This window comes from Paenalcaligenes suwonensis, assembly GCF_011290505.1.
Taxonomy (GTDB): domain Bacteria; phylum Pseudomonadota; class Gammaproteobacteria; order Burkholderiales; family Burkholderiaceae_B; genus Paenalcaligenes; species Paenalcaligenes suwonensis.
The window spans coordinates 115,343-161,884 of record NZ_JAANPV010000010.1 but is presented as its reverse complement, the minus strand read 5'-3'; the positions used below and the strand labels follow the sequence as shown (position 1 = coordinate 161,884).

Below are 46,542 nucleotides of genomic sequence, written 5' to 3'. Positions count from 1 at the left end.
GGATTACGGGAGGGGGAGAAAGCCCGCTTCTTCACGACTGTCTGCCGTAGCCTAAGGCTGCGAAAGTATTTTTTTATTTGAGACACCAAATAAAAAAACACTTCCATCCGCCTTTTGCTCGTCGCTTGCAGAGGTTTTTAGATAGGTCGCTGTTCACGGTGTGTGTATTTCTGTAGCAAGAAACACAGTCACTACAGAAAGGGCTGTAAGCCTCTCAATTGCGATACTTCAGAGGCGGCAGAGGAAAACTTTTTTGATTTGGTATCTCAAATCACAAAAAATTCTTCTGCAGCTCCCCGGCATGTGCGATGAATGTGGCCGTGAGAGAGACCAACGACTTTAGTCCTGCAAAGCCCGAATGCATTCGTGAATCAACGCAGGACCACGGTAGATCAAGCCTGTATAAAGCTGAATTGCATTAGCACCTGCATCCAATTTATCTTGGGCATCATGAGCAGATTGAATACCACCTACCCCAATAATGGGGAAGTCAGCACCCAGCTCACGACGCAAACCACGGATGACCGACAGCGACAATGCATGTACTGGTGGGCCAGATAAACCACCTTGCTCGTCAGAGTGCGGTAAGCCTTCTACGGTTTCGCGGCTAAGCGTGGTGTTGGTGGCAATCACGCCATCAATACCGTTTTCTTGCAGGCTCTGTGCAATGGCGGCAATTTGCTCTTGGTTAAGATCGGGGGCAATCTTAACGGCAATAGGCACATAGCGTTGGTGCTGATCGCTAAGCTCTTTGCGTTTTTCAGATAAGGCACGTAGCAGACTGCTTAATTCATCAGCCGCCTGCAAGGCACGTAGGTTTTGTGTGTTGGGCGACGAAATATTGACAGTAATGTAGTCGGCTTCGGGATAGACGCCAACTAAGCCTTTTAAATAATCGTCCACAGCGGCTTCAATGGGAGTGCTCGCATTTTTGCCAATATTGAGGCCCAAAATGCCGCCTTGTTTGCGCCAGTTGCTGCGTTTGACGTTGCTTAAAAACGTGTCTAAACCATCGTTGTTAAAGCCAAAACGGTTGATCAGTGCTTGGCGCTCGGGTAAGCGGAACAGGCGAGGCTGTGGGTTTCCGAGTTGTGCCAAAGGGGTCACTGTACCCACTTCCACAAAGCCGAAACCTAGACTGGCTAGTGCATCAATATGAGCCCCGTTTTTGTCTAAGCCTGCGGCAAGACCCACAGGGTTTCTACAGGTGAGACCCATCAGTTGAATGGGTTTGCCTTTAGGAGGAGTAGGCAGCAAACGTTGAGTAACCGGGTTCTGGTGCAGAGTACTCAAGCGTTGCAACGTAAAGTTGTGGGCCTGCTCTGCATCCATAGAAAACAGAAGTGGGCGAACAGCGGCATAGCTTTTGAATAGTAGAGACATAGGCACAAAGAACTAAGGTTAAGGGGCCGACCAACTCCCGTTTTGTAAAAGTTGGTAGGGAGTAAATCGGGTCTTGTAGGCCATTTTCCGGCTTTGCTCAATCCAGTAACCTAGATACAGCCACGGAAGCCCCAAAGATTCGCATAAATGTATTTGCCAAAGTATGGCATAAGTTCCCAGACTCTCTGTAGAGTCTGGCGAAAAAAAAGTATAGACCGCAGAGAGCCCTTGGTCGAGCATATCGCACAGTGCCACAATTTTCAGCGCATTAGTTTGTGGGTCACGGAACTCGATTAAGCGAGAGTCTACTTGGCTAGATAGCAAAAACTGGGCGTATTGCGCACGTACAGCGTGGTCATCTTGTTGTAGGTCATGGCGTTGGGTCTGGTAGTCCTTGTAGAGCAGGTAATGCTCTTCATTCCATGTGAGTGGCAGTACGGTCGTGTTTAAGTGCTGTAAACGTTTCCAAACACGGCGCTGGGTGCGGTCGGGTGCGAAATTCTGTACATCAATGCGCAGCGACGTGCAGGCATTACAGTGCTGGCAGTCGGGCTTGTACACAAAGGTGCCGCTGCGCCTAAAACCGTGATCCACCAGTTGTGAGTACGCTTTAGGTGTAATCGCGTTGGCTGGGATAGCGACCTTAGACCTGGCTTGTAGATCGGCCAAGTAGCTGCAAGGGTAGGGGGCAGTGGTATAAAACTGCACTGGCTGAATAGTGGGGTCTGGCGCGTGCATCATAGGGCGCTCTCGGGTGCAAAACTCGTACGTTCTGAACATAGCACACCACCGTCCAACAGTTGGCCACTGTGCCATGTGGGGGCGGGATAACGTTGCCCCTGTTGCAGTAATTGTACAAAGTCTGCCCTAGGCATGGCGGCTGCACCTAGGCTTGCTAAGTGGGCAGTTTCTTGTTGGCAGTCTATATAGGGTACGTGATTAGCACGTAAAAACTGCACTAAATAATACAACGCGATTTTGCTGGCATCGGTTTGCAGTGCAAACATAGACTCGCCAAAGAAAAAGCGCCCCATACAAATTCCGTATAGTCCGCCTACTAACTGACCCTCTACCCACGTTTCTACGCTGTGTGCATAACCGGCTTCGTGCATGCGCACGTAAGCGTCAATAATGTCTTGGGTGATCCACGTGCCTTGTTCGGCACGGGTGTGCGAGCAGTGGCGAATCACATCGCCAAAGCAGGTGTCAGTACGTATTTGGATGCGAGCGTCGGGGGCCTGCTCTTGTTTGGCAATTTGTCGGCACTTTTTAGCAAGTGAGCGTGACAGCTTAAACTGTGCAGTAGCCAGCACCATGCGCGGGTCGGGGCTCCACCATAAAATGGGATCGCCCTCGCTGAACCACGGAAAAATACCACGTTGGTAGGCTGCGATTAAACGCTCTAGGCTTAAGTCAGCACCCACTGCCAACAAACCGCCTGGTAAGGCGGCTTCTACAGAAGGAAAAGGGCTATGGGGTGACAGTAGCGCCAGTGTGCTCATAACTAGCGTATATGGAAGGGGGTTTCCAGTGCGTAGAAGTGTGACTCGAAGCGGCCGCGTTTCACGTCGTTGCAGTAGTGTTCTAAGGTGGTGCGTACAGTGCGGAAAGCCAGTTCGTCCCATGGGATTTCGTCTGGCGTGACAAACATAGTTTCCAGTGTTTCTGGACCGGGGTTTAGCTCAGGGCTACGTAAGTTGCCCAAGTAGTAAAAGTGCACTTGTTCCGCATGAGGGACATCAATCACTGTATACAGCTTACTTAGTTCTACCGAGGCACCGGCCTCTTCGTCCGTTTCCCGCAGCGCCCCTTCTGCTGTGGTTTCATTAAGTTCCATAAACCCCGCCGGTAAGGTCCATAGACCATAGCGTGGCTCAATAGCACGTTTGCACAATAAGATTTTGCCATCCCAAATAGGTAGTACACCCACGACATTACGGGGGTTTTGATAATGTACTGCACCGCAATTCTCACATACGTCACGCAGACGGTTATCCCCTGGAGGCACCATTTGTGTCAGGGCGTGCGCGCATTGGCTGCAATAGCGTTGACTACGTGGGACGGGGAAATAAAACTCGGGTGAGGGGCTGCTCATAATGATGATTGGTCTGTGATAGGGGTGGGGGCGGGTAGCCTAACAAAGCCAGATAGCCTGGGTAGACCCTGATCCTGAGTGTAGTACACCATGGCGCTTTGCGGTATTTCTTGCTTCGCATTGTGGTACAGCAGAGTGACACCGTGTAGTTCATGCGGGTCATGATGTTCTAGGTAGTCCAACAGCGATGCCCCCTCGGCTAGATGCAAACGTTCTGCCAGAGCGGGTACATCGCGGCCTATCACTAAACCGCAACCAGCTGGGCTGTGTGCATACAGTTCGCCTGTATCCGTGATGTACCAGGCTGAGATTGCGTCAATAGCGTGCTGTGTGTGGCTGCGTAACTGTAGTGCTTCATCTAGATGCAGTATGAGGGGGGCTTTTTCTAGCATCACGTAAGCGCGCTGCGGGCCGTTTTGGAAGTACCAGCAACCGCTAGCATCTACCGCATAGTTGCGGGCAATAAACTGCTGCAAAGCAGGGGATGTCACCCGGCTTTGCGCAGAGAAATCAGGCGTAGTATGTGGGGCGGCATATATATGCCAGTGGCCTTGCGCAGACAGCGCTAGGTACCCATACGCATGCGGAACATTAGGCCATTTCTGTTGGCCTTGCAGCACAAGTTCATCCATGAGCAGGAGCGCTAAATAGCGTGATCAAACCGTCACTCAGGCATTATAGGCGTGGCAGCCGTTGTGGGGGAGGTAAACTCTCGTACCCAGTCTGCTTGGGTGTAATCGCTGTCGCCATAGAGGCTTTGTAAGCTTTGTTCACCTTGCAGCAACTGTTTGGCGACGGCTGTTAGTGCTTGCAGATCTGCCTCGGTGCGTACTTCCATGGGGCAGCACAACTCCAGTACGCGGCCTTGTGCTGTCCAGTAGCTGTGTAGCGCAGGGCGTATGTGGAAGTCAGTGTGTTGGCCTACCTCTTGGATTTTTTGGCTAAGCTCTTGGTAGAAGGCGTGTCGGGCCTCGTGCGAGGCGGGCGACCAGCTCAATAGCTGATGCGACGACAGACTTAAGTTGCGGTAGTTAGCGCTGTTATCAGCAATCCACAGTTCTTGTTCTAGTGAGGGCTGGTGTTGCAACTGTTGCCATGCTAATTCCTCTACCTGACGCATGTAGCGTAGGCGGGGGTGTTCCCAATGCAAGTACACACGGTGGTCGTTTTGCACAAAGATGGCATTGGCTTCATAAGTGAATGCATCGTGTGAACGGCCCAGACGTTGTACGTTATACAGGCCCTGCGTTAAGGGCAGTGGCTGGTGCTGGTGAAATTGTTTGGCACGCTGTTTAAGCTGTTCAATGTAGGGACGTTTCATGCAAGAAGCAGTGTAAAAAGGGTAAGCCCCTATTATGAGGCACTTTGCAGGCAGGCGACTAGTTCTCTAGACGTTCAGATAAAAACTCTAAAAATACGCGCAACTTGGCCGGTAAGTGTCGGGTGGGTGGGTACAACGCCCAGGCGGTACCACTGTAGTTGGTTTTAAAGTTCCAGTCGGGCAGAACCGGCACAATACGTCCGCTAGCTAAGGCAGGTTTAGCGGTGAAGTACGGCAGGCTACCAATGCCTAGGTTTTGCAGTACAGCATCTAGACGCACGCCAGTATGGTTGGCGGCATAGCGCCCCTGCACCGGTACCGTAAGCTGCTTGTTGCCTTGGGTGAATTTCCAGCGGGCATCGCTGGGCTCTTCGCCTAAACAAATGCAGCTATGTAGCTTAAGGTCATGCGGATGCTGGGGAGTGCCGTGTTGGGCGAGGTAGCTAGGCGTAGCGCACAGCAAATGCTCAATAGACAGCAGAGGGCGGCCCATTAAGCCCGGAGGTGGCTGGTTGGTGATACGAATGGCTAGGTCTACCTCATCGTCTATAAGGTCTACATAGCGGTCATCTAAGCGCATAGAAATATCTACCTTGGGGTAGCGCGCCAGAAAGTCGGGGATATGGGGATGAATCAGAAAATGCCCTACGGCTTTGGGCACGCTTAAACGTAGTTGCCCATAAGGTTCTTCATGCAAATGGCCAGACACTTCAATTGCGGCTTGGGCAGCATGTAGCATGTCTTGGCAGTGTGCGTACACGGCTTTGCCCGTATCGCTTAGCCGTAACTTCCGTGTGGTGCGTTGTAGCAGGCGATTGCCCAGTTCTTTTTCTAGTCGGGCGATAGCACGGCTCACGGCCGAGGGGGTAGAACCCAATTGGCGGGCCGCTTCCGAGAAGCTGCCTACTTCTACAACCCTGACAAAGACCGCCATTTCAGCCAATAAGGGCAAGAGTTGATTTGTGCTCATGGGGAAATAATTATTTGGGTTTTTGGGTGATTATCGCAGTGACAAGCTATGGCTACAATAACCTACTTTTGTTTCCCTACACGTAAAGAGCGAGCATGTTGGCAACATATTGGCACGAGTTTTTAGGATTGGCGCTGATTCATTTTTTAGCGGTACTGGCTCCTGGGCCGGATTTCGCTATCACCATTAGGCAGAGCGTACGCTTTGGCCGACGTGCCGGTATTTTTACTGCCTTGGGTATAGGGGCGGGGATTTCAGTGCATGTGCTGTACACCTTAATAGGGGTAAGCGCATTGATGCATACTACGCCGTGGTTGATGACAGCCGCTAAGTTTATTGGGGGCGCATATTTGCTGTACTTAGGGATTAATTTCTTGCGCAGCAAACCAGCAGCACCCGATGCGTTGGACCCTGATGTAGAGCCAACACAAGCCCAGCAACGCGTATCCAGATCGTTTTGGATTGGGTTTATGACCAATGCCACGAATCCCAAAGCGACGTTGTTTTTCTTGGCGGTCTTTACGTCGGTGGTACAAGCCAGTACACCGCTCTCTATTCAGGCCTTATATGGTTTGTGGATGTGTGTGGTGAATGCCGCGTGGTTTGTGCTGGTGTGTTTGCTGTTTTCGAATCAGCAAGTACGACAACGCTTTACCCGCAGTGGCTACTGGGTAGACCGCGGGATGGGCGTTGTATTGGTAGGTTTTGCGCTGCGTTTGCTGTTAGGCAGTGTGTAGAGCCTTAGCGCATATCAAACAGCTCGTGGTGAAAGCCCTTGCAGCGCAGTTGTAGCGAGTTAATGCCAGTTTTTAGCGCATGGCGTAAGCCTTTAGGGCCACAGAACCAGACTTGAAAGGCGTGCTCTGTGGGTAAATCATTGGCGCTAAAACGCTGTTTACAGGCCGTATCGTATACGGTAAGTTGCACGTGGCCGTCTTCTTTACACAGCGTTAGCAGTGTAGATAGCATGGCATCGTTAGCGGCATCGCGAGTGCAGTAATGCATGTGCACAGACGTACGCTGCTCGGTTGACTGCTGTTGGCGTTGTTGCAGCAAGGCTAAGAATGGGGTTAGGCCTACGCCACCTGCTACCCATACTTGTGTATAACGTTTGTCAGCCTGTTGAGCGTTAAAACACCCATAAGGACCTTCAATCTTCACGGCATGACCGGGCTGTAGAGCATGCGCCAAACTCGTGGTGTAATCACCCAGCGCTTTGATGTGAAAGCTAAGTAAGCCGCTACCAGGAATACAGGCACTGGAAATGGTAAAGGGGTGAGCGCCTTCTTTAGCATCAAAGGTTACTAACGCGAATTGACCCGCTTGGTGCTGCCAGTTGCTATCCACTTTACAGTGAACTTCTAGCAAATCATCGTGTTGAGTGATGGATTGCACCACACCTTGGTGTTGTTTTTTACTGCCTATGCTATTGCTTAGCGCACGTACGGCGGCCCAACTGCCCAATGCCATCATGATAACTAGCATGATGCCCAAGGGTTGTACCCAGTAACGCATAGGGCTTAACGCGATGGTGTGGAATACCAGTATTAGATACAGAACAGGCATACTACGGTGCAGCAGGCGCCATGGGCGGTAGGGGAATAGTTTCCACAAGCTAAGTGCCAACATACCAAACAGCAAATACAGGGTCCACTCACCTGAGTCTTTAGCAATACCACGTAGGCTTTCCATGCCGTACAGCACAATGTCGCGAGCGGGGCGGTTATCGGTACCAATCAGGTCGCGGATGGGGCCGCTAGCGAGTTTACTTAGCCAGTGTGCTGCTGCCATCACAATGGCCCAGATGCTACTTTGTTTATGCAAGGCGTACATACGGTCTAAGCCACCTAAGGGTTTTTCTAACCAAGCAGGCCGTGCGGCGAGAAACATGGACAGAGACATGAAGGCGATGGATAAAATCCCCGTGATATAGAGCGACTGCTGTCGCAAAATCCACAGGCTGTCTCCGGTTAGCGGGCTAGCCAGAAACAGTTCCAACAACCAGGCGAGGCCAAATGCGCCACTAAATGCTACCAAGGCCTTGCGTGTCCCAATCATGTGTATTCTCCAATAGTTATATAGGGTGGGTGCTCAGCTCCAGATGGAGCTGAGCAAGCGGGGCTTAGTCATCAAAACGGCTGCGCAATACTTCTCCTGTAAACATGTCTACGCGTATCTTGACGCGTTGGCCTTGTGCATCGTCGGCCTTCACATCAAAGTGGCGGTGTTCACGTTCAATTTCGCGGATGTTTTTGTAGCCCTGTTGTTCCATGCGGTCATAAACGTCGCGAATGGTCAGAGCGGTTTGTTGCTGGCTTGTGGCTTGAGGGGCCGCAGCAGGTGTAGCGTGGGTTTGTGCTTGCGCAACACCGCCCATTAACAGAGCGGAACACAAGATACTAGTGATAACAGCGTGGCGGGTTTTCATAAGGTAGACTCCTAAACGTCAACATGAAGAAAAGATTCGCAAAAGTGGAATCCATGTTGAGCAGTTTGCACCTTCCCGCATGAACCTATTCTGAAGCGCTTGTTCATGTTCTGTTCATGTTCTGTTCATGTTACAAACGGTATAAAAGAGGCTCTAGTCACCCCTTGCGTTGGCAGAGGTCATTATGTGGAATCTCACAGTTAATAAGAAAATAGCGGCTCTTTTTGTAGCTGGTGGTTTAGGGTTGGCAATGGCAGCAGGGCCAGCTGATGCCAGTCGATCCGATCATGAACAAGCACGTCGCGCCGTAGAGGCTGGTGAGATTATGCCGCTACGTAGCCTGCTTGATGCGGTTGAAACTGACTACCCCGGGCAGGTGGTAGAAGTTGAGCTTGAGCATGAAGATGGTTTGTTGGTGTATGAAATCAAAGTGCTGCAAGCATCAGGGAAACGGCTCAAATTAATCTTGGACGCCCGTACGGGTGAAGTGCTTAGGGTGAGAAGCAAGTAATTCATACCAGCAGAGGGGCAAATGCGTATTCTGGTCGTAGAAGATGAACCCACCTTGCAGGCGCAGCTAGTCACAGCCTTGCAAGCCGCTGGCCATGTGGTAGACAGTGCCGCAGATGGCGAGCAAGGCCATTACCTAGGTAGCGTAGAGCATTTTGATGCTGTGGTACTGGACTTAGGTTTGCCAGTCATGGATGGCATTAGTGTGTTGAAACGCTGGCGTGCCGAAGGGCTGACTATGCCTGTATTGATACTGACTGCTAGAGATCACTGGTATGAAAAAGTGGCTGGTATTGATGCGGGTGCCGATGATTACTTAACCAAACCGTTTCACATGGAAGAGCTATTGGCGCGGTTGCGTGCATTAAACCGACGCGCTGGTACGCAGGCGAGTGCTCAATGGCAGTGTGGGCCTGTGGTGATGGATACCGTCAGTGGTCGCGTGTTGGTGCACGAGCAGCCTTTAAGCTTAACCAGTCACGAATATAAAGTGTTAGAAGTGCTGATGCGCCAACCCGGTGAAGTGGTGTCGCGCACCGCCTTGATTGATGCTATTTATGCACAAGATGGTGACAGAGACTCCAACACTATTGATGTGTTTATTGCCCGTTTGCGCCGCAAGTTGCCTGAAGGTTTTATAGAAACAGTACGCGGTATGGGCTACCGATTGGCCACTAATAATGACAACTAACACATCCCAATCCCTTAAGCCCAAGCGTGTGCAATCGCTGCGATTCCGCATGTTGGTGGGGAGCTTGATCTGGATTGTGGTGTCCGTGGTTGTGGCCGGTTGGGCATTACAACAATTGTTTGCACAACATGCTTCGCAGCAGTTTCGTAATGAATTGAATTTGCACTTAAACCAGTTAACGGGAGCCTTCTCATTAGAAGATGAAGCCCCAGCGCTGGTAGTGCCGTTAAGTGATCCGCGTTTAGCGCAACCCTTATCTGGCCTGTATTGGCAGGTAGACAGCCTAGATGCTACTGGCGCGATTCAACAAGCAGGGGTGTTACGCTCACGTTCGTTATGGGATCAGGTGTTGCCCGCAGGCCCCGAGCCTGAAGACGGTAAACGGGATATGCAATACACCTACGATTCCCCCACCTTAGAAACCTTAGAGGTGTTGTCGCGCCGTATTACGTTAAGCGACGAAGACGAGGCACATCAGTATTGGCGGTTAATGGTGGCGGCGGATCAAGCTAATCTGAACGAGCCTTTGGCACACTTCACTACCATGTTAAGTGTGGCATTGGGGGCGTTAGCTTTAGGTATGGGGGCGGCATCGGTAGCGTTAATAGCCGGAGGTCTACGTCCATTGGCACGGCTGCGTCAGAAATTAGCCTTGGTGCGTAAAGGCACGGCCTCGCAATTAGAAGGTGAGTTCCCCAGCGAAGTGCAGCCGTTGGTGGACGAGTTTAATGCCGTGCTCACGACGAATACTGACATCGTGCAGCGTGCTCGTACACAAGCCGGTAATTTGGCGCACGCCATTAAAACTCCATTGAGTATTTTAGAAAACGCAGCCTATAACGATTCAGGTTCTTTAGGTTCCTTGGTGAGTGAGCAGGTGTCTATAGCACGTAGGCAAATCGACTACCATTTGGCGCGCGCTAGAGCGGCTGCCGCCATGCAAGCCAGTGGTTTACATACGCCAGTAGAGCCAGCAGTATCCGCATTAGTGCGCACCATGCAGCGCTTGTATATGGAACGTCAGTTAACCATTCAGGCGCAGGTTAACCCAACGGATTTATCCTTTAAAGGCGAAGAGCAAGACCTGCATGAAATGCTGGGTAACTTGTTGGATAACGCCTGCAAATGGGCACGCTCTCAGATGCAAGTAAGTGCACACGCTGATGGGCAGTGGGTGGTTTTCTGGGTAGAGGATGATGGCCCTGGCTTGTCAGCAGAAGAAAGCGTGGCGGCCTTTAAACGTGGTGTACGCTTAGACAATCACACGCCCGGATCCGGCTTAGGCTTGCATATTGTGGCGGAAATGGCTGAGTTGTACCAAGGCAGCATACAAGCCGAGCGCTCTAGCTTGGGGGGCTTGAAGATGGCATTACGCTTGCCGGGTGTGGTGTAATAGCGGGATGAGTGGGCGTGTGTGCATAGTGCCGTATGGCCCATACCATGTAAATTGCTAAGGCAAAGGTATAAAGATGGCAAAACAACGCAGCAGACGCTTGAGAAAAAAACTGTACACCGGTGAGTTCGTCGTACTGGGATTTGAATTCTCTTGCACGCTGGCAATGGAAAACGAAGCTGAAATCGATGCACTGGTGGAATCTTTCACTGCTTTCATCGAAGACCGTAACTTGTTGTTGGGTGGCGGTGTAAACAGCACATCCTTCGGTGGCTTTGTAGTGGCTGCTGGCCGTTACGACTCCCCAAGCGAAGATGATCGTGCAGCCGTTCAGAAATGGCTGGGCGAGCAAGCTAAATGCTCCGACGTAGTGGTAAGCGAATTGGCTGACATCAACCAAAGCGAGTAAGGGCTTAGGTGGTGTTGCTATAGCAACGTCAAACAAAAAAGGTCAGGATTTTCCTGACCTTTTTTATTGGGTGGGCGTGCCACCTACCTATGTAGGTGGCGTCGTATTATGCCGAACCTAATTTGCCTTGCACCGCGCCTTTGTTGACTAGCGCTTTGGCTACGTACTCTTGCAGCGATTCTTCAGTAGAATCGCCGTAGCGGTTCAGCAAGTCATCGTAGCTGCGAATAGAGGCTTTGAAATCACCCATTTCATCCAGTGTGATACCGGTATTCATAAGGGATCGTGCCACAAACTCTTGCAGTTCTGGTGCAGAGCTAGAACCAAAACGCTTCAAGATATCGGCATAAATGAGCAATTCGTTTTTGTGGTCGCCTTGTTGGTCCAGCACCATCGCTTTATTAATCAGCGCTTTGCCTACGCGCTCTTGGCAGAACACGGAGTCAGATGAACTGAAGCGACGTACGATTTCATCGTAGGTGGCCACTTCGTTTTTGTGGTCATCCAGTTTGTCGTAGGCCATCGCTTTGTTCAGCAAGGCACTTGCCAGACGCTCTTGCAGGCTTTCTTCAGTGGCGTTGCTAAAGCGTTTCAGGAACTCATCGTAGGTAGCAATAGCAGCGTGGAAGTCATCCATTTGGCTTTGCGTAATACCTTTGTTTACCAGTGCTTTAGCCACACGTTCTTGCATGGTTTGGTCGTTGGAGTCACTGAAGCGGCGAACCACTTCGTCGTACACTTCCATTTCTTTGTCGTGCTCACCTAAATGATCCAAAGCAACAGCTTTGTTCATCAGTGTTTTACCGACTTGGTCTTGCAAGACTTCGGCGGTAGATGAGCCGTAACGGCGCAAGATATCGTCAAAGCACACTAGGGCTTGTCGATGATCGTCCAGTTGACCAAAGGTAATGCCTTTGTTGACCAAACCCTTAGCAACTTGCTCTTGCAGGATTTCGTCATCAGAGTGACCGTACAGGTTGGCTAATTCGTCATAAATGGCCATTTCAGCTTGAGGGTCATCCAATTGACCCAGTGTAATGCCCTTATTCATCAGCGCTCTGGCTACCCAGTGTTGCAGCGTAACTTCGCTGGTGTCACGGTAGCGTCGTAGCAATTCGTCGTAGGTAGCCATTTCAGACGCGGAGTCTTCCAGCTGACCTTGGGTAATGGCTTTATTCAACAGGGATCGAGCTACTAAGCCTTGCAGCACTACGTCGGTAGCGTCGCCAAAGCGGCTAACCATTTCGTCGTAGCTGGCCATTTCAGCCTGTGGGTCGCCCATTTCGTCTTGCACTGTTGCGCGGCTCAGAATGGTTCTAGCAACCATTTCTTGCAGTACAGGAATCTCGGAAGAGCCGAAGCGCTGAACAGAGTCCGCGAAACACTTTAGCGCGCCAGCGGTGTCGCCGCGCTCGCTTAGTGCTATACCCTTGTTTCGCAGTGCTTTAGCAACCTGTTCTTGAAAGGCGACTTCATTGGAATCACCGTAGCGATCAATAACGGCATCGTAGCTAGCCATTTCGCCTTCAGCGTACTCAGTACGATCGTGTTGCCCGTTCTGTACGGATTCTTGATTTTGAGATGACCCCGTTAAACGCTGTATTAGCTTAGAAAAAAAACTCATTAACCTCTCCTGTTATTCGCGCTAATTTTAGACCAGTTGTTTGGCGTAGCTTAAACTGCGAAAACATAAACTTGCCCATGTTTAGGTGGAGGGAGGTTAACAATGCCTAGCTTCTAAGAGGGTTAAAGAGTGTAAGGATGTCACCCTGTAACAACAAAGTAAATGCTAGGCAAAATTGTTGCCACAGTTGACGCTAAGTGTGCTGTCTAGCGACGCAGCATTGGTTGCCCGTTATTCCTCGTCCATTTCCTCATAGCGTTTAGCAAGGTAATCTAACAGCGCACGAACGGAAGGCAGTAGACCGCGTCGTGACGGAAACAGCGCATGAATAATTTCCGGTTTGGGCTCCCACTCGGGTACCACACGTATCAATGAACCATCCGTTAAATGCTCACGCACCATCAGTAGCGGTAATTGCACTACTCCCACGCCTGCTAGTGCCGAGTTGCGTAAGGCAATCATGTCAGTGGTGACAAAGCGCGGGGTGTGGTGCACGGTAGCGTGTGCGTGGTCAGGGCCGTATAGCGTCCAGCTATGTTCATTTTGTGGGCTGCCAAGGCTGAGGCTGGGCACGCCGTTTAGCTGGGCGGGAACAGCAGGGAACTCGTACTCGGTTAACAGTAGGGGACTAGCGACCAAACACTGCCGCCTATTAGACAGCACGCGCATCACCAAATCGCTGTCTTGCAGTGGTGGTGGTCGTACGCGAATAGCGATATCAATGGCCTCGCTGACTACATCTACGCGTCGGTTTGTCGCGTCTAAGTAAATGCTAATGTGCGGACACTCTTTCATGAAATCCGCCAGCATTTCGCCCACGTGTGCATGTAGAAGGGCGATAGGGCAGCTCATCCGTATGACGCCGCGTGGCTCAGCGCGCGATGCTTCGATGACTTCTTGCGCCGCCTCGGCTTCTACCAACATGGCTTTGCAATGCTCGTAATAGGTACGACCAATCTCGGTCACTGCAAAGCGGCGGGTAGAGCGCTGTAGCAAGCGTACCCCTAGTCTATCTTCTAGTACGGCAACTCGACGGCTGAGCTTTGACTTGGGAATACCTAAGGCACGGCCCGCTGGCGCAAAGCCACCGTTATCCACTACCTGCACAAAGTAATACAGATCATTTAAATCTTGCATGAGCGTTTATCGTTCTATAGATAGGACACTGAGCCTTATTTTAGGGGGCTACTCGACTAAATGGCACAAGAATAAGATAACTCTAACGATACCTCAACAGGAGAGTCACATGAAAAAAATTCTTGGCGTCTACAGCGCACCACGTCCTCACTGGGTGGGTGATGGCTTTCCAGTACGCTCAATGTTCTCGTACCAAACACACGCCAAACAGCTAAGCCCATTTTTACTGTTGGACTACGCGGGTCCCGCTGATTTCACACCAACTCAGCAGCCGCGTGGCGTAGGTCAACACCCCCATCGTGGTTTTGAAACTGTGACCATCGTCTACAAAGGCGAAGTGGCGCACATGGATTCTACTGGTCAAGGTGGTGTGATTGGCCCAGGCGATGTGCAGTGGATGACAGCGGGCACCGGTATTTTGCACGAAGAATTCCATTCCGATGCATTCACTAAAAGTGGTGGTGCACTAGAAATGGTTCAGCTTTGGGTGAACCTGCCTGCTAAAGACAAAATGACACCGCCTAACTATCAGGCCATTGTGGATAACACAATTCCACAGGTGCAGTTGCCCGATGGCGCTGGCGTAGCACGCATTATCGCGGGTGAGCTAGATGGCAAATTAGGCCCTGCTAAAACCTTTACGCCCATGAATGTTTGGGACATGAGGCTAAAACAAGGCAGTTACAGCAACGTGGAGTTGTCTGATGGCTGGACTACTGCATTAGTAGTACTGCACGGCACCATTCAGGTTAATGGTCAAACCATTGCCCGTGAATCACAAATGGTGGTGTTGGATAGAGCAGGACAAACCCTGTCTATTGAGGCCAATAACGATGCCATTGTGTTGCTGCTGAGCGGTGAACCTATTGATGAGCCAGTAGTAGGTTACGGCCCCTTTGTAATGAACAGCTCGCAAGAAATAGAGCAAGCATTGCAAGACTTCAATAGCGGTAATTTTGGACAAATCCCTCATTAACGATGCAACACCCACAGCACCCTTGATCAGAGTGCTGTGTCTCCCTCTCTGAACTGCAAAAAACCTGGAACCGTGACGACGCGCAGCAATGGGCGCACGTCTACACACAGATTTTCCCTGCTTACCAATTGCTTATTGAAAGCTATGTGAAGGCGCAAGAGGTAGTCACGAACCAAGAGGTGCTGGATTCAGCACGCTAAACGGTGGTCAACGTAGTGTAGAAGTAGTTGTTTTTTCATGTTCACCTGATTGGGTTCGCTTAATCAGGTGTTTTTTTGAGTGCTTAGTTAAGCGGTGACTTTTCTTTATTGGCAATACCAAAAGGCACATGTACTGCAGGCAGAATATCTGAGGCAGGCACAAGGTGGGTTTTTTGATCGTCAAAGAAAATATGCGGGTCTATCACCTTTAATGCTCGTTTCTTTTCCACACCACCTAAGAAAAAAGCTTCATTCACAGTAATACCCCAACTGCGCATGGTGTTAATCACCCGTTCTTCGGCAGGCGCATTTCTAGCAGTGACAATAATCAACCTCAGTTTTGGGGTGTACGACGGGTCTACCTCAGAGCGCTGTCGTTCTAACTGTTGAATCTCAGAGAGTTTTTGCAGAAAGGGCAGTAAAGGACCGGGATTTAACGGCACATTAATTTTGCTTTGCTCGTGTACATGAAACTCGTTCAAGTCTTTGTTGGCTTGGAACACTGTTTCGGCCTCGTCGTCGGCTAGCACCCCATCAAAGTCAAAGGCTACTCTAAGCTCATCATCACCCTGGGTGTCTAAATGCGTAGAAGGTAGCACTTGCCCCGCAGGGTAGCCGGCGAGTGTCGCTTGCTGCACATCGGTTTCATTGGCCGATAAAAACAAACAAATAGAAAACGCTGGGATATAGCGATGTGGGTTACCACCCTCTAAAAATACCGCGCGGGTAATGTCGAGGTTGTGATGACGAATAGAATGCATCACCCGCATGCCTGTATCGGGGTCATTTCTCGACAACAGCACCACCTCTACAGGCGGGTCTTCAGGACGCACCTCGTTTAACGACAGCAAGCGCTTAATAAATGGAAACGCCACCCCAGGTGCGAGTGGAATGCTTTGATTCTCGCGTTGATGCTTACGGTAAGGTTCTTCACCTTCCGTGCGGAAAATGCTGTCGGGTTCCGACAGATCAAATAACGCGCTGGAGGCCAGACCTATAACAAGGCGGTGTTCGAGTTCGTATGCCAAACCGGTTTCCTGTGAGTGACAGAGTGGTAGAGGCAGTGTATCTGAAAAAAAAGGCTTAGGTGGTGAGCCTAAGCCTTTTCGATTTAGGCGGAAGGTACGGCCTGTTAATCGTTCTCTGAATATCGTGTGTAGGAATAATTCAGTTTTTTGAGCTTCTTTTCTGCATGTGCGAGTAATTCTTCGTCGAAGTAGCGAATCCATTCGCTTTCTAAGATCAGCGCCTCTAGGGATAGATCCAGTCTGTTGCCCATGTACAGTTCAGATGTGCCGTAGGACAGATCCTCCTTGCGCACCAGCTTCTGTGCAGTAGCCAAACCACCCTCGCTACCCAGCAGGGCAATAAATTGCCTAGGGGTGTACTTCAGCTCTTTCTTCATCTCGTTTGCCTTACCGTGCAGAAACGCGGTAAAGCGGTCTTCTGTGTTTCTATCCATCGTACTTCCAGTCAATAAGTCGCGGGTATTGTACTTGAGCGAAGAAGGGTGGTGGCTAGTGCTAGTCTTTTGGAGCCCTGTCTGCTCCAGACGAATATAGTTTTCTTAAGTTGTCTTGGGCTTTGGTGTTTCCTTGTTCAGCCGCTTTCTCAAACCATTCACGTGCTTTGGCGTAGTCTCTGGGAACGCCATCTCCAGACGCGTATAACGTGCCTAAGTTGTTTTGGGCTACAGCATGTCCCTGTGCAGCCGCTTTCTCAAACCATTCGCGTGCTTTCGCGTAGTCTCTGGTGCCGTCTTCTCCAGATGCATATAACGTGCCTAAGTCGTTTTGGGCTGGAGCATATCCTTGTGCAGCAGCTTTTTCATACCATTCGCGTGCTTTTACGTGGTCTTTGGTAACGCCCGCTCCAACCGCATATAGCTTTCCCATGTTGCTTTGGGCTACAGCATGTCCTTGTACAGCAGCTTTTTCATACCATTCGCGCGCTTTTGCATAGTCTTCTGGAACACCATGCCCAGACGCATAAAAAGCCCCGAGGTTGTTTTGGGCTGTGGCATATCCTTGTGCAGCGGATTTTTCATACCATTCTCGCGCTTTTACAAGGTCTCTGGTAACGCCATCGCCAAACGCATATAAATCTCCTAAGTTGCTTTGCGCTTTAGCAAATCCTTGGGCAGCAGCTTTTTCATACCATTCATGTGCTTTTACGTAATCTTTGGGAATGCCATGTCCAGACGCATATAAATCTCCTAAGTTGCTTTGAGCTGTGGCATGGCCTTGTGCAGCGGCTTTTTCATACCATTCGCGTGCTTTTACATAGTCTTGTGGAACGCCATATCCAGACGCATAAAAAGCTCCTAAGTTGTTTTGGGCTGTGGCATATCCCTGAGCAGCAGCTTTTTCATACCATTCGCGTGCTTTGACGTAGTCTCTGGGAACGCCATCTCCGGACGCATACAAAACTCCTAAGTTGTTTTGGGCGGCAGCATTTCCTTGAGCAGCGGCTTTTTCATACCATTCGCGTGCTTCGATGTAGTCTCTGGTAACGCCTTCTCCAGATGCATATAACGTGCCTAAGTCGTTTTGGGCTGAGGCATATCCTTGTGCAGCGGATTTTTCATACCATTCACGTGCCTTTACGTAGTCTTGCTCGGTGCCACTTCCTGTTGCATAGAGGGTGCCGAGGTTTCCTTGAGCAGCTACATCACCAGATTCTGCTTTGAGCTTGGTGGCGATGAAAACCTCGTCTTGTGTAGTAGGGGTGTTTGCTACAGCAAGCGAATGGATGCCAAGGGCTAGCACCAGAAAAGAAAGACGCTTTAGAAAAATATTTCTCATGGTTTTCTGCTTATTAGGAATACAAGGTTTGATCATCATAATGAATAACTGCAAAGGTGCAGAAAAAAAGCCCCTAGGGGCTTCTGTAAATTCTTGGAGGCGCAAGCCGGAATCGAACTGACCTACACGGATTTGCAGTCTGCTCTAGTGATCGCCATAGTTAATAAAATCTTAGTCTTTTGAAATGCTATGTTCAGAAGCATCTAACTTTTCTAAGATATATTGAGCTCTAACATGTCCTTGCGCAGCTGCTTTTTCGAACCACTCGCGTGCTTTTTCTGGGTCTTTGGGAAATCCATATCCTCCAGATGCATATAAAGATCCTAAGTCGTTTTGGGCGTTAGCATCTCCTTGTGCCGCTGCTTTTTCGAACCATTCGCGTGCTTTTATATAATCCCTGGGAACTCCATCACCATGTGCATATAAAGCACCTAAGTAGCTTTGGGCTTTAGCATCTCCTTGTGCAGCCGCTTTTTCGAACCACTCGTGTGCTTTTATATAATCTTTGGTAACTCTATTTCCAGATGCATATAAAGCACCTAAGTAGCTTTGAGCTATAGCATCTCCTTGTATAGCTGCTTTATTGAACCATGCATGTGCTTGTATGTAGTCTTGCTTAGTACCTATGCCTCTTTCGTATAAAACAGCTAGTTCTCTTTGAGCTATTGAGTCACCAGACTCTGCTTCTCGCTTGATGGCTATGAAAGTCTCTTCTGGGGTTGGCGGGGTGTTGTCTATAAAAAACCAAAACCCCAAGGCCAGCACAATAAAAAAAGTGACAAAGGTTAGTACGGTTTTTTTGTTTTTAATGGCATTCATACTTCAAAAATGTTCTTGAAAATTCTGTTTTAACAAAGTGTTTACGATAGTGTGGGGTGGTTTGGTATGGCTTTGTATACTAATTATCAAGGCAGTATTCTAAGTTAAGAGCAAAAAATATAGGGTTGCAGGATGTGTCAGCAACGTAGGCTGCGTTTCCTTTTTTGCGGAAAAGTACATAAAAAAAACCCCTAGGTCGTTAAACCTAGGGGTTTTCTTAAATTCTTGGAGGCGCAAGCCGGAATCGAACCGACCTACACGGATTTGCAATCCGGTGCATAACCTATCTGCCATTGCGCCATAGCATTTCCTTGCGGAAATTATTTTTGGAGTAATTCGCGATGGTTTCATGCACACATACTAGGTACGATGCAGACCTGAGCGCGTTGCTCCAAAAGAAAAGAACTATAGCGTGTATAGGACAGTTTGGCAAGGTCTGCGACGCGATTGTTGGCCTTTTGTATGCGCGACAATGTGTGGATGACGGCTATTGTTAGGTTCAGTCAAAGTTACGAACAGGGTTTTAGACTGGCTGTAATTCTTGCTATGCTACTGTTTGCGCAGTGTGAAGACTGTTTTTACTTTGGTGTGAGCCTGATACCGTGTCTCTGTTATCGCTTTATTCCCGTTTGATGTCTGGTCGTACTTCTGTTTTACGCTGGGTGCTGTGTGGCACCGTGGCGTTGACGTTGACGGCGTGCGGAAGTACTAGCGGCACGAAGGATGGCTACTATGTGGTGCAGCGTGGCGATACCTTAAGTAAGGTGGCGCGCCAGCATAATCAAAGTTTGTCGTCATTGATGCGCATGAACAATATTTCTAACCCTAACCGTATTACGGTAGGGCAGCGGTTGCGTGTGCAGGGCGGTTCGGCTGCGCCAGCTACGGCGGCATCTGGTGGTGCAACCGGTAGTGCAGGCAGTAGCACGGCGCTGCCGCCTCGTAATGCGTCCAGCGCGTCGGTGGCAGCTCCGCGTAATATCAGCTTGATTTGGCCTGCGGCAGGTACCTCTAAGCGTGGTGTGTCGGCGGCGCATTCGCAGGGTGTTTATATCTCTAATAGTGCGGGTACGCCTGTGAAGGCGGCTGCGGCGGGTAAGGGATTTACTCTGGTGATGGCTTACGCGGATACGGCAATTTGCTGATTATTAACCATGCCAACAATTTCTTAACGGTATATGCCCATAATCGCCGCTTGCTGGTGTCTGAAGGCCAAACGGTGTCTCAAGGTCAAACCATTGCCGAGATGGGGAATACCGGTACGTCGCAGGTGCAACTGTATTTTGAGTTGCGCTATAACGGCAAACCTGTAGATGCTCAGCGTTATCTTCCTAAAAAGTAATGATGTAAAAAAGCCCGGTTTAGCCGGGCTTTTTTGTAAGTGTACGAAACGGTTGTTCTTGTGATCTAGGGTAATTACCTATACGTTTTGGGAAGGGTTGCACCTAGAATCCGCATATCTATCATTAAGGTTGCACCTTTTATAATTCAAAGGTTGCAACTTCTCTGTCTGTAAGTGAGAGGGTTATGAGTGCAACAACACTAGGGGTGAAAGTAGACGCCGAGCTACGTGGGCGTATACGCGAGGCGGCTGAACGCATTGGTAGAACGCAGCATTGGTTCATCAAGCAAGCCATCTTTTCGTTTCTGGAAGAAATAGAGGCAGGCCGTTTGCCGCCGTCTTTGGCCTATCTTACCCAGACAGAGGGTGAAAAAGGTGTAGACCTAGAACAAGCAGGATTAAGTGTAGGCGATAACGAGCCTACACAGCCATTTTTAGAGTTTGCGCAGTCTATTGCGCCGCAATCGGTATTGCGTGCGGCGATTACTAGCGCTTACCGTCGTGCTGAAGAAGACTGTTTGCCCGGCTTAATCAGCCAAGCACGCAGTAAAGATCAAGCCAAGGTACGTGAGTTGGCCCGTAAGTTGGTGAGTGCGCTGCGCGCTAAAGGCCAAGGTAGCGGTGTAGACAGCTTGATTCATGAGTTCTCGTTGTCCAGCCAAGAGGGTGTGGCCTTGATGTGTTTGGCGGAAGCGCTGCTGCGTATTCCAGACCGTGCGACACGTGATGCTCTGATTCGCGACAAAGTCAGTAAAGGCGAATGGCAGTCTCACTTAAGCTCGGGTTCTATGTTTGTGAATGCCGCGACCTGGGGCTTGATGCTTACCGGTAAGCTGGTCAGCACCAGCAGCGAAAAAGGCTTGAGTTCAGCCATTGGTCGCTTGATTAGCAAAGGTGGTGAGCCATTGATCCGCAAAGGTGTGGACATGGCTATGCGTTTGATGGGCGAGCACTTTGTGTGCGGCGAAACCATCTCTGACGCGCTTGCTAACGGCAAAAAATGGGAAAACAAAGGCTTTAGCTATTCCTACGATATGTTGGGTGAAGCAGCGATGACGGAAGAAGATGCAGCACGCTACTACGCATCTTACGAGCAAGCTATTCATGCCATTGGTAAAGCGTCTAACGGTAAAGGCATTTACCAAGGTCCCGGTATTTCTATTAAGTTGTCGGCCTTGCACTCCCGTTACTCACGCGCTCAATACGACCGTGTGATGCAAGAGTTGTTGCCACGCGTTAAAGCGCTGACGCTTTTGGCTCGCCAGTACGATATTGGCCTGAACATTGACGCTGAAGAGGCTGACCGCCTAGAAATTTCGTTGGATCTGTTGGAAGCACTGTGCCAAGACCCCGATTTGGCGGGCTGGAACGGTATTGGCTTTGTGATTCAGGGCTATCAAAAACGCGCGCCTTACGTCATTGATTTCGTCATTGATTTGGGTAGACGTACTAACCACCGTTTGATGGTGCGTCTGGTTAAAGGTGCGTACTGGGATACCGAAGTAAAACGTGCGCAGGTAGATGGCTTGGAAGGCTACCCTGTTTACACACGTAAAATTTACACAGACATCGCCTACTTGGCATGTGCTAAAAAACTGTTGAGTGCACCTGATGCGATCTTCCCGCAGTTTGCTACGCACAACGCCCTGACATTGGCAGCCATTTATGAAATGGCGGGTTCTAGCTACTACTTGGGTCAGTACGAATTCCAGTGCTTGCACGGTATGGGCGAGCCACTGTACGAAGAAGTGGTAGGTCCTATTAGCCAAGGTAAGTTGGCGCGTCCTTGCCGTATTTACGCCCCCGTAGGTACGCACGAAACACTGTTGGCTTACTTGGTACGTCGCTTGTTGGAGAACGGTGCGAACTCATCCTTTGTGAACCGAATTGCTGACGAGAACGTGTCTATTGATGAGTTGATCCGTGATCCTATTGATGAGGCTGAAGCGATTAGCCCTGTAGGTGCGCCTCACCCCATGATTCCGTTGCCTGCAGAGCTGTTCAAAGCGCAGGGCGAGAACCGTCAAAACTCCCAAGGTTTGGACTTGTCTAACGAACACCGTTTGGCCTCCTTGTCTGCAGCTTTGTTAGCCAGCACTACACACAACTGGCATGCGGCTCCTGCCACCTTGGCTGCTGTGGATGAGTCTCGCGAACAAGCGGTGCTGAACCCAGCGGATCACCGTGATGTAGTGGGTAAAGTAATTTTCAGTTCGTCGGCAGAAGTGGATTCCGCTTTGGCACGTTCCGTAGGTGCTGCACCTATTTGGCAGTCCACAACGGAACAAGAGCGTGCTCGCTGCTTGCTGCGCGCGGCCGATTTGTTGGAAGCCCAGCAAACCACCATGATTGGTTTGATTGTGCGTGAAGCCGGTAAAACCTTTGCGAACGCTGTAGCTGAAATTCGTGAAGCGGTGGACTTCTTGCGTTACTACGCGAACCGTATTGAACAGCACTTCTCTAACGACAGCCACCGCCCATTGGGTCCTGTGGTGTGTATTAGCCCATGGAACTTCCCACTGGCGATCTTCTTGGGTCAGGTGTCGGCAGCATTGGCTGCGGGTAACACTGTATTGGCGAAACCGGCAGAGCAAACGGGTTTGATCGCGGCACAAGGTATTAAATTGCTGCACGAAGCGGGCATACCGCACGACGTAGTGCAGTTATTGCCAGGTGAAGGTGATGTGGGTGCCATGTTGGTGGGTGATGATCGCGTACAAGGCGTGATGTTCACCGGTTCTACCGAAGTGGCTAAACGTATTGCCGCAACCTTGGCGCAACGCGTCAATATGAATGGTCAGCCTATTCCGTTGATCGCTGAAACCGGTGGTCAGAATGCGTTGATCGTGGATTCTTCTGCTTTGCCAGAACAGGTGATTGCCGATGTATTGAACTCGGCCTTTGACTCGGCTGGTCAGCGTTGTTCAGCATTGCGTATCTTGTGTGTACAAGAAGATGTGGCCGATACCGTGGTGACCATGTTGCGTGGTGCGATGCGTGAGTTGCGTGTGGGTAACCCAGACGTACTGTATGCCGACGTAGGCCCTGTGATTGATGCAGAGGCTCAAGGCAATATCCGTAGTCACATCGACACAATGCGTAGCCGTGGTTTTGATGTAGAGCAGTTGCCACTTGGCGATGCGTGCCAGCACGGTACCTTCGTACCACCTACGATTATCCGCATTAACAGCATTGCTGATGTAGAGCGTGAAGTGTTTGGTCCAGTGCTGCATGTGCTGACGTACAAACGCGCTGAACAAGATGCCTTGCTGAAAGCCATTAATGATACCGGTTACGGCCTGACCTTTGGTGTGCACTCTCGTATTGATGAAACCATCAATCGTTTGATAGACCAAGTACACGCCGGCAACGTCTACGTGAACCGCAATATTGTGGGCGCAGTAGTGGGTGTGCAGCCATTTGGTGGTGAAGGCTTGTCGGGTACAGGCCCTAAAGCAGGTGGTCCTATTTACATGAACCGCTTGCTAAGCCAACGCCCAGATCATCTGGTATTGGGTGGTAAAGCACAGAAAGCAGCAGCGAACGAAGCCTTGGATAGCTTGCAGCAGTGGGCTGACTCGCACGGCGACAAAGATTTGAGCCAAAGTTTGAAAAAACTGGCCGATGTGTCGTTGTTCAACACACGCGTAGAGTTGCCTGGCCCTACAGGCGAAGCCAACACCTACAGCCTAAAAGGCCGTGGGGCAGTGGTGTGCGTGCCTGCAACCAAACATGGTTTAGTGCTGCAAGTAGCGACTAGCTTGGCAAGTGGCAACGAAGCCGTGATTGTGCGTGAGGGTGTGGCAGCCGAGGTGGTAGAACCTGTGCTTACACAGTTGCCTGAAGCCGCACGTAAACGCGTGGTGGTGGTTGATTCCCTAAAAGAAGCAATGTCGCGTCGTATTGGTGGCGTGATATTTGAAGGGGATTGTGATGCGTTGAAATCGCTATCGCAGTTCTTGGCAGAACAGGACGGTCCGGTGCTACAAGCGCAGGGTCGTACCAGTACCGAGTTGGCTAATGGTCAGCTCTATAGGATGGAACTGCTGGTAGCAGAGCGTTCCCTCAGCGTAAATACAGCAGCTGCAGGGGGTAATGCCACACTGATGGCAGTAGTTTAATTTTTACTACAACAAGCGATATGCACGGGTAGCAATGTGCAGAGACAAGGGGTGTTTCACCCCTTGTTTGCCTCAAAAGGGAGAATGCTATGCAAATAGCCAATATGCAGATTACGACGATGTTCGTAATCTATATCGTAGGGATGCTGTTGATCGGATGGCTGGGCTACAGGGCTACAAACGATCTGTCCGACTACATTCTGGGCGGACGCCGACTGGGGCCTTTCGTGGTGGCACTTGCCGCTGGGGCGTCAGACATGAGCGGCTGGTTGCTGATGGGCTTACCAGGCGCTGTTTATGACAACGGGATCTCTGCATCCTGGATTGCCATAGGCTTAACCTTAGGTGCCTATTTAAACTGGCGCTTTGTGGCCGCACGTTTACGTGTGTACACCGAAAAATCCGGTAATGCGCTGACATTGCCCGACTTTTTCTCTAACCGTTTTGAAGACAGTTCCAACGTGCTGCGCATTGTGTCAGCCGTAGTGATTCTGGTGTTCTTCACGCTGTACTGCGCGTCAGGCGTAGTTGCTGGTGCTAGATTGTTTGAAAGCATGTTCGGCATGTCTTACACCACTGCTATGTTCGTAGGCGCATTCTGCACCATTGCCTATGTGTTTATTGGTGGTTTCTTGGCAGTAAGCTGGACAGACACTATTCAGGCTTCATTGATGTTTACGGCGCTAGTGTTGACCCCATTGGTGGTGATTATGGGCGCTGGCGGCTTTGCGGACGCGAATGCAGCTGTAATTGCTATTAATCCTATGCATGCTGACTTGTGGCAGGGTGCGTCTTTTGTGGGCGTGATCTCCTTGTTGGCATGGGGCTTAGGCTATTTTGGCCAGCCACATATTCTGGTGCGCTTCATGGCAGCAGAATCGGTAAAAACTATTCCTAATGCGCGTCGTATTGGTATGACATGGATGATTCTGTGTTTGGCTGGTGCGGTAGCGGTAGGTTACTTCGGTATTGCGTACTTCTCGGCCAATCCTGGTCAAGCTGCTGGTGTGAACGAGAACTCCGAACGTGTGTTTATCGAGTTGTCCATGCTGCTGTTTAACCCATGGATAGCCGGTATCTTGCTTGCTGCTATTTTGGCGGCGGTGATGAGTACCTTGTCTGCACAGTTGCTGGTGTGCTCAAGCTCGTTGACACAGGATATCTACAAAACCTTTATCAAGCGCGATGCCACCGATGCACAGTTGGTGTGGTTTGGCCGTGCCATGGTGCTGTTGGTAGCGATTGTGGCCATTATCTTGGCATGGAATCCAAATAGCCGTGTGCTGTCTATGGTGAGCTACGCTTGGGCAGGTTTTGGTGCCGCGTTTGGTCCAGTGATCTTGTTGTCCCTGTTGTGGCGCAGAATGACGCGCAATGGTGCGCTGGCCGGTATGGTTGTGGGTGCTGTGGTGGTGCTGATCTGGAATCAGTACGCCTGGCTGGGTCTGTACGAAATCATTCCAGGCTTCATTCTGGGCACCTTGGCCATTATTGTGGTGAGCTTGATGGGCAAAGAGCCGCCTAAAAACGTTACCGAGGTATTCGATACTGTTAAAGGTGACTTGAGCCAAGTTAGCCACTAATGGGTTAATGCGCTCTTAAAGAAAACGGGGTTTAAGCCCCGTTTTCTTGTTTTAGATCAGAGTTTTTTGCGTAAATAAATCCTATTTTTAGCGCGTATGGCGTTATAGTTTGTCATCAAAAATAATTATTACTCATTCATTAATCTGCATAGGAGGGCAAATACATTTCATGACTAACAGGTCAAACACTTAATGGGCTATTAAGAGTTAATCCGTTTTATAGGGCGGTACAAATGAGTTGCGCAGAAGAAAATAAGTTAAAGGGCGGGCTAAAGTCTCGTCACTTGACCATGCTATCTATAGCAGGAGTCATTGGTGGAGCATTATTTGTAGGTTCTGGGAAGGTGATTGCGAACGCCGGTCCAGCAGCTATATTGGCGTATATGGGCGGTGGAGCGCTCGTTATATTGGTAATGCGTATGTTGGGCGAGATGGCCGTTGCCCAACCTGATACAGGTTCATTTTCTACTTATGCCGACCGAGCAATTGGTCATTGGGCTGGGTTTACGATTGGCTGGCTGTATTGGAGTTTCTGGTCACTGTTGATGGGGTGGGAGGCTTATGTGGCCGGTGCAATTTTGCACGGTTGGTTCCCGATGATACCTATCTGGGGTTACATGCTGATTGTTACTGCCGCATTGATGGTGGTGAACTTCATGAACGTGAAAAATTATGGCGAGTTTGAGTTTTGGTTCGCCTTAATTAAAGTGGTTGCCATTGTGCTGTTTATTATCATTGGCTCACTGGCAATCGTGCATTTATGGCCTTCGGGCACGACCAGCGGCTGGTCTAACCTGACCTCGCAAGGCTTTATGCCTAATGGTTTTGGTGCCGTGGTGGTGGCGTTGTTGGGGGCGATGTTTGCGTTCATTGGTGCGGAAATCGTCACTATTGCGGCTGCAGAGTCCGAGAACCCCAGCAAAGCCATTGTACAAACTACACGTTCAGTAGCTTGGCGTATTTCGCTGTTCTACGTGGGTTCTATCTTTATCGTGGTGTGCTTGATCCCGTACAACAGCCCAGGGTTAAGTTTGTCCACAGAAGGTACTTACGCGGTGACGTTAAATGCATTGGGTATTCCCCACGCCAGCGAGATCGTGAACTTTGTGGTGCTGACATCGGTGTGCAGTTGCTTTAACTCGGCGTTGTATACCTCGTCACGTATGCTGTATTCCTTATCACGACGTGGTGATGCACCTAAGTCCTTCCAGAAAGTGGGTCGCGGCACTGGTACGCCTTATGTGGGTGTGGTGGCGTCTAGTTTGTTTGCGCTGGTGGCCGTGTATTTAACCGCGACTGAAACGATGGATATTTACGATGTGCTGATGCAAGCCACTGGTACGATTGCGCTGTATGTGTACCTGTGTATTGCGTTCTCGCAGTTGCGTATGCGTCGTAAGTTGATCAAGGAAAAACGTGAACTGACCTTTAAAATGTGGTTGTTCCCGTGGTTAACGTATGCGGTGATTTTCACAATTATCAGTGCGTTGGTGGTGATGGTGATCGAGGGTACATACCGTACCGAGGTGCTGTATACCACTGGGTTAGCGTTGGTGATTGTGGTGCTGGGCGTTATTGTGGATCGCCGTCAGGCGGCTACTATGCCTGTGGTCGCAGCAGAGTAACGTTGGTCTGTTTATTCGCAAAGAGAACCGCTCGTTTTTACGGGCGGTTTTTTTGTTTGTGGCGTGTGTATGTGTGCTGATGAGATGCCGGATTCATCGCACATGCTGGGGGACTGCGGAACAACTTTTTTTGATTTGAGACACCAAATCAAAAAAGTTTTCCTCCGCCTCCCCTGAGGTATTGCCATTGTTGGGTTTACAGCCCTTTCTTGAGTGGCTGTGTGCTTCGCTACAGAAGTACGCACACCTACAGAAATCATCTGTCTAAAAACCTCTGCAAGCGACGAGCAAAAGGCGGATGGAAGTGTTTTTTTATTTGGTGTCTCAAATAAAAAAATACTTTCGCAGCCTTAGGCTAATGCAGTCCAGTCGTGAGTAAGTGGGCTTGGAATCCGGCAGTCAACTGTTAGCCTGGTTCTAGATTCATTACGCCTCGTTATCACATAAAAAATAAGCCACTTCTCAGGGCATAGAGAAGCGGCTTACGTTTTCGTTAGCAGTTAGCTGCGAATCCTTTTACTTACGACAAGTCCCGCAGGTATTAACCCCCAAGATTGAGTACAACGGGCACACGCGAAATAAGCCGCTTAGCAACGGGATAATCCCCAGCCATCCCCACCAGCCTACTGTGCCGCTGCTAGCCAAAATCACCAGTACTAGCCCTACGATTACACGCAAAATTCTATCTATACCGCCTACATTGGTTTTCATATGGTTTCTCCGCTAAAGCGAGTGAACTGCATGGGTTGGTCCGTGGGTGTTACGGACAGAAAATGGTTTTTAAGGTGCTGATTAACTGTTCTATTTTCGGGTCAGCTATACGGTAATACAGGGTTTGAGCTTCGCGCCTGTAGGTGATGAGGTTCTCGTCGCGCATTTTTGCTAGGTGCTGCGATAGGGCAGACTGGCTAAGGCTGACATAGTGGTTTAGCGCGCCTACTGTCATCTCTTTGTGTTCTATTAGCAGGCACAGAATGAGCAAGCGATGTTCGTTGCCTAAGGTGCGCAGCATGGCAGCGGCTTGGTTCGCGCCATTTTGTAAGAAGCTAATGTAATCGTGTGGGGCTGTCATCTTCTGGGTCTTGTATTTTAGATATTTCTAATTTAGCATATTCTAAATTAATGAATCTAGCAAAGGAAAAATGCCATGCGTAGCGATGCGGTTCATATTCAGGCTTTTTTTGACGAACCTACCTACACCGTGAGTTATCTGGTGTCTGACCCTGTTAGTCGCCAAGCAGCGATTATTGATCCGGTCTTGGATTACGACCACCGCAGTGGCGAGGTGGCAACGCGTTCTGCCGCGCATCTTTTGCAGTCTGCAACGGAGCAAGGGCTAGAGGTGGTCTGGATTCTGGAAACACATGCTCACGCCGATCACTTGAGTGCAGCGCCTTTTTTGAAGCAGGCTACAGGCGCTCAGATTGCTATTGGGGAAAACATTTGCACGGTGCAAACGATTTTCAGCGCTGTGTTTAATGTGCATGATGTGTCTGGTAAAGGGGTGGAGTTTGATCGTTTGCTGCAAGATGGTGATGTGCTTAGGCTAGGTGAGGCGACTATAGAGGTGATGCATACGCCAGGTCATACGCCTGCATGTGTGGCCTACAAGATTGCCGATGCGGTGTTTGTGGGCGATACCTTGTTTATGCCTGATTACGGTACCGCACGTGCCGATTTTCCCGGTGGTAGTGCGGCACAGTTATACCGCTCTATACGCAAGATTTTGTCACTGCCACCACAGACGCGTTTGTTCATGTGCCACGATTACAAGGCACCAGGGCGTGATGTGTTTGCATGGGAAACTACAGTGGCAGAGCAGCGCGCAAATAACATACACATACACGATGGGGTAGATGAAGCAGCCTATGTAAGCTTGCGCGAATCGCGTGATGCTACGTTGTCGGCACCTGTGTTGCTGCTGCCGTCTGTGCAAGTGAATATACGAGCAGGGCAGTTACCCACACCCGAAGATAACGGTGTGTCGTATTTGAAAATTCCGGTGAAATGGAGCGCGTCCTAACCGTGTTCTGGTGGTGAGTAGTCGGTTTTTTTAATCTAACAATATATAATTACATATATTGTTAGCATGTAAATTGAATTATGACTACTGCCACTATCACTTTGTCACCTGAAAAAATGCGAGAGCACGCAGGTAAGGCGTGTGCGTTGTTAAAAGCCTTAGGCAATGAAGACCGCTTGATGTTGCTGTGTCAAATGGCTTTTGAACCCTTAAATGTAGGGCAGCTGGAAACGCGTACGGGCATACATCAACCTACGTTATCGCAGCAATTGGCGGTGTTGCGCCAAGAGGGAATAGTAGCGACTGAGAAAATAGGTAAGTACGTGTATTACCGATTGGTGGATCCCAGCACTATGAGGCTAATGCAAACCTTGTGGGACATTTATTGCGCTCCAAGCGAGGCCAAAGAGCAGGTTAATTAAACGGCGTGTCAGTCAGAATGACCGCCATATTCGTAATAGGAAAGTAGAAACATGACGGTAGAGTTCAAAAAACTGACGCAAGATATTTCAAGTAATCTCAGCGAGTTGGGCAAGAATATCCCGCAGGTGATGAAAGAGTTTAATGCCTTAAATCGGGCCGGTAGTGCCGAAGGCGTGTTGGATGCCAAAACCAAAGAGCTGATTGCGTTGGCGATTGGTGTGGCAGTGCGTTGCGACGGCTGTATAGGGTTTCACAGCAAAGCGTTGGTGAAACTAGGAGCATCCGAGGCCGAAGTGCACGAGGCTTTGGGCGTAGCGGTGTATATGGGCGGTGGGCCGTCGATGATGTATGCCGCCAATGCGGTGGCAGCATACAAAGAATTTAGTGCGACGGAAACAGCTACAGCCTAAGCAATAGTCGCTTAGAAGCCTGTGATTTTTTTGACGGCGTCTTCGTGTAAGGACTCATTTAACTGGTCCACGATAATTGCCCAAGCGCCGTCACTTTTCAGTTGTTCTGCCAGAAATTGGCGTTGGCCTTCGTCCCAATAAGGGGCATCAGCAATGTAGGTATCGGCGGGTAATTGGTGGCTGATAATGAAGTCGGCAATGCCTTGTTCGCTGGCATCTAGCCCTAATTGCAGAAACAAATTGGTCATGCGGGGCGTAGTGGAAGTCATGGTCAGCTCCAAAGGAATACGTGAAATAAATAGTCTACCGTTGATCACTGATTAGTAGCTATTTCTTCGCGATTTCCTGATATAAAACAGAAAAATAGTGGTAAACCCTAATTCTTGAAATGAGAAGACGCGTTAAAATTTTAAGCTGGGTGTCAGCTGCAATCCGGCAGTGAGACAGGTTCACAAGCGTTGGTCGGGCCGCCACGCAAAGTATCAAAGACAATGAACCAAACACCCGTCCTGCCTAAAGCTCAGGTACTGACCGAGCGCGCGTTTTCTACAGTAAGCCGTTTCCTCCACATTGAAGCCGTTAGTGGCATGGTGCTGTTACTAGCAGCCGCCGTGGCATTGATTTGGGCAAATTCGCCTTGGGCGGATAGCTATCATGCCTTGTGGCACACCTCATTTTCCATTGGCTTAGGCGATCAGGTTTTTGATAGGCCTCTGCACTTCTGGATTAACGATGCCTTAATGACCTTGTTCTTCTTGGTTGTGGGTATGGAAATACGCCGTGAAATGCACGAAGGTGCGTTAAGCGATATACGCCAAGCGATGATGCCTATTGCGGCAGCTTTTGGTGGTGTGGCTGCTCCGGCATTAATCTACGTGGCGTTTAATAGCCAGTCTCCGCAAAGCCATGGTTGGGCTGTGCCTACCGCCACCGATATCGCGTTTGCTGTAGGTGTGCTGGCGCTATTGGGCCGTTCTATACCGTCTAATATTCGTGTGTTTTTGCTGGCTTTAGCCATCATTGACGACATTGTTGCTGTGTTGATCATCGCCTTCTTCTATTCGGGTGGTTTGGATTACAGTGGCTTTGTCGTGGTCGCTCTGGGCATTGTGCTGGTCTTGGGTTTACAGCACATAGGCATAGGGTCGGCCTACGCGTATGTGATTCCTGGCTTAATTATTTGGGGTGGGGTGTTGATGACAGGTGCGCACCCAACGCTAGCGGGTGTGGTGCTAGGGTTGATGACGCCTGTGCTGCCTAGCCGCCGACTTGAACGCCCCATGAAAACGCTAGAGCGTGTGGTGCAAGATTTGCGTCAACGTAATGACCGTAATGAAACGGTAGAGCCCGAAGATTTGGCCCATGCCTTAAGCGATGTGCGCCGTGCCCAACGCGATATGTTGGCTCCCGTAACCCGTGTACAAATGGCGCTGCATACGTGGGTAGCCTTTGGGGTGATGCCGTTGTTTGCGTTGGCTAACGCCGGTGTGAGCTTTGACGGTATAGAGTTAAGCCAAGACGGTGCAAGCTGGGTCATGATAGGTGTGATGGCGGCACTGGTACTGGGTAAACCTATTGGGATTATCGGTGTGAGTTGGCTGATGGTGCAGTTGAAACTGTGCAAACTTCCCGAAGGTGTGACATGGTCTGGCATTGCGCTAATAGGGTTGCTAGCCGGTATTGGCTTCACTATGTCTATCTTTATTGCCATGCTGGCCTTTGTGGACGAAAGCTTGTTAGGCGCTGCCAAGTTAGGGGTGCTAATGGGTTCGCTAGTTGCTGCACTATTGGGCTTAAGTGTGGGGGCAATGTTGGTGCGTAGTTATAAACGCAAAGCGGCGCTTGCATGAACACAGAATCCTACGGTCAGGGTTTACATGCCCTGACCTTAGATAATTTTTCACACACCATCGTTGCTGTAGAGCAAGCGGTGGTGTATTTTTTTGCACCGTGGTGTCAGCCCTGCCATCAGGTAAAGCCTGTGATTCAGCAGTTTGCTGCCCGTCATCCCGAGCTTGCTTATTACGCTGAGGTGGATGTGTCGGCGGCATCGTCTATTAGCCAGCGCTATGGCATACGCTCTGTGCCAGTGATTGCCCTCTTTAGATGGGGTGAGCTAATAGCGCAATTACCCGGCCATGCAGCCATAGCCCCTGAGTTAGAACAACTGTTGATGTCATCACACGACTAGCTGTGGTTTTTAGTCGTTAGTGGACGCAACATTGCACTGTGCAGGCGATATGCATAGTGAAATATGCTACCGTAGATTACTAGTTTTTCTTTCTAAGGTTGAAGCATGAATCTTCCCGTCAATACGTTTAAGCAGCGTCTTCATACTAAACAGCAAGTGGGCGTATGGGTAGGTTTGCCCAGTGCTACCGCCGCCGAGATTGCGGCAACGGCAGGCTTTGATTGGTTGGTGTTAGATGGTGAGCACGCGCCTAACGATGTGCCTTCGTTGCTGTCGTTATTGCAGGCGGTTGCCCCCTACAATTCCCACCCCGTGATTCGTCCACCAGTGGGCGATGTGGCCGTAATTAAGCAAATGCTGGATATAGGCGTGCAAACCTTATTAGTGCCTATGGTAGATACCCCAGAGCAAGCAACGTTGATGGCGCAAGCTATGCGTTACCCACCACAAGGTATACGTGGGGTAGGGGCGGCGCTGGCGCGTGCATCACGTTGGAATGCCATTGAAAACTATGCCGAAGTGGCAAACGATCAAATGTGTTTGCTGGTACAGGTAGAAAGTGTAGAAGGCTTAAATAACATCGAGGCGATTGCAGCGGTAGAAGGTGTAGACGGGATTTTTATTGGCCCAGCAGATTTGTCGGCATCCATGGGGCATTTAGGAAACCCAGGGCATCCTGATGTGCAAGCAGCCATTGATACGGCGATTGCGCGTATTCAGCGTGCAGGGAAAGCGGCAGGCATTTTGTCGGTAAGCGAAGAGTATGCCCAATACTATTTAGATTTAGGCTGTGAATTTGTTGCCGTAGGTCTAGATACGTCGGTATTAGCGTCTGGCTTACGCAGTATGGCCGCTCGCTATATGGGTGGTGCGCCAGAAACTAAAGCGGCATCTGGCCCAGGGTATTAATATACCTAGAGCACAGACACAAAAAAGCGCCGCAATTGCGGCGCTTTTGGCATGCAAGAAACTAGGGATTATTCGCCCAGTTTCAGTGTGCCTTTCATCATAGCCCAGTGGCCAGGGAAAGAGCAGAAGAATGTGTAGTCTTCGCCAGCAGCCAGTTTAGCTACGTCAAAGGTTACGGATGTAGTCTCACCGCCACCCACTACGTCTGTGTGAGCGATAACGCGTTCGTCACCCGCTTTAACGTAGTTGTTGTCGATACCTGCTGACATGCCTTCAGTGGCTGTCGCTTGGAAATCGGCTGTTTTTGTCAGTACCCAGTTGTGGCCCATTGCCGCTTTAGGCATAGAACCAACGTGCTTCAGGTTTACAGTGAACTCGGTGCAGGCTTTATCTACAACGATTTCCTGCATGTTGAACTGCATGGCATCATTGCCTTCAATAGTGATGTCACATTGAGCAGCGTAAACAGGCAAACTAGCAGCAGTCAACAACGCTGCAGCAATATATTTGATAGACATAAGTCACAATCTCCATGCTTAAAACAAGAAAAAGGCAGACGCAAAATGGCGTGTACCATGTCATGAAATCAGATAGAGCTATTGAAACACGCTCTTACCCCAAGTGTAATTGACAGGGGTCAATGATCAATACAGAAGCCAACTATATTTAGGGGGCTTTTAATAGATTTTACCGATCGAGGTTCAAACTTAGGCTTTCTTTTACTTCTTCCATGACCACGTGGCTTTGCGATTCTGCCGCGACAGGCAAGCGTTTTAGTATATCACCTAGCAGGCGGCGGTACTCTCGCATACCGCTCAGTCTGGCTTTAATCAGGTAGTCGAAACTGCCCGAAACTAAATGGCATTCTTGTACGTCTGGAATTAATAAAAGCTCTTGTTTTACTTTATCAAAAATCTCTTCTGATTTAGAGGCTAATTTAATTTCCACAAATACCAACATGGGTTTGTCTAGGGCGGCGGCAGAGAGTTTAGCGTGGTAACCGGTAATGATCTTATCGCGCTCCATACGTTTTACACGCTCGGTGCAGGGCGATGCAGAAAGGCCTACGCGTTCTGCTAGCTCTGTCATCGGGATACGGCCTTCGCGTTGCAGAATATGCAGTATTTTTTTATCGATTCTATCTAGTTGGTGCATTTCGCTTTTAAAGAAGAGTAGTGTGATTTTTTATAGTGAGAATCACTGCTTTAAGGTTAAATTTTAGCGGTATTAACTATAAGTCATTACTTAAAATAGTAAAAATACTCATAGATTGGGATGCTAGAGGTGAATGTCATTGGTAGGAGCTAGACCTACCTGAGTATCTCGTCAAGCGCTATGGTTGAAGTGTGCCATTCGTGAGCTTTGCTGTGGGGCTGTAGTCCACAGTCTGAGGTGAACGTTATAAAATTGCATCAACGTGCGTTGAGCAGCCCAACCCATTACTCTGCGCCGGAAATCCCTATGGGTGCTTTGGCGATTAACCGCTATCACACTTCTGTCTGATTCATTATGACTCGTCCTTCTCAAGCAATTATTGATTTGGGCGCTTTGCGCCATAATTACCTGCTCGCGCGTCGCTTGCAGGATGGTCCTACTTTGGCTGTATTGAAAGCCAATGCCTATGGGCATGGTTCAGTACAGTGTGCCCATGCCTTAGCGGATGTGGCGGATGGGTTTGCGGTTGCTTTTCTAGGTGAGGCGCTGACATTACGAGAGGCCGGTATACGCCAGCCTATAGTGTTGTTGGAAGGCGTGTTTCATGCCGATGAACTCGCGTTGGTACAGCAACATCAACTGTGGACAGTGGTGCATCACGAAGCGCAAGTGCGCATGATTGAACAACTGAACGATGTACACGGTTTACGTGTGTGGTTGAAGGTAGATAGCGGTATGCACCGCGTGGGCTTCAGACCAGAGCAAGTGGCCGATGCCTACAAGCGCTTATTGTGTACCGGTAAGGTGATAGACATTACCTTTATGACTCACTTTGCGCGTGCTGATGAGCCAAATAGTGATGCGACTGAAAAACAGTTGGCGGTATTTGAGTCTGCCATAGAAGGTTTAGCAGGCGGGCGCAGTATTTGTAATTCGGCAGGTATCTTGGAATGGCCAGAAGCCCGCCAAGGCTGGGGCCGAGCAGGGATTGTGCTGTATGGTGCCGACCCCACGCCTTATGAGCATGCACTGCAACCAGTAATGAGCCTACAGAGTGAAATTTTCGCTGTGCGCACCTTATTGCCAGGCGAAGCTCTGGGCTATGGCGGTACGTTTGTGGCCGAAGAGCCGGTACGTGTAGGTTTGGTAGCTGTAGGTTATGCCGATGGCTATCCGCGTCGTGCGCCTAATGGAACTCCGGTGAGCATTGATGGTCAGAAATCCCAATTAATAGGGCGCGTGTCTATGGACATGTTAACGGTGGACCTTACTCATTTGCCCGATGCAGGCATAGGCAGTAAGGTGGAGCTGTGGGGCAAACAGGTAGATGTGAACGCTGTGGCAAATGCGGCGGGTACTATCTCTTACGAACTGATGTGCAATGTAAAACGCGTGCCGTTGGTGTATCAATCCGAATAGGAAGTTTTGTACTGTGATTTTGAATGCTGCAGGGCTGATTGGGCTGTACCTACTTTGGCGCTACATTTGGAAGCTTAATCTAGCATGGCCATGGCGGGTGCTGTTAAGTGTGGTGCCTATACTGATCGTTTTGCAGCACAGAGTTGTGAAGTATCTGTTTGGTGGCAGCATTGCATCTCCCGAAATTTCGCCTGTAGCGCTGTGGGTGCTGGGGGCGAGTTTAGGCGCGGTGATCTTATTTGCCAGCTTCTTGCTGATACGCGATGTGATTGGCTTGGCCGTGTTTGCCGTATCGCGTGCTAAAGGGCGGGCAATATGGCGCAACATGCCGGTGGCTCACGGATTGTGTGCGGTGTCGGTAGTGCTGGCCAGTATAGGTGTATGGCAAGCCGTTACGGTGCCAGAAGTAAAACGTTTTGAGGTGGTCATTCCAGGCTTAGCCAAAGAGTTTGATGGCTACAAGGTCGTGCACCTCACCGACTTACACCTGAGCAAATTGCTGCAAGGGCCGTGGGCAGAGCAGGTGGTGACTCGTGCGAATGCGTTGTCTCCTGACTTGATTGTGATTTCGGGCGATCTTATTGATGGTACGCCAGATGCCCGCAAAAACGATTACCCCCCATTAGGTGATTTACAGGCCAAAGATGGCGTGTACGCCGTAGCGGGCAACCACGAGTACTACGCCTACTTCAAACGCTGGATGCGTGTGTTTGATGAGCTGGGCATACACATGCTGGAAAACGAACACGTAGTGCTACACAAAGATGGTGCACAGTTAGTGTTGGCGGGTGTACCCGACAAAATCGGTGCGAACTTTGGTCAGGTAGCTCCGGATATTGATGCGGCATTGGCGAATGCTCCTGCAGGGGTTCCCATTATTTTGTTAGACCATCGCCCCGGCAATATTTTGCGTAATGAGCCCAAAGGGGTAAGTCTGCAATTATCTGGCCATACACATGGTGGGCATATCTTGGGTATAGATCAGATCGTGCGTATGGCAAACGAAGGCTTTGTGTCTGGTCTCTATGAGGTAGGTACTAAGGGAGGACAGTTGTATGTGGGCAATGGGGCGGGGCTATGGTCTGGCTTCCCATTGCGCTTAGGCCGTCCGTCTGAAATTGCTGAAATAACCTTGCGCAGTGATGCCTCGTAAACGCCTACGCTTTGGATGCTTGCCATGGATAGCGCTGCTGCTCGCGGTAGCGGCAGGGTGGTGGTTTAGCCAAACGCCATCGCACAATAGAGTGTGGGCCGATGATGTGGCCCAGCTATTAGAAGCGCGTGTAGACGGTAATACCGTGCATTTGAATAATGTACGTAACTTTACGTGGCGCTCAGAAGATGACTACACCGTTAGTTGGGAGTCGCGTGATTATCCGTTAGACCAATTGCAAAGTGCCGACTTAATCTTATCGTACTGGATGGGGCCGCACATTGCGCACACCTTGGTGTCGTTTGGTTTTACCGATGGGCGCTACCTGACTTTTTCACTAGAAATACGTAAAGAAAGCCACGAGCAGTTTTCGGCTTGGAAAGGCTTTTTTAGGCAGTATGAACAGGTGCTGGTGGCCGCAGAGGAAAGCGATATTATTCGCACACGCAGCAATGCTCGTGGCGAAGATGTGTATATATACCGTGTGCAGTTAGACCAGCCAGCTTTACAGCGCTTGTTTTTGGCCTATGTAGAGAAGGCTCAAGAACTGCAGCAAACCCCCGAGTTCTATAACACCTTAACCAGTAATTGCACGACGGTGATTTACGAGCTGGCGAAGGTAATTGTTCCCTTGCCTATGGATTACCGTTTGTTGGCATCGGGCCATGTGGCGAAGTACGTGCAAGAACAAAACGGGCTAACCCCTAATGTGCCGTATGAAACCTTGCAGCAGGCAGGGTATATCAATGAACGAGCCTTGCAGGCGGATATAACCGGCGAAGACTTTTCTAGCGCTATACGTAAAGGTGTTCCGGGTATTCAGCAGTGATTTAATCGTGCCTACGGTAAAAGCCTAGGGCAACGCCTAAGCCAGCTAATAGCCCTGCACACCCTCTGTTTAGCCAGCGCAACGCATTGCCTGATAAGGCGCGCATCGCTTGTTTACCGCTAAAGGCGTATAGCGTCATCAGCGCAATATCAATCAGTGCGGTGACTATGGCCAGAGTGGCGTACTGTTGAAATACGCCGCCTGTGGGTTGAATAAACTGCGGCAAGAAGGCCGAGAAAAATAGCAGCCCTTTTGGGTTTGATAAGGCCACCAGCAGTGAACGTATAAAGGCGGTACGACCGCTGGGTGGAAGCTGTAGTTCTGCTGTAGAGGCATTGACCAGTTGTACGGGGGCGCGCCAAAACATCCATGCCAAATACAGCAAGTAGGCTGCACCCACATATTTCACAATACTAAAGAGCAGCTCAGAAGCTTGCAGCACAGCACCAAGGCCAAAGCCTACGGCAGAAATGAGTATCAGATCAGACAAGGCTGCACCAGCAATGCCGCAAGCGGCTGTGCGCATGCCGCCGCGTGCACCATTATTTAATGCCAGCAACATGGTGGGGCCGGGCGTTACCGTAACAACCGCAACGGTTACGCTATACAGCATGAGAGTCATCCAATCCATAATCCAACTGCCTAAAGGTGTGCGGTGCAAAGTGCCTATAGTGTAAAACTAAAAAAGCCCCAAGGCGTGAACCTTGAGGCTTTTTTGGGGTAGGGTGATTTGCGCTTTTTTTGCTTAGCCAGCTTGGCGCTGACGTAGCAAAGACAAGGCGGTGTCTTCGATCATGTCTTCTTGTCCACCAACCATGCCGCGACGGCCCATTTCGACCAGAATTTCGCGAGCAGGAATACCGAATTTTTGTTCGGCACGTTTAGCAAACAACAAGAATGAACCGTAAACACCGGCATAACCTAGTGTCAGGGCATCACGGTCAAGGCGGATTGGGAAGTCCATGATAGGAACAACCAAATCTTCCGCAACGTCCTGAATACGGAATACATCCACACCAGTGGGAATACCCATCAGATCCAATACGGCAACCAGCACTTCCATCGGTGTGTTACCAGCACCAGCACCCAAACCAGCGGCGGCGGCATCGATACGGTTTGCACCGGCTTCGATAGCGGCTACGCTGTTTGCGACGCCCATGGCCAAGTTGTGGTGGCCGTGGAAACCCAATTCGGTTTCTGGTTTCAGTGCATCACGTACGGCAAGCAGGCGCTCTTTAACGGTGTTGGGCAGCAAGTGACCAGCAGAGTCAGTGATGTAAATACAGTTAGCACCGTAGCTTTCCATCAGTTTGGCTTGTTGTACCAAACCTTCGGGGCTGTTCATGTGGCTCATCATCAAGAAGCCCACGGTATCCATGCCCAATTCGCGGCCTAAGGAGATGTGCTGCTCAGAGGTATCAGCCTCTGTACAGTGTGTGGCGACACGGATGGTGCTCACGCCCAAGCCATGGGCCATACGCAGGTGGTCTACCGTCCCAATACCAGGAATCAACAGCGCAGAAACCTTAGCTTGTTTTAGCTCAGGAATGACTGTGCTCAGGTATTCTTCGTCACTGTGTGCGGGGAAACCGTAGTTTACCGATGCGCCACCCAAGCCATCGCCGTGGGTAACTTCAATCAGGGGGATACCAGCGTCATCCAGACCGCGAGCAATAGTACGCATTTGCTCTAACGTGATCTGGTGGCGTTTGGGGTGCATACCGTCGCGCAGCGACATGTCATGCAAAATAATGTTGTTGCTCATTACACAATCCTTGCAAAAGCAGGTGTTAGGCTTTAGCCAGCAGGCGCTCAGCAAACATTTCTGCTGTACGTGCCGCTGCGGCTGTCATGATGTCCAAGTTGCCCGAGTACTTAGGCAAGTAATCACCCAAGCCTTCTACTTCCAAGTAGATGGAGACGCGGTTGCCGTCGAACACTGGGCCGTTTACCAAGCGGTAGCCGGGTACGTATTTTTGTACTTCAGCGATCATGGCATGCACGGATTCGGTGATGCGTTCTTGGTCTGGCGTGTCGTCAGTCAAGCAGTGAACGGTGTCACGCATGATCAGTGGTGGCTCGGCAGGGTTCAAGATGATGATGGCTTTACCACGGCGCGCACCACCTACACGTTCAACCGCACCAGCGGTAGTACGTGTGAACTCGTCGATATTTTTACGCGTACCAGGGCCAGCAGAGCGTGACGATACAGTGGCTACAATTTCTGCGTACTCTACCGATTGCACGCGTGATACGGCGTTCACCATGGGGATAGTGGCTTGGCCGCCGCAGGTCACCATGTTGACGTTTTGTGCGCCTTCACCCAGCAGTTCTTGCAGGTTGACGGGGGGTACACAAAATGGGCCAATCGCCGCAGGCGTTAAGTCAATCATCATGACGCCACGGGAAGTCAGCTTGTCAGAGTTGTCTTTGTGTACGTAGGCGCTGGTCGCATCAAAAGCGATTTGAATGTTGTCAGCTTCCACGTGTGGCAGCAAACCATCCACACCTTCAGAGGTGGTTTTTAAACCCAACTCAGCAGCGCGTTTCAGGCCGTCGGATTGTGGGTCTACGCCCACCATCCAGACGGGTTCGAGTACAGGGCTGCGCATCAGCTTGGCCAGCAAGTCAGTGCCGATGTTGCCGGGCCCAATAATGGCAGTACGAATTTTCTCAGCCATGTATGTCTCCAGGGTAAAACAAAAGGTAAATGCGTATAAGGAGTTGGGGCTGCCGTTAGCCTACGAGGCTTAAGGGAAACAGCGACAACCACGGAACATAAGTAATCAGTAGCAACACCAGCAGCATAGCGATGATGAAGGGGATAGCACCGACAATGGATTTTTCTAAACTGGTTTCACCCACTCGTGAGCCTACAAACAGGTTCACGCCCACAGGTGGTGTCACCATGCCAATCGCCAAGTTGACGATGATCACGATACCGAAGTGCACCGGATCAATGCCTACGGCAGTGACTACAGGTAGCAAGATAGGTACCAAGATAATGATGGCCGCCAAGGTTTCCATGAACATGCCCACAAACAGCAGCAGTACGTTGATCAGCAACAAGATCAAGATAGGGCTGTCGGTAAGCTGCACGATGTAGTCAGCGATCATGAACGGGATACGCTCAATGGCCAGCATGCGACCGAAAATAGTGGCAGTACCTACAATCACAATCACCGTGGCAGAAGTCAGGGCAGAGCCTGCAATCAGACGGTACAGGTCAGACCATTTCAGTTCTTTGTGTACGAAGACGCCCACAACGAAACCGTAGATCACACCTACAGCAGCGGCTTCGGTAGGGGTAAACACACCACCGTAAATACCACCCAAAATGATCACGGGTACTAACAAGGCCCATTTAGCATCCCAAATGGTTTGCCAGATTTCTGTAGCGGAGTAACGCTTTTCAGAGCCTTTGTAGCCTTCCTTACGGGCTTTCATGTAGGCGGTAATGATTAAGCCCACACCAATCAGCAAGCCAGGGATAATGCCCGCCAAGAACATTTGGGTAATGGACACGTTGGCCGATACCGCATAAATGATCATGGGAATGCTGGGGGGAATAATGATCCCAATACTGCCGGCAGAGGCAATCAAACCCACGGAATAGCCTTTGTCGTAACCGGCTTTAGTCATAGCAGGCAACAGCAGGCCACCAATGGCCGCAACGGTTGCCGGGCCAGAGCCAGAAATCGCCGCAAAGAACATGCAGGTGACAACCGCAATAATGGCTAAGCCACCGGTGTAACGGCCAAAAAATACGTTGGCAACATTCAGCAGACGGCGAGATAAACCACCTTGTCCCATCAAATCGCCAGCCAGAATAAAAAACGGCACGGCCATCAAGGGGAAGGAGTCAATAGAGGTCACCAGACCTTGTGCAATATAGGTGCTGCTGACTTTACCGCTGTAAATCAGTGCTAAGGCCGACGACAAACCCAGCGAAATAGCGACGGGTACGCGAATAATCAATAGCAGGGCAAAGCAGCCAAATAACAATAATGAAATCATGACTGCCTCTCAATACGAATGATGCGAACTTCTTGCACGATTTTTTGCAGTAGGCGCAGGATAACCAGCCCAAACCCTACGGTTGGAGCCAAGTAGATGTAGCCCATGGGAATGCTAAGTGAGGATGAGGTTTGGCCAAATTTGAATACTTTCATACTCAGGGCATAGCCTTCTTTCATCACTAATACGGCAAACACGATGAACAGTATGTGCGCCAAAATGGTGGCGTAACGCTGATATAGCTGTGGCAAACGGTTAGTGACCGCTTCTACACAGATATGCGCGTTTTCACGCACACCGTAGGACACACCAATATAAGTGGCCCAAATAAAGCAGTAACGGGCAAGCTCTTCTGACCACGTTAGGGAGTCGTTCAGCACATAACGCATGAACACTTGCACGCCAATTAACAGCGACATCAGCGCGAGCAGTAGCACCAAGATACTTTCTTCAAAGTGCTTGTCTAAAAATTTAAGCATGGGGATCTCCTATGCCGGCAAGGTCGTCGGCAAGTGGGCAAGCTGTTGCTTGCCCACTCGAGAAAAGGTGTGGGCCGAGGATGTGGCCCGTCAGGGTTACTTAACGGTTGGCTTCAGCCACGATGCGGTCAACAATGTCAGCACCGATTTTTTTCTTAACCAGTTCGTGCACAGGGCCCATGCGGTCAGCAAAAGCAGCGTGTTGTTCTGGTGTCAGCTCAGTGATGGTGACGTTAGGCATGTTAGCAACCGCTTTCTCGTCAGCCTCTTGTGCTTGAGCGCGTTGGTAGTCGGTAGTCTTTTTAACGGCTTCGTCAAAAATGGCACGGTCTTCGTCGCTGAAGCTGTTGTAGACGTCAGGGTTGATCATCAAAGGCCACGGTGAGTACACGTGGTTAGTTTTGGTGATGTGGTTCTGAACTTCGTAGAACTTCATGTCGTAGAACAGGTTGATAGGGCCTTCCTGTGCATCGAAAGTACCTTGCTGCAGCGCGGTGAACAGCTCACCAAAAGCTAAAGGAGCAGGGTTAGCGCCTTCTTCTTTCCACGCAGCAATGTGCACTTCGTTTTCCATGGTGCGCATTTTCATGCCTTTCAAATCGTCAGGCGATGTGATGGCTTTTTTATTGTTGGTTAATTGGCGAAAGCCGTTTTCCCAGTAAGCAACCGCTTTAATCCCTACAGGTTCTAGGCTTTGTAGCAGTTGCTGACCGATCTCACCATCCAAAACACGGTATACACTTTCACGGTCTTTGAACAAGAACGGAATATCCAGTGCAAAGAATTCTTTGTTGAAGTTACCCAGCACGGCCGATGAGGCAAAAGCCATGTCTACGTTACCTAACTGGATACTTTCGATTAGTTCACGCTCACTACCCAATTGAGAGTTAGGGAAAATCTCTACCGTAATGCGGCCATTGGATTTTTCGGCAAGTTCTTTGCCTAGAAACTCAAATGCTGCTTGCCCAGTACTGGTGTTAGAGGAAGCGTGACCCGCTTTTAGTACAACGTTAGCGTGAGCCAAGCCAGCGAAAAGGGATACACAGAGGCCTAAGCCCAAGGTCAGGGTGCGATTGCGCAAAGTATTCATCAGCATGAGGAGTCTCCGAGTGTGACAAAGGTGGTGGGACAAGATGTGACAGCGAGTATATAGACCTGTCATCGTTATTAATGAGGAAATTCTAGTATCAGTGGTAAAATTTTTCAACTATTGATATGTGTTCTCAATAAATGAGAATTTATGTGTGAAGCAGGGAGACGTAAAGATGAGCAGTAATGTAGAGGCCATCAATGCGCTACGCAGCGTATTAGCCGCAGACGAGTTATTAGTGGGCGATGCCATCAGTGACAAATACCGCCAAGACTGGAGCGGTGAGAAGAGTGGCGACCTGAGTGCCGTGGTGCTGCCGCGTAGTACCGAGGCGGTATCGCAAATTTTGCGCATTTGTAATGAGCACGGTTGCCCCGTTGTGCCACAAGGTGGCCTGACTGGGTTGGCCGGGGGCGCTACGCCTATTGATGGTTGTGTGGCCATTTCCATGGAACGCATGAATGGCATTCTGGAACTGGATGGTATTTCTGGCACCATGACGGTCTGGGCCGGCACGCCCTTACAAGTGATGCAAGAAGCCGCCGAGAAAGCCGGTTTCTTCTTTGCGCTGGATCTAGGTGCACGTGGTTCGTGTCAGATTGGTGGCAACATTTCTACCAACGCGGGCGGTAACCGTGTGATCCGTTACGGCATGGCGCGTGATTTGGTGTTGGGTTTGGAAGTTGTCTTGGCAGACGGTACGGTGTTGTCCATGCTCAATAAAATGGTCAAAAACAACTCTGGCCCCGATATCAAGCAAGCCTTTATTGGTGCAGAAGGCACGCTGGGTGTGATCACCAAAGCAGTAGTGAAATTGCACCCACAAGTCAACGGTGCGAATACCGCCCTGATGGCGTTGGAAAGCTTTGAAGGTGTAGAGAAACTGCTGGTGTATGCACAGCAGCAGTTGTCGGGCCAGGTGAGTGCGTTTGAAGTGATGTGGAACGACTACTACAAAGAAGCCACTACAGACGGTGGTATTCGTGCTCCGCTGCCAGCCGATTACCCTATTTATGTGTTGATGGATCAGCAAAGCGCCAACCCCCAGCAGCAAGCCGCACAATTTGAAGCGGTGTTAGAGCATGCTTTGGAAGAGGGTTGGGTAGTGGACGCCGCGGTTGCGCAGTCGCATGCGGATGCCGAAGCCTTCTGGGAATTGCGTGATGCGATTGCTGAGTTGTTGCAAGCTTATGCGCCTACTATTAACTTCGATATCTCGTTCCCTATTTCTAGCATTGGTCGCTGTGTAGAAACCTTAAAAGAGGTGATGTCATCCCAGTTTGATGGGATTCGCGCGATGTTCTTTGGGCATGTGGGCGATGGCAATATACACGTAGTGGTAGGTCCTTTCCCAGATGAAGCCACTGGTTTGGCGATTGAAACGGCTTTCTACGAAGTGGTGCGCAACAATGAAGGTTCAGTATCGGCGGAGCACGGTATTGGTTTGCACAAAAAACCATGGCTGCCTTACAGCCGTAGTGCCGCAGAACTGCACACCTTGAAACTGATGAAGCAAGCTTTAGACCCACGTAACATTCTGAACCCAGGAAAAATTCAGGATTAAGCGCTGCAGCATCGTGTTTTACACTACACCCTACGGGTTGGATGACTCCAGCCTGTGGGGTGTTTTTTTATGTGAGACGTCTATGCGAGAGAAAGGGCAGAAAACCAAATCCACGTATTTTTGGTTGGCCGACGACGATGTAGCAGAGTTTAGTCGTGCACTACACGAGGCATTGCCCACGTTGTCATGGCGATGCTCACACCCCAGCCCTGATCATTTGGTGGTGCATCAGTTTGATACGTTAAGCGACGCGCTGCGCTGTGGCGCCTCGCCGTATGTGAGCCAAGCTTTTGCTGATTTTGATCATTCGGCGCTGCAGTTTTTGCTTTATCAGCCTAAGACTGTGAGTGCAGTGATAGATAACTATGCGCCGGCTTATAGGTATCCACACCGCTTCATCATGGCAGAGTGTGGTCGCATGGCCATACGATGGAATACCTTAGATGGCGACGACGCTTCGCAGGCCACTTTGGCGGCGCAACTCAAACTGATTTGGAAGGTATTTCAGCGGTGTACTGTGCCGGCTAAGGTGCAGAGCACGGCCGGCTATGCCGTGTCGGGTTTTAGGATAGGGAAAGCGATGCTGGAAAAGGTAAAAGCCGAGTCCTTATATTTAAAAGCCAACGGACCATTTTGTGTGTTGAGTGAGCCAGACGGCCAGTAAATTGAAGCACGAATTCATATATTCATCTTTTGATGGTATAGTTTTAATCAATTGATGGTTTTTGTGGTGGTCACTGAGGAGCGCATAATGCTAACCAATCCTGTACGTAGCAGCCGCAGTACGCGAAGTGCGGCGGTATCGGCAGATGCGACAAAGCGTCGCACGCGACGTCGCGCGGCGGATACTGGTTTTTGGGCGATGGCGCACTCTGTAGGTAAGATGAGCGAGTCTGATCGTATTAGTACGATCAAGGCAGGCCACTCCGTAGCGATGGCAGATGCGGTGCGCGAGACCTTCAATATGGATATGCGCTCGCTGGTAGAACTGCTGAATGTGTCCACAGCTACATACGAACGTCGTCGTACTGCCGATAAACCGCTGGATATTACGGCCTCGGAACGCTTAGACCGTGTCGCGACGGTGGCATTGCAGGCAGAAAGTGTATTTGAGGATAGCGCTGCCGCTGCCAAGTGGATGTCTACGCCGCATCAAGCCTTAAATGGTAATAGCCCGGTGATGAATTGCGAAACCGCCATTGGCGCTAAACAGGTTATGCGCATCTTGCATGCCTTGGAGTGGGGCGGTGTAGCCTAATGATTGCGTGGAGAATCGCTAAAGCTAAACGCGCCAACGATTTATCTGGGGTAGGGGCGGCGCTAGAGGGTGGACGGTGGAACGATGCCGATGTGCGTGCGGTGTACATGGGGTTATCGCCCGCTATTTGTAGCCTAGAAACCTTTGTGCACACCAATAGTTATCCACTGTTGCCGTTGAAAATTACCCAG

General features: G+C 50.1%; 48 protein-coding genes, 1 tRNA gene and 2 pseudogenes (1 of these 51 running past the window's edge). 24 read left to right on the top strand and 27 right to left on the bottom strand.

Annotation, left to right across the window (positions count from 1 at the left end; all coding sequences use genetic code 11):
- Window positions 1–339: 339 nt before the first annotated feature.
- From GY634_RS15080 to GY634_RS15050, 7 genes are read right to left on the bottom strand one after another with little or no spacing between them, the layout of a single operon-like run.
- The gene (locus GY634_RS15080; protein WP_166409545.1) at window positions 340–1,383 is read right to left on the bottom strand and encodes a quinone-dependent dihydroorotate dehydrogenase; all 1,044 of its coding nucleotides are present in this window, start codon (window positions 1,381–1,383) and stop codon (window positions 340–342) included.
- Between the two features lie 18 nt (window positions 1,384–1,401).
- On the bottom strand, window positions 1,402–2,124 hold the full coding sequence (locus GY634_RS15075; RefSeq protein ID WP_166409544.1) for an arginyltransferase: 723 nt from the start codon (window positions 2,122–2,124) through the stop codon (window positions 1,402–1,404).
- A complete protein-coding gene (gene aat, locus GY634_RS15070; protein ID WP_166409543.1) occupies window positions 2,121–2,885 on the bottom strand; it encodes a leucyl/phenylalanyl-tRNA--protein transferase in 765 nt (254 codons plus the stop codon). The genes GY634_RS15075 and aat overlap by 4 nt, the downstream gene beginning before the upstream one ends.
- 2 nt (window positions 2,886–2,887) lie before the next feature.
- Complete coding sequence (locus tag GY634_RS15065; protein WP_166409542.1) at window positions 2,888–3,478, bottom strand: NUDIX hydrolase; 591 nt, start codon at window positions 3,476–3,478, stop codon at window positions 2,888–2,890.
- Entirely contained in the window at window positions 3,475–4,110 is a 636-nt protein-coding gene (locus GY634_RS15060) for a DUF2946 family protein (RefSeq protein ID WP_166409541.1), read from the bottom strand. Before GY634_RS15060 ends, GY634_RS15065 begins: the two co-directional genes overlap by 4 nt.
- Before the next feature lie 32 nt (window positions 4,111–4,142).
- The gene (locus GY634_RS15055; protein WP_166409540.1) at window positions 4,143–4,799 is read right to left on the bottom strand and encodes a hypothetical protein; all 657 of its coding nucleotides are present in this window, start codon (window positions 4,797–4,799) and stop codon (window positions 4,143–4,145) included.
- A 58-nt stretch (window positions 4,800–4,857) separates the two neighbouring features.
- Window positions 4,858–5,769: a LysR family transcriptional regulator gene (locus GY634_RS15050; protein ID WP_166409539.1), complete on the bottom strand. Its 912-nt coding sequence runs from the start codon at window positions 5,767–5,769 to the stop codon at window positions 4,858–4,860.
- A 95-nt stretch (window positions 5,770–5,864) separates the two neighbouring features.
- On the opposite strand from GY634_RS15050, the gene GY634_RS15045 reads away from it, so the two are divergent.
- Window positions 5,865–6,506 (top strand): LysE family translocator, encoded by a 642-nt coding sequence (locus tag GY634_RS15045; protein WP_166409538.1) that lies wholly within the window; start codon window positions 5,865–5,867, stop codon window positions 6,504–6,506.
- Between the two features lie 4 nt (window positions 6,507–6,510).
- Here the strand turns inward: GY634_RS15045 and GY634_RS15040 are convergent, their stop codons facing one another.
- The gene (locus GY634_RS15040) at window positions 6,511–7,827 is read right to left on the bottom strand and encodes a ferredoxin reductase family protein (RefSeq protein WP_166409537.1); all 1,317 of its coding nucleotides are present in this window, start codon (window positions 7,825–7,827) and stop codon (window positions 6,511–6,513) included.
- 64 nt (window positions 7,828–7,891) lie between these two features.
- Entirely contained in the window at window positions 7,892–8,197 is a 306-nt protein-coding gene (locus GY634_RS15035) for a PepSY domain-containing protein (protein WP_166409536.1), read from the bottom strand.
- Between the two features lie 184 nt (window positions 8,198–8,381).
- Between GY634_RS15035 and GY634_RS15030 the strand changes: the two genes are divergently transcribed.
- The 4 genes from GY634_RS15030 to GY634_RS15015 all read left to right on the top strand — a co-directional run bounded on the left by GY634_RS15030 (window position 8,382) and on the right by GY634_RS15015 (window position 11,200).
- Window positions 8,382–8,708 carry a PepSY domain-containing protein gene (locus GY634_RS15030; protein WP_166409535.1) on the top strand — a complete coding sequence of 109 codons (327 nt, stop codon included), beginning with the start codon at window positions 8,382–8,384 and terminating at the stop codon, window positions 8,706–8,708.
- Between the two features lie 21 nt (window positions 8,709–8,729).
- On the top strand, window positions 8,730–9,398 hold the full coding sequence (locus tag GY634_RS15025; RefSeq protein WP_166409534.1) for a response regulator transcription factor: 669 nt from the start codon (window positions 8,730–8,732) through the stop codon (window positions 9,396–9,398).
- A complete protein-coding gene (locus GY634_RS15020) occupies window positions 9,388–10,791 on the top strand; it encodes a sensor histidine kinase (RefSeq protein WP_166409533.1) in 1,404 nt (467 codons plus the stop codon). Before GY634_RS15025 ends, GY634_RS15020 begins: the two co-directional genes overlap by 11 nt.
- 76 nt (window positions 10,792–10,867) lie before the next feature.
- Entirely contained in the window at window positions 10,868–11,200 is a 333-nt protein-coding gene (locus GY634_RS15015; protein WP_166409532.1) for a YggL 50S ribosome-binding family protein, read from the top strand.
- Window positions 11,201–11,306: 106 nt separating this feature from the next.
- Here the strand turns inward: GY634_RS15015 and GY634_RS15010 are convergent, their stop codons facing one another.
- The gene (locus tag GY634_RS15010; RefSeq protein WP_166409531.1) at window positions 11,307–12,824 is read right to left on the bottom strand and encodes a tetratricopeptide repeat protein; all 1,518 of its coding nucleotides are present in this window, start codon (window positions 12,822–12,824) and stop codon (window positions 11,307–11,309) included.
- Between the two features lie 231 nt (window positions 12,825–13,055).
- A complete protein-coding gene (locus GY634_RS15005; RefSeq protein WP_166409530.1) occupies window positions 13,056–13,961 on the bottom strand; it encodes a LysR family transcriptional regulator in 906 nt (301 codons plus the stop codon).
- A 109-nt stretch (window positions 13,962–14,070) separates the two neighbouring features.
- Here GY634_RS15005 and GY634_RS15000 point away from each other — a divergent pair, with 109 nt between their 5' ends.
- Both GY634_RS15000 and GY634_RS17275 read left to right on the top strand, forming a co-directional pair.
- Window positions 14,071–14,937 carry a pirin family protein gene (locus tag GY634_RS15000; protein WP_166409529.1) on the top strand — a complete coding sequence of 289 codons (867 nt, stop codon included), beginning with the start codon at window positions 14,071–14,073 and terminating at the stop codon, window positions 14,935–14,937.
- A 47-nt stretch (window positions 14,938–14,984) separates the two neighbouring features.
- A pseudogene (locus GY634_RS17275) lies at window positions 14,985–15,137 on the top strand (hydrolase); the annotation flags it as partial.
- An 83-nt stretch (window positions 15,138–15,220) separates the two neighbouring features.
- Here the strand turns inward: GY634_RS17275 and GY634_RS14990 are convergent.
- The 5 genes from GY634_RS14990 to GY634_RS14970 form a co-directional block, all read right to left on the bottom strand.
- On the bottom strand, window positions 15,221–16,165 hold the full coding sequence (locus tag GY634_RS14990; protein WP_166409528.1) for a 5'-nucleotidase: 945 nt from the start codon (window positions 16,163–16,165) through the stop codon (window positions 15,221–15,223).
- A 104-nt stretch (window positions 16,166–16,269) separates the two neighbouring features.
- The gene (locus GY634_RS14985; protein WP_166409527.1) at window positions 16,270–16,599 is read right to left on the bottom strand and encodes a hypothetical protein; all 330 of its coding nucleotides are present in this window, start codon (window positions 16,597–16,599) and stop codon (window positions 16,270–16,272) included.
- A gap of 61 nt (window positions 16,600–16,660) precedes the next feature.
- Window positions 16,661–18,046, bottom strand: coding sequence for an SEL1-like repeat protein (locus GY634_RS14980; protein ID WP_207625620.1), 1,386 nt, complete (start codon window positions 18,044–18,046; stop codon window positions 16,661–16,663).
- 66 nt (window positions 18,047–18,112) lie between these two features.
- Window positions 18,113–18,760, bottom strand: coding sequence for a tetratricopeptide repeat protein (locus tag GY634_RS14975; protein ID WP_166409526.1), 648 nt, complete (start codon window positions 18,758–18,760; stop codon window positions 18,113–18,115).
- Window positions 18,761–18,986: 226 nt separating this feature from the next.
- Window positions 18,987–19,060 (bottom strand) — tRNA-Cys (locus GY634_RS14970).
- 332 nt (window positions 19,061–19,392) lie between these two features.
- On the opposite strand from GY634_RS14970, the pseudogene GY634_RS14965 reads away from it, so the two are divergent.
- The 4 genes and pseudogenes from GY634_RS14965 (at window position 19,393) to GY634_RS14950 (ending at window position 27,431) form a co-directional block, all read left to right on the top strand.
- Window positions 19,393–20,102: pseudogene (locus tag GY634_RS14965) on the top strand (peptidoglycan DD-metalloendopeptidase family protein).
- 185 nt (window positions 20,103–20,287) lie between these two features.
- Window positions 20,288–24,223: a trifunctional transcriptional regulator/proline dehydrogenase/L-glutamate gamma-semialdehyde dehydrogenase gene (gene putA, locus GY634_RS14960; protein ID WP_166409525.1), complete on the top strand. Its 3,936-nt coding sequence runs from the start codon at window positions 20,288–20,290 to the stop codon at window positions 24,221–24,223.
- 89 nt (window positions 24,224–24,312) lie between these two features.
- Complete coding sequence (gene putP, locus GY634_RS14955; RefSeq protein WP_166409524.1) at window positions 24,313–25,806, top strand: sodium/proline symporter PutP; 1,494 nt, start codon at window positions 24,313–24,315, stop codon at window positions 25,804–25,806.
- Window positions 25,807–26,039: 233 nt separating this feature from the next.
- A complete protein-coding gene (locus GY634_RS14950) occupies window positions 26,040–27,431 on the top strand; it encodes an amino acid permease (RefSeq protein WP_166409523.1) in 1,392 nt (463 codons plus the stop codon).
- Between the two features lie 516 nt (window positions 27,432–27,947).
- Here the strand turns inward: GY634_RS14950 and GY634_RS14945 are convergent.
- Complete coding sequence (locus GY634_RS14945; protein ID WP_166409522.1) at window positions 27,948–28,142, bottom strand: YgaP family membrane protein; 195 nt, start codon at window positions 28,140–28,142, stop codon at window positions 27,948–27,950.
- Window positions 28,143–28,191: 49 nt separating this feature from the next.
- Window positions 28,192–28,503, bottom strand: coding sequence for an ArsR/SmtB family transcription factor (locus GY634_RS14940; RefSeq protein WP_166409521.1), 312 nt, complete (start codon window positions 28,501–28,503; stop codon window positions 28,192–28,194).
- Between the two features lie 75 nt (window positions 28,504–28,578).
- On the opposite strand from GY634_RS14940, the gene GY634_RS14935 reads away from it, so the two are divergent.
- The 3 genes from GY634_RS14935 (at window position 28,579) to GY634_RS14925 (ending at window position 30,287) form a co-directional block, all read left to right on the top strand.
- Window positions 28,579–29,454: an MBL fold metallo-hydrolase gene (locus GY634_RS14935; RefSeq protein WP_166409520.1), complete on the top strand. Its 876-nt coding sequence runs from the start codon at window positions 28,579–28,581 to the stop codon at window positions 29,452–29,454.
- Between the two features lie 80 nt (window positions 29,455–29,534).
- Window positions 29,535–29,876 carry an ArsR/SmtB family transcription factor gene (locus GY634_RS14930; protein ID WP_166409519.1) on the top strand — a complete coding sequence of 114 codons (342 nt, stop codon included), beginning with the start codon at window positions 29,535–29,537 and terminating at the stop codon, window positions 29,874–29,876.
- Between the two features lie 51 nt (window positions 29,877–29,927).
- Window positions 29,928–30,287 (top strand): carboxymuconolactone decarboxylase family protein, encoded by a 360-nt coding sequence (locus GY634_RS14925; RefSeq protein WP_166409518.1) that lies wholly within the window; start codon window positions 29,928–29,930, stop codon window positions 30,285–30,287.
- 11 nt (window positions 30,288–30,298) lie between these two features.
- On the opposite strand, the gene GY634_RS14920 is transcribed toward GY634_RS14925, so the two are convergent.
- Window positions 30,299–30,556 carry a DUF2789 domain-containing protein gene (locus tag GY634_RS14920; RefSeq protein WP_166409517.1) on the bottom strand — a complete coding sequence of 86 codons (258 nt, stop codon included), beginning with the start codon at window positions 30,554–30,556 and terminating at the stop codon, window positions 30,299–30,301.
- Window positions 30,557–30,778: 222 nt separating this feature from the next.
- Here GY634_RS14920 and nhaA point away from each other — a divergent pair, with 222 nt between their 5' ends.
- From nhaA to hpaI, 3 genes are all read left to right on the top strand, one after another.
- A complete protein-coding gene (gene nhaA, locus GY634_RS14915; RefSeq protein ID WP_166409516.1) occupies window positions 30,779–32,137 on the top strand; it encodes a Na+/H+ antiporter NhaA in 1,359 nt (452 codons plus the stop codon).
- The gene (locus tag GY634_RS14910) at window positions 32,134–32,478 is read left to right on the top strand and encodes a thioredoxin family protein (protein ID WP_166409515.1); all 345 of its coding nucleotides are present in this window, start codon (window positions 32,134–32,136) and stop codon (window positions 32,476–32,478) included. The genes nhaA and GY634_RS14910 overlap by 4 nt, the downstream gene beginning before the upstream one ends.
- 105 nt (window positions 32,479–32,583) lie before the next feature.
- On the top strand, window positions 32,584–33,387 hold the full coding sequence (gene hpaI, locus GY634_RS14905; protein WP_166409514.1) for a 4-hydroxy-2-oxoheptanedioate aldolase: 804 nt from the start codon (window positions 32,584–32,586) through the stop codon (window positions 33,385–33,387).
- 68 nt (window positions 33,388–33,455) lie between these two features.
- On the opposite strand, the gene azu is transcribed toward hpaI, so the two are convergent.
- Entirely contained in the window at window positions 33,456–33,905 is a 450-nt protein-coding gene (azu, locus tag GY634_RS14900) for an azurin (protein WP_166409513.1), read from the bottom strand.
- A 169-nt stretch (window positions 33,906–34,074) separates the two neighbouring features.
- A complete protein-coding gene (locus GY634_RS14895; protein ID WP_166409512.1) occupies window positions 34,075–34,542 on the bottom strand; it encodes an AsnC family transcriptional regulator in 468 nt (155 codons plus the stop codon).
- 354 nt (window positions 34,543–34,896) lie between these two features.
- On the opposite strand from GY634_RS14895, the gene alr reads away from it, so the two are divergent.
- The 3 genes from alr to GY634_RS14880 are packed head-to-tail and all read left to right on the top strand — an operon-like array spanning window position 34,897 to window position 37,943.
- Complete coding sequence (gene alr / locus GY634_RS14890) at window positions 34,897–35,961, top strand: alanine racemase (RefSeq protein WP_166409511.1); 1,065 nt, start codon at window positions 34,897–34,899, stop codon at window positions 35,959–35,961.
- 13 nt (window positions 35,962–35,974) lie between these two features.
- A complete protein-coding gene (locus tag GY634_RS14885; RefSeq protein ID WP_166409510.1) occupies window positions 35,975–37,114 on the top strand; it encodes a metallophosphoesterase in 1,140 nt (379 codons plus the stop codon).
- Window positions 37,104–37,943 carry an Lnb N-terminal periplasmic domain-containing protein gene (locus tag GY634_RS14880; RefSeq protein ID WP_166409509.1) on the top strand — a complete coding sequence of 280 codons (840 nt, stop codon included), beginning with the start codon at window positions 37,104–37,106 and terminating at the stop codon, window positions 37,941–37,943. Before GY634_RS14885 ends, GY634_RS14880 begins: the two co-directional genes overlap by 11 nt.
- A 1-nt stretch (window position 37,944) precedes the next feature.
- Here GY634_RS14880 and GY634_RS14875 read toward each other — a convergent pair whose 3' ends face one another.
- The 6 genes from GY634_RS14875 to GY634_RS14850 form a co-directional block, all read right to left on the bottom strand.
- On the bottom strand, window positions 37,945–38,574 hold the full coding sequence (locus GY634_RS14875) for a LysE family translocator (protein WP_166409508.1): 630 nt from the start codon (window positions 38,572–38,574) through the stop codon (window positions 37,945–37,947).
- A gap of 114 nt (window positions 38,575–38,688) precedes the next feature.
- Window positions 38,689–39,708, bottom strand: a complete 1,020-nt coding sequence (gene dmpG, locus GY634_RS14870) for a 4-hydroxy-2-oxovalerate aldolase (RefSeq protein ID WP_166409507.1) — start codon at window positions 39,706–39,708, stop codon at window positions 38,689–38,691.
- 25 nt (window positions 39,709–39,733) lie between these two features.
- Window positions 39,734–40,624 (bottom strand): acetaldehyde dehydrogenase (acetylating), encoded by an 891-nt coding sequence (locus tag GY634_RS14865; RefSeq protein WP_166409506.1) that lies wholly within the window; start codon window positions 40,622–40,624, stop codon window positions 39,734–39,736.
- A gap of 55 nt (window positions 40,625–40,679) precedes the next feature.
- Complete coding sequence (locus GY634_RS14860) at window positions 40,680–41,960, bottom strand: TRAP transporter large permease (RefSeq protein ID WP_166409505.1); 1,281 nt, start codon at window positions 41,958–41,960, stop codon at window positions 40,680–40,682.
- A complete protein-coding gene (locus GY634_RS14855; RefSeq protein ID WP_166409504.1) occupies window positions 41,957–42,439 on the bottom strand; it encodes a TRAP transporter small permease in 483 nt (160 codons plus the stop codon). Before GY634_RS14855 ends, GY634_RS14860 begins: the two co-directional genes overlap by 4 nt.
- A 100-nt stretch (window positions 42,440–42,539) precedes the next feature.
- A complete protein-coding gene (locus GY634_RS14850; protein WP_166409503.1) occupies window positions 42,540–43,535 on the bottom strand; it encodes a TRAP transporter substrate-binding protein in 996 nt (331 codons plus the stop codon).
- Between the two features lie 169 nt (window positions 43,536–43,704).
- Here GY634_RS14850 and GY634_RS14845 point away from each other — a divergent pair, with 169 nt between their 5' ends.
- The 4 genes from GY634_RS14845 to GY634_RS14830 all read left to right on the top strand — a co-directional run.
- Complete coding sequence (locus GY634_RS14845) at window positions 43,705–45,093, top strand: FAD-binding oxidoreductase (protein ID WP_166409502.1); 1,389 nt, start codon at window positions 43,705–43,707, stop codon at window positions 45,091–45,093.
- Window positions 45,094–45,175: 82 nt separating this feature from the next.
- Window positions 45,176–45,757: a hypothetical protein gene (locus GY634_RS14840; RefSeq protein WP_166409501.1), complete on the top strand. Its 582-nt coding sequence runs from the start codon at window positions 45,176–45,178 to the stop codon at window positions 45,755–45,757.
- Window positions 45,758–45,844: 87 nt separating this feature from the next.
- On the top strand, window positions 45,845–46,351 hold the full coding sequence (gene parS / locus GY634_RS14835; RefSeq protein WP_242683722.1) for a type II RES/Xre toxin-antitoxin system antitoxin: 507 nt from the start codon (window positions 45,845–45,847) through the stop codon (window positions 46,349–46,351).
- Window positions 46,351–46,542 carry the start of an RES family NAD+ phosphorylase gene (locus GY634_RS14830; protein WP_166409500.1) on the top strand. Its footprint extends 282 nt past the window's final position, so only the first 192 of its 474 coding nucleotides appear in the window; it begins with the start codon at window positions 46,351–46,353; its stop codon lies beyond the right edge, outside the window. The genes parS and GY634_RS14830 overlap by 1 nt, the downstream gene beginning before the upstream one ends.

Coding starts and splice junctions, on each gene's coding strand:
- GY634_RS15045 (WP_166409538.1), top strand. CDS start 5,865: ATGTTGGCAACATATTGGCACGAGTTTTTAGGATTGGCGCTGATTCAT.
- GY634_RS14950 (WP_166409523.1), top strand. CDS start 26,040: ATGAGTTGCGCAGAAGAAAATAAGTTAAAGGGCGGGCTAAAGTCTCGT.
- GY634_RS14925 (WP_166409518.1), top strand. CDS start 29,928: ATGACGGTAGAGTTCAAAAAACTGACGCAAGATATTTCAAGTAATCTC.
- GY634_RS15015 (WP_166409532.1), top strand. CDS start 10,868: ATGGCAAAACAACGCAGCAGACGCTTGAGAAAAAAACTGTACACCGGT.
- GY634_RS14850 (WP_166409503.1), bottom strand. CDS start 43,535: ATGCTGATGAATACTTTGCGCAATCGCACCCTGACCTTGGGCTTAGGC.
- GY634_RS14875 (WP_166409508.1), bottom strand. CDS start 38,574: ATGGATTGGATGACTCTCATGCTGTATAGCGTAACCGTTGCGGTTGTT.
- GY634_RS14935 (WP_166409520.1), top strand. CDS start 28,579: ATGCGTAGCGATGCGGTTCATATTCAGGCTTTTTTTGACGAACCTACC.
- GY634_RS15010 (WP_166409531.1), bottom strand. CDS start 12,824: ATGAGTTTTTTTTCTAAGCTAATACAGCGTTTAACGGGGTCATCTCAA.
- GY634_RS14945 (WP_166409522.1), bottom strand. CDS start 28,142: ATGAAAACCAATGTAGGCGGTATAGATAGAATTTTGCGTGTAATCGTA.
- GY634_RS15025 (WP_166409534.1), top strand. CDS start 8,730: ATGCGTATTCTGGTCGTAGAAGATGAACCCACCTTGCAGGCGCAGCTA.
- GY634_RS14930 (WP_166409519.1), top strand. CDS start 29,535: ATGACTACTGCCACTATCACTTTGTCACCTGAAAAAATGCGAGAGCAC.
- dmpG (WP_166409507.1), bottom strand. CDS start 39,708: ATGAGCAACAACATTATTTTGCATGACATGTCGCTGCGCGACGGTATG.
- GY634_RS15005 (WP_166409530.1), bottom strand. CDS start 13,961: ATGCAAGATTTAAATGATCTGTATTACTTTGTGCAGGTAGTGGATAAC.
- GY634_RS15035 (WP_166409536.1), bottom strand. CDS start 8,197: ATGAAAACCCGCCACGCTGTTATCACTAGTATCTTGTGTTCCGCTCTG.
- putA (WP_166409525.1), top strand. CDS start 20,288: ATGAGTGCAACAACACTAGGGGTGAAAGTAGACGCCGAGCTACGTGGG.
- GY634_RS15040 (WP_166409537.1), bottom strand. CDS start 7,827: ATGATTGGGACACGCAAGGCCTTGGTAGCATTTAGTGGCGCATTTGGC.
- GY634_RS14895 (WP_166409512.1), bottom strand. CDS start 34,542: ATGCACCAACTAGATAGAATCGATAAAAAAATACTGCATATTCTGCAA.
- GY634_RS14985 (WP_166409527.1), bottom strand. CDS start 16,599: ATGGATAGAAACACAGAAGACCGCTTTACCGCGTTTCTGCACGGTAAG.
- parS (WP_242683722.1), top strand. CDS start 45,845: ATGCTAACCAATCCTGTACGTAGCAGCCGCAGTACGCGAAGTGCGGCG.
- GY634_RS14940 (WP_166409521.1), bottom strand. CDS start 28,503: ATGACAGCCCCACACGATTACATTAGCTTCTTACAAAATGGCGCGAAC.
- GY634_RS14975 (WP_166409526.1), bottom strand. CDS start 18,760: ATGAATGCCATTAAAAACAAAAAAACCGTACTAACCTTTGTCACTTTT.
- GY634_RS15075 (WP_166409544.1), bottom strand. CDS start 2,124: ATGATGCACGCGCCAGACCCCACTATTCAGCCAGTGCAGTTTTATACC.
- GY634_RS14840 (WP_166409501.1), top strand. CDS start 45,176: ATGCGAGAGAAAGGGCAGAAAACCAAATCCACGTATTTTTGGTTGGCC.
- GY634_RS15050 (WP_166409539.1), bottom strand. CDS start 5,769: ATGAGCACAAATCAACTCTTGCCCTTATTGGCTGAAATGGCGGTCTTT.
- GY634_RS15080 (WP_166409545.1), bottom strand. CDS start 1,383: ATGTCTCTACTATTCAAAAGCTATGCCGCTGTTCGCCCACTTCTGTTT.
- hpaI (WP_166409514.1), top strand. CDS start 32,584: ATGAATCTTCCCGTCAATACGTTTAAGCAGCGTCTTCATACTAAACAG.
- GY634_RS15020 (WP_166409533.1), top strand. CDS start 9,388: ATGACAACTAACACATCCCAATCCCTTAAGCCCAAGCGTGTGCAATCG.
- GY634_RS15055 (WP_166409540.1), bottom strand. CDS start 4,799: ATGAAACGTCCCTACATTGAACAGCTTAAACAGCGTGCCAAACAATTT.
- GY634_RS15065 (WP_166409542.1), bottom strand. CDS start 3,478: ATGAGCAGCCCCTCACCCGAGTTTTATTTCCCCGTCCCACGTAGTCAA.
- GY634_RS14855 (WP_166409504.1), bottom strand. CDS start 42,439: ATGCTTAAATTTTTAGACAAGCACTTTGAAGAAAGTATCTTGGTGCTA.
- GY634_RS15000 (WP_166409529.1), top strand. CDS start 14,071: ATGAAAAAAATTCTTGGCGTCTACAGCGCACCACGTCCTCACTGGGTG.
- GY634_RS15030 (WP_166409535.1), top strand. CDS start 8,382: ATGTGGAATCTCACAGTTAATAAGAAAATAGCGGCTCTTTTTGTAGCT.
- GY634_RS14910 (WP_166409515.1), top strand. CDS start 32,134: ATGAACACAGAATCCTACGGTCAGGGTTTACATGCCCTGACCTTAGAT.
- GY634_RS15060 (WP_166409541.1), bottom strand. CDS start 4,110: ATGGATGAACTTGTGCTGCAAGGCCAACAGAAATGGCCTAATGTTCCG.
- GY634_RS14880 (WP_166409509.1), top strand. CDS start 37,104: ATGCCTCGTAAACGCCTACGCTTTGGATGCTTGCCATGGATAGCGCTG.
- azu (WP_166409513.1), bottom strand. CDS start 33,905: ATGTCTATCAAATATATTGCTGCAGCGTTGTTGACTGCTGCTAGTTTG.
- GY634_RS14860 (WP_166409505.1), bottom strand. CDS start 41,960: ATGATTTCATTATTGTTATTTGGCTGCTTTGCCCTGCTATTGATTATT.
- nhaA (WP_166409516.1), top strand. CDS start 30,779: ATGAACCAAACACCCGTCCTGCCTAAAGCTCAGGTACTGACCGAGCGC.
- alr (WP_166409511.1), top strand. CDS start 34,897: ATGACTCGTCCTTCTCAAGCAATTATTGATTTGGGCGCTTTGCGCCAT.
- GY634_RS14865 (WP_166409506.1), bottom strand. CDS start 40,624: ATGGCTGAGAAAATTCGTACTGCCATTATTGGGCCCGGCAACATCGGC.
- aat (WP_166409543.1), bottom strand. CDS start 2,885: ATGAGCACACTGGCGCTACTGTCACCCCATAGCCCTTTTCCTTCTGTA.
- GY634_RS14845 (WP_166409502.1), top strand. CDS start 43,705: ATGAGCAGTAATGTAGAGGCCATCAATGCGCTACGCAGCGTATTAGCC.
- GY634_RS14920 (WP_166409517.1), bottom strand. CDS start 30,556: ATGACTTCCACTACGCCCCGCATGACCAATTTGTTTCTGCAATTAGGG.
- putP (WP_166409524.1), top strand. CDS start 24,313: ATGCAAATAGCCAATATGCAGATTACGACGATGTTCGTAATCTATATC.